Consider the following 54,486-nt stretch of genomic DNA (forward strand, 5'->3'; position numbering starts at 1 on the left):
TTGGTTTGGTTCCTTTAACAATACGAGGATCGTTATTATGCATCCCGTCTATATCTGTCCAGATCTGAACTTCTTCGGCCATAATTGCCGCGCCCAATAAAGATGCGGTATAATCACTACCACCACGGCGCAGGTTATCAACTTCACCAAAACTGTTGCGACAGATGTAACCTTGTGTAATGAAGAGTTTATTGTCTTTATGTTGTTCCAGCAACGGCATTAAGTGCTTTGTGGTAAATGGAATGTCAGGTTCATTATCCTCATCCGTTTTCATAAAATCCAAAGCAGGCAATAGTACAGATGGTACGCCAATGGATTTTAAATAAATATGGTATAAAGTGGTTGATAAAAGCTCCCCTTGTGCCAATACCACTTTCTCTTCAATCGATGTGAAAATATCATTGGCTAAACCTGCCAAAAAGTTGAAGTGATAATCGATTACTTCATTGCCCTGTTCCTGAAATTCGGCAGCAGGCAATAATTCAATCACAAACGTCTTATATTTTTGATACAGGTTTTCTACGGCTTCGCTTCCCTTCTTCTTATCGCCAGCTAAAAAATGAGTTGCAATTTCTACTAAACTATTTGTAGTTCCAGACACGGCTGATAAAACTACAATCTGCTCTTCATTTGGATTAATGATATCCAACAATTTCGTCATGCGCTCAGGACTACCTACAGAAGTACCCCCAAATTTTAATATTTTCATTTACTTGCTAATGGTTTTAAAAGGTAACGAAACGTTCAGTTTTTTTATCCCAGGGCTCGGTTTAAAAGTTTATGATGATTTCGTTTATTTATAAACTGTTTCTAATCCATGATTATGCGAGGAGAACCTTACTGATTTTGCAACGATTATTAAAAAAGTTAAAATCGCCTCACATTAATAATGGATTTTCTTTATTATTGTATCGGGGCGTGAAATTAAACAAAAGCAGCTTAAAAGCAACACCCTCAACAAAATAAAATTTGGATGAATTGAAATAAATATCTTCAAACCAAACCTCATCCATTAAAATTTGTTCATCACGAGATATTAAACTAAAAAAAACAGCTCAATGCAGGCAATTGACCAATCAACGCAAGCCACCATTAATAAATGGTTAAATGGAAATTATGATGAAGATACCAAGGCTGAAATCCAGTCCCTTGTAGATAAAAATGCAACAACCGAACTAACTGATGCATTTTACAGAAGTTTGGAGTTCGGAACTGGCGGTTTACGTGGTATTATGGGTGCAGGTTCTAACCGTATAAACAAATACACCATAGGAACGGCTACACAGGGATTAGCCAACTACCTAAACAATAAATATCCTAACGAACAGATCAAAGTGGCGATTGCGCACGATAGTCGCAATAATTCAGATTACTTTGCAAAAATCACTGCCGATGTGTTCTCGGCCAATGGCATATACGTATATTTCTTCTCTGGATTAAGACCAACGCCAGAGCTTTCTTTTGCTGTACGTCATTTTGGTTGCAAAAGTGGTGTAATGTTAACGGCATCGCATAACCCTAAAGAGTATAATGGTTACAAAGCTTACGGTGCTGATGGAGGTCAGTTTACTTCTCCCGATGATAAATTGGTGATTGATGAAGTAAATAAAATTAAAAGCATAGATGAAGTAAAATTTGATCGCGTTGATGCAAACATTCAATTGATTGGTGAGGAGGTTGATCAGTTATATCTGGATGGCATTACAGCACTATCGATTTCCCCTGATGCGATTAAAAGACAGCAGGATTTAAAAATTGTATACTCTCCTATCCATGGAACTGGAATTACATTGGTTCCTAAAGCTTTAGCGCAGTTTGGCTTTACGAACGTAACCATTGTTGAAGAGCAAAGTACGCCTGATGGTAATTTTCCAACTGTGGTGTATCCTAACCCGGAAGAAAAAGATGCATTGACTTTAGCGATGAACAAAGCTAAAGAAATAGATGCTGATTTAGTTCTGGCAACCGATCCTGATGCTGACCGCGTGGGTATTGCCGTTAAAAACAATAATGGCGAATGGGTATTGCTTAACGGTAACCAAACAGGCAGTTTGTTGATTAATTACTTATTATCTGCCTGGCAAAATAGCGGTAAATTGGATGGCAATCAGTTTATTGTAAAAACCATTGTAACCTCTAACCTGATCGAAGAAATTGCCAAAAAGAAAAATGTAACCTACTATAATACGTTAACCGGATTTAAATATATCGGACAGTTAATGACCGAACTTGAAGGCAAAAAGTATTTTATCGGTGGTGGTGAAGAAAGCTATGGCTACCTGATTGGTGATTTGGTACGCGATAAAGATGCTGTGGTTTCTGCCGCTTTCATTTCTGAAATGACGGCGTATTATAAAGATAAAGGTGCTAGTTTATACAATGCCCTGTTGGATATGTATGTAGAGTATGGTCTTTATAAAGAAGACCTGGTTTCGCTAACCAAAAAAGGTAAATCCGGTGCTGAAGAAATCAAAGCCATGATGGTTAAATTTAGAGAAAATCCGCCTGCAACTTTGGGTGGTTCTAAAGTATCGGTATTAAAAGATTATGAATTAGGACAGGAAACAGATTTATCAACGGGAAAGATAACCAAACTGGATTATCCTACCTCTGATGTTTTACAGTTTATTACCGAAGATGGCAGTATTGTTTCAGCCCGCCCGAGTGGTACAGAGCCTAAAATCAAATTCTATTGCAGTGTAAATGCACCTTTAGCCGATAGAAAAGATTTTGATTCGGTTAATGCAAAGCTTGAAGAGAAGATCAAAACGGTTATGGCCGATTTACAGGCATAATTTTAATACTTAATTATAGTTCTAGTTGTCACATCGAGCTTGCCGAAACGCCTTTTAAACATCCACAAGAGGTTCTTCGGCAATCAACCATTGACAGAATCTACTACTACTGGTCTTAGCGTCTCGCTAAGACCTTTTAATTGCTATATAGCGGCGGATTAGTGCGGAGGATTTCGATCAATGCCATTTTACTTTATGTTTCCAATAGTGAGTGTTATAATTGTTATACTCTTCTATATCGGGACTTGGTGATGTAAATTTATTTGTCAGAAGTCAGGAGACCTGGTCAGCAGGTATAAAGCCGACAATTTTGAACGCCGGACTTCTGAGGTTTTAGGTAATGAATAAGGCAAGAGTTCAAGAACTATTGCTGAAAGATATGATGCATATGTTCTGACCGCTCAAACTTCCTACTTTCGGACATCTGACCCAGACTTTTCCAAACATTAAAGATCTAAATAAATACCTTGTATATTTGCATCTTTAAAATAAGATCATGAATAAAATCACAATTTATTTAGCTACGTCCCTGCTAGCTGTTTCTATATTTTCGGCTTGTAAACAAGAAAGAAAGCTTCCATTTTATGGAGAACGCCATGCAGAAACCGTTAAAGATGCTGCAGGTGTAGAGAAAATTGACACCGTTTATCAAACCATTCCTGCCTGGTCTTTCCTGAACCAGGATAGTGTGATCACCACAAATAAAGCTACTGATGGAAAGGTTTATGTCGCCGATTTCTTTTTTACTTCCTGCACCACCATCTGCCCTACCATGCACCGCAATTTAATGACGGTTTACAATGATTTTAAAGCCAATCCAGACGTAATGTTTGTATCACACACGATTGATTTTAAATATGATAAGCCTCATGTTCTTAAAAAATATGCTCAGAAGCTAGGTGTTGATGGTCCTAAATGGTTATTTCTTTACGGAACAAAAGATAGCGTATATACCTTGGCCGAAAAGAACTACTTAGTTGCTGTTGGCGAAGACAATACGGCTAAAGATGGTTATATCCACCAGGGTTATCTGGTTTTGATTGATAAAGACAGACGGATCCGCGGCGCTTATGATGGTGCTAAAGCAGACCAGGTAGCGCAATTGAAAAAAGATATTCCGGTTTTACTGGCAGAGTATAAAAAGTAATCATCAGTCTTCATCTCTATCCGTTAGGGATGAAGATTTTACAATAAACATCCATGCGTAAGTACATTATCAATGCACTCTTTTTTATCTCACTGGTTGGCATTATCGTTTCCTGCCAGAATCAGGAAACCATTGACCTACAGAACTACATGTCGAATGGAAAAGATATCTATAAAACTAAATGTCAGAACTGCCATGGTGAAAATGGTGAGGGTTTGGGTCAGCTCGCTCCCCCGTTAACTGATTCTGTGTTTTTAAAGGCAAATAAATCCCGTTTAGCGTGTTTCATTAAAAATGGAGTAAATGAATCATTAGTTGTTAACGGGAAAGAATACATGGAAAAAATGCCTGCTTTTCCGGAACTGGCTGATATTGATGTGGCGCAGGTAATGGTTTACATTACCAATTCATTTGGCAATAAGCAGGGATTTGTGCCTTACTCGCAGGTTTCAACAGATTTGGAGAATTGCAAGTAAATATTATTACGTATATTTAAAGTGACAACGATAACTCTTCAAGTTCCAGATAGCTTAGGTAGGCATGAGCATGATACGGTACATTTTATCGCAGCAAAGCTGTATGAATCTGGAAAATTATCATTGGGTCAAGCTGCTGCTATGGCTGACTTATCTGTACGTATCTTTTCTGAATTACTTTCAGATTATGATGTTCGTTAATCAATTATTCTGTTTCAGAAATGTTAAAAGATGCAGGAAAAATAAGAAATCGTAATCGCTGATACAACCTGTTTCATTTTATTGGAAAATATCGGAGAGCTTAATCTTTTAAAATCTCTTAGTCACCACAACTATAATCGCAAAGGAATTTGGTTCCCCTTTGCCTGATTGGATTGAAATCAGCACACCAAAAAACATTTCATTTCAAAATTCCCTGGATCTCGAGGCTGGTGAAGCAAGTGCTATTGCATTAGCAACAGAATCAGAAAGTTCTCATCTCATTTTAGATGATAATAAGGTGAGAAAAACAGCCGAACGGTTACAGCTTCTTTACACGGGTACATTAGGCATAATTTTAAAGGCAAAAAATGTTGGTTTGATTACTTCAGTTAAACCTGTCTTTCAAAAAATACAACGGACAAATTTTAGATTTTCTCAAAAGGTGCTAAATGAAATATATGCATTCGCTAATGAATAGTATTATGACTATTGTAATAAAAAACCCATCTTTGCGCAAAATGCAGGTTGTTCTATCGCTGTTCCGAATAAAATCGGAAGAGAGGAAAGTCCGGGCAACGCAGGGCATCCCGCTTTCTAACGGAAAGGGGTTCAGGAATGAAAACCTGGACCACGGATTAGTGCAACAGAAAATATACCGTCCCGGTTTTACATCGGGATAAGGGTGAAAACGTGCGGTAAGAGCGCACGAGCATTGCAGGCGACTGCAGTGGTTTGTAAACCCCGGGAGTTGAAAGACCAAATAGGCTAACATCCTGACTTACCGTCGGGATAAAGGGCTGCCCGTCCGATGTTAGTGGGTAGGTCGTTAGAGATAAACGGCAACGTTTATAGTAGATAAATGATAGAAATCCTGAGCGATCAGGAGACAGAACCCGGCTTATAGACCTGCATTTTTTTTACTCACTTAATAAAATGCGCTTGGCTTCGCCAAGTTTAGCATCTTCCGCCTCACCTAATACAGGAAATTTCAAATCGAGGCTTTTTAATTTGTCTTCAATAATTTCGCTTATTGCCAGCCTGGCGAACCATTTTTTATCAGCAGGAATAATGTGCCAGGGCGATTCCGGTGTGCTGGTTTCGTTAATTGCACGTTCGTAGGCATTCATATATTGATCCCATAATGCCCTTTCTTCAATGTCTCCTGAAGAAAATTTCCAGTTTTTGGTGGGGTCATCAATACGTTCTAAAAAGCGTTTTTTTTGCTCATCCCGGCTTACATTTAAAAAAAACTTTAAAACAACTGTTCCATTGGCGGATAAATGTTCTTCGAAATTTTTAATGCTCTTATAACGCTGTTGCCAGAAATTTTTGCTGATCTTTTTAACATCACTAAGGCCTGGTATATTTTCGTTTAAAATATATTCGGGATGCACCTTGCAAACCAATACATTTTCATAGTGGGAACGGTTATGGATCCCGATTCGTCCACGTTCAGGCAGCGCCTTATAATGTCGCCACAAAAAATCGTGCTCATATTCTTTTTGCGTAGGCGTTTTAAAGCTATAAACCTGACATCCCTGTGGGTTTAGCCCGCTCATTACATGCTCAATAGCGCTATCTTTACCGGCAGCATCCATAGCCTGGAAAATAATCAGTACCGCATGTTTCGCGGAGGCATACAATTTTTCCTGTAAATGACTCAGCGATATTTTCGAGTTTACCAGGGCATCTTTCGCTTTTTCTTTGTTATAACCGCCTGTAAAATCAGTTTTATGGTTTTTTAAGGAAAATTTCTTATCTCCCTGTACAATTAAGCCTTTAAATTCGTTTTTCATCATTATATTATTTCCAGGTAAACCGATGCGTCGATAATTTAAATATAGAACTAAAAAATAAGTAAATTAAATCCGTTAATTTGCATACAGAGTTTTTTATATTTAACGCCACAGCTTTTACCTTAAGATTATCTTATCCAATATGTTTAAAGAGATAAAAAACAAGTACTTACGTTATTTTGCCATAGTTTTATTTTTTATAATAATTTTCTTTTCCGCTCTGCAATTAAACTTTTTATGGTTGTTTGGCTATTCACCAAGTGTTCGGGATATTAAAGCACCTACGCTACGTGTGGGTTCTGAACTTTACACTGCAGACGGCAAACTAATTGGAAGATACTTTAAAGAGAACAGAACGCCTGTAAATTACAATGATATTGCACCGAGTGTAATACATGCGCTGGTTGCTACTGAAGATGTACGTTTTTATAAACATTGGGGAATTGATGTGCAGGCCGTGGGGCGGGCAGTTGCTGGCTTAGGGAAAGATGGTGGTGCCAGTACCATTACCCAGCAATTGGCCAAAAACCTCTACCGTACGCGTTACAATAAATCGCAGGGATTATTGATTAAGATACCTTTGGTGAGAACTTTGATTGTAAAGTTAAAGGAATGGATGACGGCGGTAAAATTAGAAGCCAACTATTCTAAAAACGATATCATTACCATGTATCTGAATACCGTTTCTTTCGGTAACAATGCTTACGGCATAAAAACGGCCAGTAGGATTTACTTTGATAAAGAAACCAAAGACCTGGCCACTACAGATGCAGCGATGCTTGTAGGGATGTTAAAAGGAACTACCTTATATAATCCAACCAAAAATCCTGAAAAAGCTTTGGAAAGAAGAAATGTAGTGTTGGCACAAATGAACAAGTACAACTACCTAAGCAAAGATAGTTTGACCCAATTATCAAAGGAGCCTGTTAAATTAAAGGAAGGTAAAATGCAGGATGGCAGCGACGGCGATTCTTATCTGAGGGCAGCTGTGGCAAAATATTTAGAGAAATGGTGTACTGATAATGGTTACGACCTGTATGAGGATGGACTAAAAATTTACACCACTATCGATTCAAAACTGCAGAAATATGCTGAAGAAGCTGTTGCCGATCAGATGAGAATTTTGCAGCGCAGGTTTTACAGCGTTTGGGGCAATGAAGATCCATGGTACGATTCGGAAAAACACAAAGTTGATTATCCGGATAGAGCGATGAAAAACCTGCCGATTTATGCACTTTTGCAAAAAAAGTTCCCCAACCATCCGGATTCTGTTACTGCCTATTTCAATAAAAAGAAAAGGATGCAGGTTTTTACCTATAAAGGCGATCGTGATACTTTGTTCTCCACTCTGGATTCGATCCGTTATTACGGAAAAATCATGAATACCGGAATGATGACCATGGAGCCCGCAAGTGGAAAAATTAAAGTTTGGGTTGGCGGCATCGATCACAAATTCTTCAAATATGATCACGTTAATCAGGCTAAACGCCAGGCAGGTTCTACCTTTAAGCCATTTGCTTATTTAACAGCTTTAGAACAAGGGATGAGTCCTTGCGATAAATTTACCGATAAACCGGTTAAAATTGCTTATCAGGACAAAGGTGAAACCAAATATTGGGAACCGAAAAATGCCGATTATAGTGTTTCTTACCGTGAAATGAGTTTGCGCTGGGCAATGGCTAAATCGGTAAATACCATTACTGCACAGGTAACCGAAAAGGTGGGTTGGGATAATGTAGTTAAGTATGCACACGAATGCGGGATTGACAGCCATTTGGAGTCTGTACCTTCCGTAAGTTTAGGTTCGAATGATGTTACCGTTTACGAAATGGTAAAGGCTTATGCTACCTTTATGAATAAGGGGATTAAAACAGATCCCATTTTAGTGGAAAAAATTACCGATCAGGATAATAACCTGATTGACGAGTTTAAGCCTAAAACAAAAAGGGTTCTGTCAGAAGAAATCGCCTGGTTAATGACCTATATGTTCCGTGGTGGTATGGAAGAACCTGAAGGTACCTCACAGGCATTGTGGGAATGGCCAGACTTGTTCAGAAAAAATAATCAGATTGGCGGTAAAACAGGTACCTCATCCGATTATGTAGATGCTTGGTACATGGGCTTAACCAAAGATCTGGTAACCGGGGTTTGGGTGGGTTGCGACGAAAGAACCGCACACTTCAAAAATGGTGAACAGGGAGAAGGATCAAGAACGGCACTACCTATTTTTGCAAAGTTTATGGAAAAGGTATACCTCGACCCAAATTCAGGTTATACTTATGGCCCTTTTCCAAAAGCTACCGTTGATATTACCCGTACTTACAATTGTCCTAGTCCGAGAGTTGTTAGGGATACTACATCAACTGATAGTGTAGCTGTTGATTCTACTGATTTTACCGTCCCTACCGAATTGCCGGTTACTACTGAGCCTGTAAACAATGAACCTGAAGTTAAAAAAGAAGAAAAGAAGACAGATCCTGTTCAAAATCCCGTTACTCCTACCGTTCCACTTACCAGAAAAGAAGAACGTGAACTGAGAAGAAAACAACGTCAGGAAGAGAAGGAGAAAAAGAAAAACGAAGAAACTAATCAGCAATAGTTTGTTGGACAGAAATAACAAAAATAGTTTACCATACGTGTAAAATAGCGAGTATAATTTTAAAAAAGTGTTAAATTTTTAATACTCTTTTAAACAATTGCTACTTTTATTTCCAGAACTTTTTACCATTTCATTTTCATAATTTTTTGAACAGACATCACTAAAACCACATATATGAAAATAGGCTCTACTTTATTTAGGCGATATTCTCCTTTGTTGCTCCTGCTTATTCTTTCTTTTTCAGGTAAGGCCCAATACTTTGGACAAAATAAGGTTAGATATAAAAAACTCGACTTCAAAGTTTTACAAACGCCTCATTTTGAGATCTATTATTATATCAAGAACGATAAACTTTTAAAACGTTTTTCGCAGGAAGCCGAAACCTGGTACAAAATGCACCAGGAAGTTTTTAGAGATACTTTTTTAAAGAAAAATCCTATCATTCTATATAACAACCATCCCGATTTCCAGCAAACAACGGTACTTAACGGAGAAATTGGAATCGGTACCGGTGGGGTTACCGAGGCGTTAAAAAACCGTGTAATTATGCCTGTTATGGAGTTGAATAGCCAAACCAGACACGTTTTAGGCCATGAGCTGGTTCATGCTTTTCAATACCATTTGCTGTTAGAGAAAGATTCGATCAGTTTAGAAAACGTCGGACAAACGCCACTATGGATGGTTGAAGGGATGGCTGAGTATTTATCCATCGGAAAAAAAGATGCATTTACTTCCATGTGGATGCGCGATGCCATGTTGAACCGTGATATACCTTCGTTAAAAGATTTAACCAATTCCAATAAATATTTTCCTTACCGTTATGGTCAGGCATTTTGGACTTACATCGGTTCCCAATATGGCGATACCACCATTGTTCCGCTATTCAAGAATACGGCAAAATATGGTTATGAAAATGCCATAAGGTATACCTTCGGGTATGATGATAAAACATTATCGGGTTTATGGAAAAATTCCATTGATGCACATTATAAGCCGATGTTGAAAGCAGATAGTTCGCAGATTAAAATTACCGGTACAAAAATTATCGACAATAAAAATGCCGGCAATATGAACGTCGCCCCTGCCCTAAGTCCGGATGGAAAATATTTGGCATTTATGTCTGAGAAAGATCTTTTTGGTATAGATTTATTTCTCGCCGATGCCAAAACCGGTAAGATTATCAGAAAACTCAGCAGCCAGATCTCCAATGGGCATATTGATGATTTCAATTTTATAGAATCGGCTGGCGCATGGTCGCCGGATAGCAAACAATTTGCTTTTAGCATCTTCAGTCATGGTAAAAACCAGATGATGATTATCGATGTTTCAAACGGATCTACCATATCTCAAACGGCCATGGGGCAGGTACAACAGTTTGGTAATTTAACCTGGTCACCAAATGGAAAAGATATTGCTTTTTCAGGTATGGTTGAAGGGCAAAGTGATATCTTTTCTTATAATCTGGATACCAAAGCAGTAACTCAGATTACCAATGACGTTTATTCTGATTATGCCCCAAATTACTCGCCTGACGGTAAGAAACTGGTGTTTTCGTCTGATAGAGCAGCCATTCAGGCCAATACAATTAATGCCGTGCTGCCTATAAACCTTGCTGTTTATGATATTGCTACTAAAACAGTAAGTAATTTAGATGTTTTCCCTGGAGCTAACAACCTGAATGCCCAGTTCTCATCAAATAGCCAAAATATCTATTTTTTATCAAATAGAGATGGGTTTAGGAATTTGTATAAATACAACTTTGCTGATCATTCGGTTGATCAGTTAACCGATTATTTTACTGGAATTAGCGGGATTACCGAATTTTCTCCTGCCATTTCGGTGTCGGCAACCGATGATATTGTTTATAGTTATTATCGCTACCAGCGTTATACCCTTTATAATGCTAAATTAAGCAGCTTTACAGCGAAAAGAATTGGTAATCACGAAGAAAATTTTGATGCTGCCATTCTTCCTCCAATGGAAAACATTGGCGTAAATATCATCAATTCTAATTTAAATAATTTCGACCGTTTCGAAAAAATAGTTGCCGATTCCATGAAAACGGTACCTTATAAACCAAAATTCAGGTTAGATTATTTAGCAAATAGCGGTGTAGGTGTTTCAACCAGTCGTTTTGGAACCGGCGTTGCTGGCGGAATTGTAGGCATGTTCAGCGATATTCTGGGTACCAATCAAATTATTGCCAATATTTCTGTAAATGGTGAAATTTACGATGCTGGTGGATTAGTTGGTTACATTAATCAGAAAAGCAGGATAAACTGGGGGGCAGCCGTTTCGCATATCCCTTACGTATCTGGTTTTAGGTCTTATGGCTATCAAAACATACCCACAGGAGATAATACTACCATTAATGCACTGGCAGACCGGACAGATATTATCAGGACCTTTGAAGATCAGTTTCAGGTTTTTGGGGCTTATCCATTTAGTAAAATACATCGTTTTGAGTTAGGCGGTTCATTTTCGCATTATGGCTATAGGATTGATCGATATAGCAATTACTATAACGCTGACGGTTACTACATTGGTTCAGATCGGAGCCGGATTTCTAACGATGTAGCTTCTAATGATTATGGAATTCCATTTAATTCTTTTACACTGTATCAATTAAATGCCGGATTTGTAGGTGATAATTCAATATTCGGTCTTACCGGTCCGCTTGATGGTTTCAGGTACCGGGTAAGCGGCGAAAAATATTTAGGCACTTACAACTTCGCCGGTGTAACAGCAGATCTCCGTAAATATTGGAGGGCTAAGCCGGTAACATTTGCGGTAAGAAGTTATAATACCTTAAGAATTGGTAAAGATGCAGACAGGCTTTACCCAATGTATGTTGGTTATCCCTATCTGATCAGGGGGTATGAATCAAACTCCATTTACAAAAGCACTTCTGCACAGTCTTCAGAATCTTTTGATATTAACCAGCTAACAGGAAGTAAAATAGCTGTTTTTAATTTCGAAGTACGACTGCCATTTACAGGGCCTAAAAAATTAACAGCTATACCTTCTAAGTTTTTATTCTCAGATTTGAATTTATTTTTTGATGCAGGACTGGCCTGGACGAATGATACCCAGGTAAAATTTAAAGGTGAACCAACTTATACAACTCAACCTGTTTTAGACGCAAATAAAAAACCGGTTGTTGACGAAAAGGGAAAGCCGGTTACCTATCAGGCTACAACAGAGCGTGTGCCGGCAATGAGTGTCGGTATTTCTTTAAGGGTTAATGTTTTTGGCTATTTTGTACTCGAACCTTATTACGCGATCCCTTTTCAAAGAAAAGATGTTAAAACCGGAGTATTCGGTTTAACGTTTGCGCCAGGGTGGTAAATTGAGTTAAGGGATCGATTTAATAATCGAATCAGTTAATCATCTGTTAGCCTTTAGATTATAAATATTAATTTTAGCTTGAATGATCAGGGTGACCAATCCTGATCATTCAAGCATTTTTATATATTTATAGATCATGATTCATATTCAATCGGCAAGCGTTAAAGCTTAAACCTGGCTAAGAGAGGCTTGTAAATGAGAGTTTAACCTGGTTATTGATATTGCGGTGTAGCAGGATATTTTCGAAATCAAGACCAATGGTTAAATCAATCCAATCCGGATTACAGGATCTTACCAAACGTTCTTTTTGCATACGTGTAAAGCGGCTAATTGATTTAAAGCGTATCAAAGCCTGTGCTTCAGTTTTAAATTCCTCAAAATAGACCAAACGGGTTAATTGCTGACCGTTATCAAAAAACAAGTTTGGCATCTGTTTGTAGAAATCAAGGGTTTTGATCAAATCTGAACTCATGCCTACGTGCATACTTGTACGGTTTCTGTCGGTAACGATATAAACAAATTTTTTCATGATCTTATGTTTAAAATTTAAAACTAAACTATTTAGTATACTTTCTTGCAAATCAAAATAATATTACTAACTTTATGAGCATAAAATTACTAACTATTTTAGTAATTCCAAATTTATTTTAAAATTTATTTTTATGTCAAATATTTCAAATAATTTAAAGTACCTCAGGAAGAAAAAAGGCCTTACGCAGCAAAATTTCGCTGATATTATGGAAATCAAGAGATCGCTTATCGGGGCTTACGAGGAAGACCGGGCGGAACCTAAATATGATTTGCTAAAAAAAATAGCTGAATACTTTGATCTGACCATTGATGAATTCATTAATGAAAAAATATCTGACAGCTGGAAACCTAAGCCAAAAAGCCAGGGATCTAACCTTCGGGTGCTAAGCATTTCTGTAGATCAGAACGACCGCGAAAACATCGAATTGGTTCCGGTTAAAGCAAGTGCCGGTTATTTAAACGGGTTTTCAGATCCGCAGTACATTAGCGATTTGCCTAAATTTCAACTTCCATTGCCTGCGTTAAGACAAGGTACTTTCAGGGCTTTTGAAATCATGGGCGATAGTATGTTACCGGTACAACCGGGAAGCATCATTATCGGCGAGTACCTCGATAACTGGAATGAAGTAAAAACCGGTGAAACCTATATTGTGATCAGTAAAAATGAAGGGGTAGTATATAAAAGAGCAGGTAACCGTTTCAGGGAAAATAAGGATTTGAAACTGATATCAGATAATAAAGTATATGATCCTTACACCATTGCAGCAGATGATATTCTGGAAATATGGAAAGCCAAGGCATATATATCTACATCATTACCTGAGCCTGCCCCAGATCCAACAATGGAAACACTGACACAAATGATGGCGCAGATGCAGAAATCAATTTCTCAATTGAATAAGAATTAACATTTTTTTAACAAGTGCCAATTAAACTGTTTGTAATTTTTTATATCTATTGATTTAAAAACACATAAAAAAACATAACATGAAAAAGGCAATTTTAACAGTGGCAATTGCGGTAATGGGTTTAACCGCTACATTTGCGCAAGACACAACAAAACACGCAAGACGGGCAATGCCTAAAATGACGGCTGAACAAAGAGCAGAAAAGGTGACCTCAAGATTGGAAAAACAGCTTAACCTGACCGCTGATCAAAAAAGTAAGATTTACGCTATTGAGTTGGAAAATGCAAAGAAATTGGAAGCCTGGAGATCTGCTGATAAAGGCGATATGAAAGGCAAGATGAAAGAACGTAAAGCAGCAATGGATGAGCAAAAATCTAAAATAGATGCTATTTTAACTGCTGATCAGAAAACTAAAATGGATGCTTTCCGTGCAGAGGCGAAAGAAAGAGTTGAGAAAATGAGAAAAAGCATGGGTACAAGAGGAAAAAGAGATAAAGAACCTGTCGTTTCCAATCCTCCTGCACAAGGGTAAATAGTAAAGCAGTAATTAATTATATTTTGGAAAGCGTTTCGATTATTCGGGACGCTTTTTTTACTTTTGGGCGATGCGTAAAGTTGAACAGTTTATTAGCGGTAAGCTTCAGGAACGGAAAGATAAACTTTCGATCAGGAATTTATCGATAAACATCCCTCCTGTTGATTTTTGTTCCAACGATTATCTGGGTTTTGCCAGATCTGGTGAATTAAAGGATAGGATGAATACTACCCTCGCCTCCATGCCACATCACCTGAACGGCGCCGGTGGTTCAAGATTATTAAGCGGAAATACCAGGTTTACCGAAGAGACAGAGCAGTTCATCGCCGATTTTCACCAGGCCGAAAGCGGATTGATCTTTAATTCAGGGTATGATGCCAACGTAGGGCTGTTATCCAGCGTTCCACAACGTGGCGATACTATAATTACAGATGAACTGATTCATGCAAGTATCATCGATGGCTGTAGATTAAGCCATGCTACACGATTTAAATTTTATCATAACGATATAAACGATCTGGAAAGCAAACTGAAACTGGCAAAAGGAAACATATTCGTTGTGGTAGAAAGCGTTTATTCTATGGACGGGGATATAGCCCCGTTACCGGCCATATCAAATCTTTGTGAGCGGTATGATGCTAATCTGATTGTAGATGAAGCCCACGCCACCGGTATTTTTGGCGCAAAAGGTCAGGGATTAATCAATCACTTTAACTTAACTGAGGGCGTATTTGCGCGTATTGTAACATTCGGTAAAGCATTGGGGGTACACGGAGCGGTCGTTTTAGGAAGTAAAAACCTTCGCCACTATCTTATTAATTTTGCCAGATCATTCATTTACACTACAGCTGCACCCATTCATAATATCGTTGCGGTTAATTGCGCATATCAATATTTGTGTGAAATTGATCATCAGTTAATTCATCAAAGAATTACCGTATTCAGAAAAGCATTAAAAGAACATCATATTAAAGCACTTGATAGCGAAAGCACCATCCAGGGAGTTTTATTTTCATCAAATGAAGCAACCAAAAAAGCCGCCGCCAGCTTACAAAGCAAAGGCTTTGATGTAAGGGCAATATTGAGTCCTACAGTAGCGACAGGTAAAGAAAGGCTCCGGATCTGCCTTCATACGTATAATACCGACGAAGAAATTAAGTTACTGGTTAATCACCTCAAAGAATTAAATTAAATGAATAAATATTTTATTACCGGTATTGGGACAGGTATCGGAAAAACATTGGTTAGTGCTATTTTGACTGAAAAATTAAAAGCCGATTATTGGAAACCCATTCAGTCTGGAGACTTGGAAACCAGCGATAGCATAACAATAAATAGTTTAGTGAGTAATAGCCGTACCGTTATACATCCTGAAAGCTACAGATTAACACAGCCCCTATCACCACATTTATCAGCCAGATTAGATGGTATTGAAATAGACCTTAATCAAATTAATCTTCCTGAAACGAACAACAACTTAATTATTGAGGGTGCTGGCGGATTAATGGTACCTCTAAACGAAACGGAGCTGATTGTAGACCTGATCAAAAAACTGGAAGTAGAAGTAATATTGGTTTCACAAAATTATCTGGGCAGTATTAACCACACCTTACTATCGGTCAATTTACTCAGGCAATACGAAATTCCTGTTAAAGGAATCATTTTTAATGGTACTGAGAATGAAGAAACCGAAAGATATATCTTTCAGTATACCAAAATAAAAAAGCTAGGCTACATACCTGGCTTAGATCAGATTGATAAAGCGCATATTGCTTCAGTCGGAGAAAATATAGTGATTTAATGATCAGCATTGGTCGAGATCTGTTCGATCTCGACCAATAAACATTTAATCTGCCATTAATCAGTAATCTCAACAAGCAATTATTTTGCCTGCACTAAAATATCCGGATAATCAGAAATAATTCCGTCTACCTGTAAAGCCTTTAGTTTCTGAATATCGGACAGGGTATTTGCCGTCCATGGAATAATTTTGACACTATCTGCATGTGCCTTTTTAACCAGTTCTTCGTTTACCATTTGCCATAGCGGACTTAATATAAATGGTTTAAATCCCAGATCGGCAATATTTGCTTCATATGTTTTTTTATTGGCTACCAAAAAAGAAGTTTTTATTTTTGGGTATTTCTCATGGATAATCTGAATTGTCCTTTTATCAAAAGATTGTATTACCACGAAATCTGAAATTTTTTTCTTGATGATTACATCCATCAAAAGCTTGACAAATTTATCCGGATCAGGATTGGTTACCCCATCACCACCTTGGCTGCACTTCGTTTCGATGTTATAGAAAAACTGTTTGCGTTTGTTATGTTTAATATCGCTTTGTACGGCGTCAATCAAATCAGAAAGTAAAGGTAAATGTGTCTTTATTTTCTGCTGCTGCGGGAATTGCGCAAAATATTTAGTGCCCAGGTCAAACTGTTTAATGTCGGCATAGTCCATTCCAAAAATGCAGTATTTTCTGGCATCTGTTTCCGGAATATCTTTTCCATCAGGTGTAAGCATAAAAGCCGGGCTCAGGTAATCATCGTGTGTAACCACCACCTTACCATCTTTGGAAATATGTGTATCCATTTCCAAAGTGGTAATGCCATCAATTTTAATTGCATTTAACATCGCCTCAATGCTGTTCTCTGGCATTAAACCCCGTCCACCCCGGTGTGCTTCGGCACTGAATGCCGGAAATTTAACTTCCTGGCCTTGCGATTTTATGGCCAATGAAGCCAGAAGAATAACTACTGCTGTTTTTTTAAGGTTCATATCAAAAAAGGAATTTTAAAAGGTCTTAGTAAGTTAATTAGCTGTCGGATGGCAATATCCAACAGCACGATAATTAATTTTTAATGGTGTCAGATGTTATCATCTGACGGGATTGATTAAAAAAAGATTCTAATTTAAAGAGGACTATTTGTCGGTACCGCTTTCCGGATGGCTGGCATGACGACTAAGCATCAGCTTCGGCTTCAAATTTTTCTCCAAAACGATCCGTGGCCACTACTTTTACCTTTTTAACCGATGGGCTAAAATGGGCTAAAAACAAATGGTCTGTAGACACCGGCTCAACAAATGGTCTGGGGTTTGGCAATTTATCACCCTGGTACAATTTTACCGATAAAGGATCGAATCCATCCTGAATGGCCAGAGCGCCCATCGCCTTTCCGTCTAAGAAGTATTCTACTTTCCATTCAGGATCATAATTCCAAACATTTGCGATTAGTCTTTTTTGATTGGTAAGCGTATCTACATAGATACTCAACTGTTTTTTACGGTCTTCACCGGTTGACTTATAATACCATTTCAACACCGTTCCATCTACCTCATAAACACCATAACCACGCGGTGTCCCGTCGCCACAAATGGGACCTGTCCACCAGCCACCACATACTGTACCATGGTTATGTTCATAAATGCCGTTTTTAATTACATTTTTATTAAAGTGTGTATGGCCTGACATGATATGCACATTTTTGAAATCTTTTAAAACAGCATAAAAATCATCGTTGTTTTTTACCGAGTTATGTACAGGAATATGTAGGCAAACAATAAGAAGAGCATCTTTCGGAACAAACTGTAAATCTTTAGTCAGCCATGCTAATTGTGTTGGGGTAATGTAACCATCATAAGTCCGCTCTACACCAAGGTAGCGCACGTCATCTAAAATTACATAGTGGGCCTTTCCCCTATTAAAAGAGTAATAGGTTGGCCCGTAATGCGCCTGAAATGTACGGTCTGAAGTATCATCATCACCCATGCGGTAATCCATATCATGGTTACCCAGGCATTGAAAAAACGGAATACCAATCTGCGCAATTGCCTCATCATACGCTGGAAAAAGCGCTAAGTTGTCCCATACCAGGTCACCTACACCAATGCCATGAACAGGTGTTTTTCCCATTCCTTTTACGACCTCCCGCGTATCAGGCACCGAAGTTTCCATCATTTGTTGCACATCTTTTTTGGTTTTTACCTGTGGATCGGCCCAAATGATAAAATTGTGTTTGTTATCATTCTGTTTTAGTGGTTTGAGATCGAAGTTTAGTTTACCTGCCGTATCTGGCTTATAATAATGGCGGGCAATGCTGCTTTCGGTCTGAAATTCATAACCTGATGGTGTACTGATCCATACAAAACGGGCCAGTTCGTGAAGTTTTAGTTCGTAATTACCACTTCTGTCAGTTTGTACTACGCTATAGCCGTCAGAAATGACAACGCCGGCCACGGCTTTACCTTTACTGGTTACAGTACCGCTTACCAGACCATCAACAGCGAATAACGATGAGGGAAAGGATTTTAAGCTAACAAATAAAGTGGAGGTTAATAAAGTTGATTTTTGTATAAATGATCTTCTGTTCATGTTGACGTAAAATTGGGATTACAAGCCACAAAGAAAACGCATGGCTTTCTTTGTGGTTAGGATAGTTTATTTCAATCTGGTTGGTGGAATGGTGTCTGTGCGAATATATTCTCCGGTCACCGCATTTATAATTCTCACCAAAGATGTGCCTTCAATATCTTCGAGGGTTGATGAAGTATTAAGGTCAATATCCGATTGGCTTCTGGCTTTGACCCATTTACCCAATGATGGGTTGTAAATACCACCAAGTTTATTCCAGAAACCTTGATCGGCAGGGAGCTGATAATTGAAGCACAACGTATTTTCACCGCTTCTGTAATATGGTTGAGGGGCAAGTGTAATCGGATTGATCTTATCGTAAAAGTCGGTATTGGCAATTTTGTAGCCTGCCGAAGGCGCATTGTACAAACTGCCGCCACTACCTATAAAAATCACATCTATTGGTGCCGTATTCACGTTAACCGTTGTACCTTCAAAAATGGCAAAGCCTGAGGCATTTCCCGAGTTGGCAAATAACCCTGATGTATATAAACCAAAACCATCTCCATTACCTGCAGGTGCTTCAGCAGGAGTAGCTAAAGTATAATTTTTAGCCTTGATCCAATTGGCGGATGCAATTGATTTTGATTTTGATCCATTGATCATCTTAGAAGATCCGCCTACATAAAAGAATGTGCCCTTTGCTGCTTTACCAGAAGTTAAATCAAATTTGTAGGTTCTCGCTACTAATCCTGTCGGGTTTTTCAATGCGTCAGCACCGGTTGCCCACCCTTTTATCGGGAACACGCCTGTTGGCGATGATGCACCTGCGTTGTTTGTTACTACTACGCAGAAAGGAGTCACCGAAAAATCAATATCCCTGGTGGCCATAAATTGCATGTATTCATAATTTCCATCACCGCCCTCAGCATCAGCCATATAACCTGTTATAATAGCCGAAGCAATATCTGGTGTAGAACTCAAAGCAACCGCATCCTTGATGGTACGCATTCTATGGTGCGGTTTTAACGTTCCGTTTGCGGTAACGGTGTTAAAAATGATTCCATAATAATTTCCGTTGAAATTAAGTCCGCCCGTGTTGGCAAAAGTGGCCGTTGCCTCCGTGTGCAGGGTAAAATTATCAAAACCGTCGTTGATGGTTTTATCACCCGCATAAGTATCATTAGGGCCGGCGCCAGGCTCAAATCCAGCTTTTACAATCGCAACCAGGGTACTTTCGTAATCGTTAGGTTTGGCCAGTATAAAACTACTTCCTACCCGGTTGGGTGGAATCGGCACATTGGATGCGATTTTGGTAACCGCACTGGCCGGAACACCCGTAACCTGCAAAATTCCATCTACCCTTTTTAAGACTCCGCCTTCAACTCTTATCCCAACAGAGTCGCCCGGAACATATTTCGAGGCATCAGCACCGATGGCAACAGAGATACCTCTAATTAAGCCTAAACGTCTCCTGTCCTGTATAATAAGTAGGCCTTCAGGCAGGTTTTTACCCGAATGGTCTGATATCACTACGCCGGTTATGCTGCTCGATCCAAACATGTTCTCATTGGTAAGCGTAACATCTGATCCTTTATAAAGGTTCCTTAAATCATATAGTGGTACATAATCACCAATAACACCACCAGGATAATTTGATTTTTTACATCCAGACCATATTAAGGCCAGTGACAGAAAAGTTAAGCTATAGAATATTATCTTTTTCATTTTAATCATTTTTAATTGTGTGTTAAGGTTTTTGCCACCATACGTTGGTATTGATTGCGTCAGGTCCCTGCTCTGCTACGGCCAGTTGGTAATTTGTTGGATTTGCAGACTGTACATACACCGGATAAGTCATCCGTGCCGGCATTACCCCGCCATTTCTTAACCCTGGCCCCTTTGGCAGAACCGGATGACCGGTACGGCGGTATTCGAACCATTGCTGCATATCAACAAGAAATAGTGCAAAGTACTTCTGCAGGTGTATCTGCTCCATTTTACCTTCCGTAGATTGGGTATTGTCCCAATCGATATCCGCATCGGTAACATATTTGGTAAATGCTGCTGATGTAGTTGAAGTGGTAAATGCAGGTACCCAATAGTTAATGGCATTGGCAATGCCAGCATTATAATAATTGGCCGCTGACCCTTTGATCCAGCCTTTTACTGCAGCTTCAGCCAAAATAAACTGAAGCTCCGCATAGTTCATCAAAATGCCTGTTTTAGGCGATTGCTGTAAAGATCTTGCACCATAAGTGCTGCTGCCAAGGGCCTGATCATATGAATAAAAATAAGCCTGTTTTACCACCCCGGCACCAACGGCATAACCGCTTGGCACACCTGAATATCCTTGTGGCCCCTGCGCAATTCCTAACCGGTTTGCTCCTCCATCACCATTTGGCGAATTGGCATCAATACGCGGATCAGCCCAGTCTCTTAAGTGCTCGATAAAAAAGCTTCCAATTGCCGGAGATCTGAAATCCTGTACCCTAACCCCATTTACATAAGGATTTACATAAGGATCTGTTCCGGTTAAACCAGTCCATGGTAAAGTTGCCGATTCGCTATTGTTTGCCATGACCGGATAATCGCCAGGATTGGTATCTACAATTTCCTTGATCTTGGCAATTGCCTGTGCCGAAACTTCCGGTTTGCCCGATACCCTCAGCAATAATCTTAAATACAGTGAATTACAGAATTTCCGCCATTTGGCTATATTCCCTTTAAATACCGGATCGCTTGACGGGGTTATCGCAACGCCTGAACTTAACAAGGTATTGGCTTCCTCCAGTTTCTTAAACATATCCAGATAAATATCTTTCTGTTTATCAAACTTAGGCTCTAAAACGCCGCTGCTGCCCTCGTTGGATTGAAAATATGGGATATCGCCATAAGTGTCTGATAACATGGAGTAAACCCATGATTGGCAAACCAAAGAAATGCCCTGATATGATTTGTTTTCCATGCCGGGTTTACTTGCTAATTTGTAAATATCTTTAAAGTTGGTAAGCTGAACATACCAGGCATTCCATAAATAGTCAGAAAAGGTGCTTCTGTATTCGTACCTAAAAACGGTTCCGTCACCATCGCTGATACTGACCGTTACCTGCATCAGTTCGTTATTAAAATTACGGTTACGAACCATTCCGCTGGTTAAAGTATTCACCAGTGCCGGAGCCAATAATTTATCAGGTGTGGTGGACAGGATATTGATCGGATCGGTGTTAACTTCCTGAAAGTTTTTATCGCATGATGAAAGTGTAGTAGCCGATACCATTAAACCTGCAATAATTTTATATAGATTCTTTTTCATGTTTTAAAAGATTATATGCCAATTGATAAATTGAAACCAAAAGTTCTGGTTGATGGGAACTGACCGATCTCAAAACCGGTAACGATATCAGAACCGCTAAGCGTTCCAAATTCCGGATCAAACATAGGCCATGGCGACCATATGAAAAGATTACGGCCATAAACCCCAAAAGTTGCGGAGGAGAGACCAATCCTTTTGAGAAAACGTGGATTGAACCTATAATTTAAAGAAGCTTCCCTAAATTTAATAAAATCGGTACTGAAAGTACTACCCTCTGCGTTATCCGTACCGGCATGCGAGCGGTAATATTCATCAATATCATAAGCAACTGTCGTATTTGGCACATAAGAGCCATCTGCCAGCTGAACTACACCATTACCTATAATACCATTATATCTTCCCGGCAGTGTGCTGGTTAATTTACCCTGCTCAACCATTTTGTAGTTTAATAAAGAGTGTGCAACTGCACCTATCTGCGCATCGAACAGCACGTTTAAACTGATATTTCTATAAGCAAAAGTACTTCCGATACTGAATTTGTATTTAGGCATGGTATTGCCCAGGTAAACCACGTCATTGGTGATTTTGGCAAATCCTGTGGTAGCATCGTAAACTACATTACCCTGTGGGTCGCGCAAATATCCCCTGCCATATAAATCACCCATACTACCGCCCACCTTAGCCACAATCTGGCCACCTGCAACCGGACCGGTACGCAGGATAATCGAACTATCTGTTAAGGCTTTAATTACATTTTTGTTCGAAGCAAAAGTGGCATTCATGGTCCATTTAAAACCGCTTTTGGTAACAACAGGTGTTCCATTTAAGGCTACTTCAACACCACTATTGTTTACCTGCCCTGCATTGATCAATGCCTGGTTATAGCCTGTTGAACGGTCAATGATTCTGGTTAGAATCTGATTTTTGGTATTTCCGGCGTAAACAGCAACATCAAAACCTAACCTGCCTTTAAATAAACTTACTTCAGTGCCTACTTCATAGGTGGTAGTTTTAAGCGGTTTTAAGTTTTCGTTTGGTAAAATGGTTGGATTTACAAGCGAGCTGTCAGGATAAGTGCCATTAGACGCCAGTGAATAGGTATAGGCTGTACGATAAGGCGTGGTGCCACCGCTACCAACCTGCGAAACTGATGCCCTTAACTTAGCAAAGCTAACTGCTTTAGGCAGTTTGAAGAATTCTGAAAGCACAAAACTGGTGCTGATTGCCGGATAGAAAAACCCAACATTATCTGTCCTGGTGGCCGTAGCCAATACACTGCTCCAGTCTTTACGTCCGGTAAGCTCCACATACCAGTAGTTTTTGTAGTTGGTAGATAAAACTCCATAAAAACTATTGATCCTATATCGGCTGGTATCTGGAATAGAAATTAAAGGATAAAGGTTGTTGGTTAATTCGTAAATATCCGGTACGATCAAACCATCGGCGCGTAAATCTGATTTGTTATATTTATTTCTTAACTCACTTCCACCAAAAGAAGCATTGATACTAAAGTTTTTATTGATTTTTTTATCGTACCTCAACAAGAAATCGATGTTGGTTTCCTGCGCATTGATGTGTTGTTGCCGGGTTGAACCTTTAGGTAACCGGCTACCGGCATCGTACGGACGATCCTGCGCGCGCCTTTCGTTTGAATAATCAATACTGGACCTTAATAATAGGCTCAGTTCCTTTGTAAACTGATAGCTAGCCTGAATATTCGCCGTGATGTTATTACGTCTTGTCCTATTGATAAACTCGTTAACAACTGCATAAGGGTTCTCAGGAAATGAACTGAACGGATATTTGATGACCTTATTTTCCTGTCCGTTTGCCCAATAGTTTTTGATCCAGTCCAAACTTGCATTCGGTTGCCAGAAAATAAACCAATACATCAACGATTGATTACCATAACCTGCACCAGGTAAGTTATCGCTAAAGCGGTTGCCATAATTGATTTTTGTGGCGATTTTTAATTTAGAGGTTACATCGGTATTGGTAGATAAGGTAAGCGTGGTACGCTCTATGCCAGTGTTGGGTACAATCCACGTATTGTTCTGGTTGGTAACCGAAAAGCGGGCTGTGGTATTTTTATAGCGGCCATCTAAACTCAGGGAATTGGTTAAATTGTCGCCGGTAGTGAAGAAATCCCTGATCTGGTTTTTATAAGGTACCCAGGGTGTTCTGGTTTTACCTGCAGTTTGTGTAACCGGATCGTACTGGAAAAACATCTGGCCATCAAAACGCGGTCCATAGGCAGAGCTGGTTCCGCTTGTACTTGCACCATCGGCACTTGCACCATAAGAATAATAGGCTGCACCATCTAATCCCTGGCCATATTCATATTGCATATCAGGCCAACGGTTTACCTGCTCAAAAGACCCGTTGGAAGTGAATCTGATGTTTACTTTCTTGTGTTTTGAACTTCCTGATTTGGTGGTGATAATAATGGCACCATTGGCGCCGCGCTGGCCGTACAAGGCCGCAGCTCCTGGTCCTTTCAATACCGTTACACTTTCAATATCTTCTGGGTTGATGTCGTTAATAGAGCTTCCGTAATCAGCCGGCATATTATCACTTCCGGTTCCATACACCCCATCAGAACTGTTGGCTGTACGTCTACCGCCGGAATTGTTGATTACTACTCCATCCAGCACAATCAAGGCTTCGTTATCACCTGTCAGGTTGTTTTCGCCCCTTAAAATGATTTTGTTTGAACCCGCCGGGCCGCTGTTTGATCTGATCAGGTTTAAACCGGCAACCTTGCCCGAAAGTGCATCTGTCCAGTTGGTAGAAACGGCTTCTGTTAACTGGTTGCTATCAATTTTTGTTACTGCATAGCCTAATGCTTTCTCCTGCCTTTTTATACCTAAAGCGGTAACTACCACCTCATTTAACGAATTGTCAGCTTGTACCAATTTAAAATTAACACGTGTAGTTGTGCCAACGTTAACCTTTACGTGCTGCTTTCTGGCAACTTCATAAGAAATAAATCTTGCTTCAACAGTATAAATGCCTTCGGCTACATTCAGGTTATATTCACCGTTGTTATTGGTTTGTCCAAGGATATTCAGTTCAACAATTTTAATGGTAGCAGCCGGAATAGGTTCGTTGTTTTCATCAACAACCTTACCGCTAATTTTACCGGTGTTGGTATTTTTTGCCGTAATAATGATATTCCCTGTAGAACTGGCTTTATAGGTAAAGGGCATTCCTTTTAGCAGCAGATCAAGTATTTCAAAAAGTGATCTTGTCCCTCTGGAAACATAAATCCTTTTCTGATCGTTGAGCTGGTTATTGTTATATGCAATATGATTGCCGCTCAGCTTTTCTAAATTTTCGAAAGCTTTTTTTAGGGTGATGCCGTCTGCTTCGAATAAAAATTTCTTATCGCTTTGTGCATAGGTATTTAGAGAGAAAGAGAGCAGATTTAACATCATTATGGCCATAATTACCATAATTCTTGTGGGATACTGATGGAAAATTTTAATCCATCGGGTATTAATTTTCATATCTTTACTAAGTTTTACTTTGTCAAATGAGTATACAGTTTTCAGGGCTTGAAATGTGTCCAGCATTTCGAGCCAATTTTCGGTTTAGTAATTTTATATCATATCTATCTTTATAGTTTGCCGTTAATAAATGATTAGTTTATTTTCATAGATGGTATATTTTGAGTCGGAAAGCTTAGCAATTACATCCATAATCTGCTTAACTGAACATTTATCAAATTTTGCAGTAAGTTTTACGCCTTTTAAAGCCTCCTTTTTAATTTCGATATCAAGATCATACTCGCGGGCGATCACCTCGGCTATTTCGATCAGGGGTTTATCGTGAAAAAAGATTTTGTATTCCCTCCAGCTGTCATAATCAACCGCATTTACCTGATGTTTATTAGCCTGTCCGTTACTGCTGTTGATGCTGAGTTGTTGATTTGGTAAAAGGAACTGTACTGGGGCGGCTTTACGTTTATCCTTAAATACAACTCCCACTTTACCCGTTTGTACGGTGATGGCGATATTTCCTGAGGACGGATAGGCATTGATATTAAATGAGGTGCCCAGCACAGTGGTGCTTACTTTTCCTGTATGTACAATAAAAGGCTGCTTGCTGCGGTGCTGTACATCAAAAAAAGCTTCACCCGATAGGTAGACAATACGTTTACCGGTATTAAAATTTAAAGCATACCGGATTTTACTATCCCCGTTTAAATAGATGTTGGAACCGTCGGGCAAAGTCACCAGTCTTTTCTGTCCACGTGGATTGTAAATTTCATGGTAAGCAATGGTTGCCGTTTTTTTGGGGTGAGAACGGGTAAGATAAAGTATTGGCAATACCGTAATCACCAGAATTGCGGCAGCTATTTTAAGATAGCGGTGGTATTTAATTTTCTTGATTAGTGGTGGTTGTTCAGTATTACTTTCAATATGTTGTTGGATGGCCAACCAGCTTTTTTGCTGGTTAACAGGTTTGTTAAGCGAATGATCTGCCGCTTCAAAAGCTTTTAGGGTTTCCCTGAAAATCTGCTGGTTTTCCTGGCTACTTTCTACCCAGGTCAATAAATCAGTTAAATCTTCTGTGCCGATGGTTTTCTTGCTGTAATCTTCTATTAATCTGTAGTAACGTTCGTCCATTTAGTGATGCGGTTCTGAATGTAAGACAGATTAATGCCTGCCGATACGTAGCGAAAAAGATCAAGTTATTGTTAACAAATCGTTAAGTATAAAGGGTTGCATATCCACCCAAATCAGTTCATGAGTTGAAGGCGTATTTCATCAGGTAATATGAATGTTTTCGGTTTGGAAATGAAAGGTCAGCAATTCATAGCCCCTGTCGACCTACAATTAATGGGCACCTACACGGGTGAAATAAGCCCGATTGTCGGGAGGAGAGCTTCCGATTCCTAATTTGGACTTGTACCAAATACCGTGGCTGAAGACCCCTATGGAAAACTGAACCAGCCTTTCCAAAAACTAATGCAAATAATATTTGGATAAATGATCTTTTTAGGACGATTGCGTTCAATCCTATGCTTCTCCAGAAATAACAAAATAGAATTAAATAGCCGATCGGTCCGCAGTAAGCAATTTGAAGTTTTTCACGGCCTGGTATAGTAAGGTTTCTACTGTTCTGGTCGTTATTCCTAGTAAATCGGCAATAATGCTTTTTTCCATCATATCTATGCGGCTCATTAAAAGCACCTCCCGTTGTCGGTCGGGCAACAGTTTAATCAAATCCATAATCTCGGAGTAAGATTCCCTGCTGGTAAGCTGCTCATGCGGGTTTAGATAAGTATCTGGATAATTAAGGGTCTCTTCACGGTCGTTTATACTCAATATATGGAATTTTATACGTTGAACTTCATTAAAGGCTAAGTTTTTTGCAGCAGTAAACAGGTATTTTTTGATGGATCTGATCTGCAAATCGTGTTTTTTGTCCCAGAGTTTCATAAAAAGATCCGCAATAAGCTCTTCGGCCCTATTGTAGTCTTTAATATAGATGGAGGTAAATTTACATAAAGCAGGATAATACCTGTTAAAAAGCGCTTCAAATGCCAGGCTATCTCTATTGATCATCAGAGACATTAAATCTTCATCACTTTTGCTTAAATATACATCCTTCATCTTGCGAGCAAAAGTAGCCCGCTAACGTTACGGTAATATTAAGCAAACTTTTACTTTAGGTTACCTATGTATTAATTGTGTTGGATTGGTAGTTGAAAAAGTGTTTCTTATACAGCCTGTTCAAAGAAAAATGACGCTCCAGAATGATCAATCCTACAACAGGGAATATCATGAGTTCGATAATGTTAAAAATGTAGAAGAGATAACCAATTACCAATATTAACCTGAAGCATTCCAGATAATAAATCCATTTGCGCTGTTCCAGTAATGCCCCTAAATTAATCAGCGTAAGCAGAATAAATGTAGATATGGCTACTTTGTTTACCAAAGTTAACGAGTTATAAAACATGGTAATGCCTGTAAGCATGGCAACAATGCCAACTAACTGTATATTTAAATAGGTTTTAAACCTGGGTTTGCCCTGATGATATTTTTTTTGCTGAGCATAACGTTCCTCCAAAACAGGCCTGATATTTTGATCCATTAATGCCGGACTGCCAAAAATAGCATTCCACTTGGCTTTAAACCCGTTTGCACGTTTATAGGCCTCTCCTATTTCCAGGTAATAATGAAAATGCTGCCAAAGGAAACTATAACTTTTGATAGGATGGGTTAAGCCATATTTTGGGGCCTCTTCTTCTTTTTGGAAAGTACCAAAAAGTTTATCCCAAAAAACAAACACATCACCATAATTTTTATCCAGGTATTTCTCATCGGAAGCATGATGAACGCCATGTAAAGAAGGCGTAATCAAGATATTTTCCAGCCAGCCTAATTTACCCACTAATTGTGTGTGTGTAAAAAATGAGTAGGCCCCGTGAGCTAAAAGTATGGTAATGATCATATTCGGGTGAAAACCCAATAAGGGTAATATACACCAGAATACATTACGGAAAATGGCCTGGATGGTGGTAATCCTCGCGGCTGCCGACAAATTAAATTCTTCGCTCTGGTGATGTACAATATGTGCAGCCCATAAGAAATTAATTTCATGACCCAACCTATGGTACCAATACCAGACAAAATCGGTTGAGAGCAGCAGCAATATCCAGACATACCAATGAGTAGAAATCTCGAAAATCGCATAGTTGGTATACACCCAGTTGTAGACCTGATAAAAACTGGCCGCAATAAACAAATTCAATAACCTTTCGGCAATGCCAACACTAAAATTTGCAACCGTACTCTCATATTTGAAGATTTTAGCTTTCTTTTGGTATTTGGCGATCTTAAATTCAATAAATACAAAAATAAAAAAAGCTGGAATAGCAAAGGCAAGGTAATTTACCGTCATAGAGTTTATATCTTTTTATGTTAACGTGACAAACATAAATATATTCTATTAAATACATGGATTTTATAGTTTATTTTGTTTGTGTAAATCAATCTTCATTTAATGTTTGCCATTTTAATTTATTTGTAGAACTTCGGAATTATAAATAAAGCGGTATGGCTACAGAGAAAAAAATTGAAAACAACAATATATTATCGATAGATATTGGTGGTACGAGTATAAAAACGGTTCTTTTGGATGAAAGCGGCAATATGCTTAATGAATATGTAAAAAGTAAAACACCGCCCGAAGCTACACCAAAGGATATCGTAAAAGGAATTGTGGATCTGGTTAAGCCTTTTCCGCAAACTTATAACCGCATTTCCATTGGTTTTCCGGGCTATGTTAAAAATGGTATCGTTAAAACTGCACCGAACCTGGCGAAAAATAAATGGGAAGATGTAGATATTGCACAGCGTGTTGCTGATGTACTGGGGCATCCCGTGCGCCTGGTAAACGATGCCGATCAGCAAGGCTTAGGTGTAGTGGATGGAAAAGGTTTTGAAATTGTTTTTACTGTAGGAACAGGTTTTGGAACGGCACTATTATTTGATGGTGAACTACTGCCGCATTTGGAACTGGCGCATTTCCCGATTAACAAAGAAGAAGATTACGATGATTATATCGGGAATAAAGCTTTTGAAAAAATTGGCGCTGAGCGCTGGAATAAGCGGTTGAAAAAGATTATCGAAATTTATAAAACAGTTTTTAATTACGATACGCTCTATATTGGCGGCGGCAATTCTAAACACATCGATTTTAAATTAGAAAACAATATCAAACTTGTAACCAACAGAGACGGGATTAAAGGAGGTGCTAAACTTTGGAAACTGGCCGATAAGTACAATATTTTCACCGTCGAACCTAAAAAATAATAACCTTTTATTACAATCTTTTAACAACAATAAGTCCGATATTAATTTGTAAACCCTAATTTTGGGTATATTCTAAAACACAAAAAATGGCAAATAACGATTCTGAAAAATATAAGTTGGGAATGATCGGTTTAGGCACAATGGGCCGAAACCTATTGTTGAACATGGCTGATAAAGGCTTTTCCGTAACGGGTTATGATAAAGATAGCAAAATGATTGCTAAACTTGAAGAAGAAGGTAAAGCACATCAGTTGGAAGGCTTTAACGATATTGAAAGCTTTATCTCTAGTTTACAAACCCCGCGTACCCTGATTTTATTGGTACCTGCAGGCCCGATTGTAGATAGCGTTATTGCCGAATTAAAACCGCTTTTAAGCAAGGGAGACATCATCATCGATAGCGGAAATTCACATTTTACTGATACCAACCGCCGTGTTGATGAGTTAGAGAAAGATGGCTTACATTTCTTCGGAATGGGTATTTCTGGTGGTGAAGAAGGTGCACGTTTCGGTCCAAGTATGATGCCGGGCGGCGATAAACAAGCATACAATGTGGTTAAGGATGTTTTTGAAGCTGTAGCTGCTAAAGTAGGTACCGATCCCTGCGTTACCTACATTGGCCCGGGTGCTTCCGGCCACTTTGTGAAGATGGTACACAATGGTATCGAATATGCCATTATGGAACTTATTGCAGAAGTTTATGGTATCCTTAAAAATGGCTTAGGTTATTCAAATGAAGAAATTTATAAGGTATTCAAAAAATGGAACGAAGGCAGGTTGCAATCATTCTTATTGGAAATTACTGCTGAGATTTTCTTGTTTAAAGATACAGAGACAAAAAATGACCTGCTAGACCAGATTAAAGATGAAGCGCGTTCAAAAGGCACCGGAAAGTGGACTTCGGAAGTTTCAATGGAACTTCAGTTACCTATACCAACCATTAACGAAGCTGTTTCTAACCGCGATTTATCTAAATTTAAAGCCTTAAGGGTTTCTTTAGAAGAAGCATTTGGTAAAAATGATACCAAAATTGCGGTTACGGTTGAGGAACTCGAAGATGCATTTTACTTTTCAATGATCAGTGCTTACGCACAAGGGATGCATTTGTTGGTGCAGGCATCAAAAGAATATCAATACGATTTACAGTTGCAGGAAATTGCCAAAATCTGGCGTGGTGGCTGTATCATACGGGCTAAATTCTTGGAAGATATTTATCAGGCTTATGATAAAAACAATGCTCTGGAACATTTATTCGGTGATGCAGGTATTCAAAATATCATTAAAGATACTTTAAAGGGTACCCGTAATACAATTTGTGCTAGCATAAATGCTGGTTTAGGCATCCCTGCTTTTGCATCTACCCTAACCTACTTTGATACTATTACTACCGGAAGAATGCCTTCAAATTTAATCCAGGCACAACGAGATTTCTTTGGTGCGCATACTTTTGAGCGTATTGATAAAGATGGCGTTTTCCATGCCGATTGGAATAAATTATCTTAACCTAATAGACACACGAACAAAATATAAGATGAAAGCCAAAACCGCATTAAACCCCACCATTTTTGTAATATTTGGTGGAACAGGCGATTTAAATAAAAGAAAATTAGCACCAGCGCTATATAACCTGTTTATGGAGGGCTATATGCCTGAAAAATTTGCCATTATAGGTACCGGAAGAACAGAATTTACCGATGACAGTTATAAAACTGCATTGGAAGAAGCGGTAAATGAGTTTTCTCGTAGCGGGAAAGTTAAAAAAGACAAATGGGAAGATTTCGGAAATACGATCCATTATTGCCCTACCGATTTTGCTGAACCGAAAACTTTCGAAAATCTAAAAGCTGCCGTAGAAAAATATCAAAAAGAGTTTGGTGCTGGTACACAGGTCATTTACTATCTGGCAGTGGCGCCTAATTTCTTCCCTATTATCGCGGAGTGTTTGCAGAAATATAAATTAACGCAAGATGAAGATAATAGCCGCATCGTTATCGAAAAACCTTTTGGCCATGATTTAGAATCAGCAAAAGAGTTAAACGCATTGTTAAGCACCATTTTTACCGAAAAACAGATTTATCGTATCGATCATTATCTGGGCAAAGAAACCGTGCAAAACATGATGGCTTTCCGTTTTGCCAATGCTTTGTTCGAGCCATTATGGAACAGATCTTATATCGATCATGTCCAGATTTCAGTAACCGAACAGTTAGGTGTGGGCGATCGTGGAGGTTACTACGAAGGTTCGGGTGCTTTAAGGGACATGATCCAAAACCACTTGTTACAATTGCTCTGTTTGGTTGGAATGGAAGCGCCAATTAATTTTGATGCCGATGAAATCAGGAACCGCAAGGTAGAGGTATTAAAAGCAATGCGTCCTTTTTCTGCTGAAGATATCCGTTTTCATACGGTTCGCGGCCAGTATAGCAAAGGTTGGGTTGAAGGCAAGGAAGTTCCCGGCTACCGTCAGGAAAAAGGTGTTGATCCTCACTCTAATACCGAAACTTTTGCGGCAGTTAAATTCCATATTGATAACTGGAGATGGCAGGGTATTCCTTTCTATTTAAGAACAGGAAAACGCTTAAACCAAACTTCATCATTAATAACGATCCAGTTTAGAGATGTGCCACATCAGATTTTCTCTTCAGATGTAACGGAAAATTGGCAGCAGAACAGGTTGGTGATCAGCATCCAGCCGGAAATGAGTATCCGCATGCAGGTGCAGGCCAAAAGACCTGGATTAGACATGGTATTGAATCCTGTTGATATGGTATTTGATTATAAAGGCACTTACGAGGGCGATACACCGGAAGCTTACGAAACCTTGTTGTTGGATGCCATGATGGGCGATCAAACCCTGTTTATGCGAGGCGATCAGGTAGAGGCAGCCTGGGAACTGGTGATGCCGATTTTAAATACCTGGGAAAGCAAGAAGTCGATCAACTTCCCTAACTATCCGGCTGATAGCTGGGGACCTGAAGAAGCAGAAGCACTTATTGCAAGAGACGGTTTCCATTGGTTTAACCTGCCATTAAAGAACAAGGAATAATAAGTTAATGGCTTAAACAACTGTTGAATAGCCATAAACAAATTGTCATTCTGAGTGTGTCGAAAATTTATGATAAGGTGTTTCGACAAGCTCAACATGACATTATTTAATACATAAAAATGAATCTACTTATATACAAAACATTAGAAGAACTAAACCAGGATCTGGCAGATTATGTAATCAAAATTGCAGAAATGTCTATCGAAGAAAACGATCGTTTTAATTTCGTACTTACAGGCGGTAGTTCTCCTAAAGCGCTTTATCATCTTCTGGCTACAGAAGGACAGCATAGAATCGATTGGGAAAAAGTATATTTTTTCTTTGGCGATGAGCGCAACGTTCCGGCCAGTGATGATAACTACAATGGATTAATGGCCAAGAAAACTATTTTAGATCCGTTGGGTATTAAAGAGGATCATATTTTTTATGTAGATACTACTTTGGCACCGGAAAAAGCGGCTATTGAATATAAAAAAGCAATTGATCAGCATTTTAATGGCGAAGACATTGTTTTCGATTTAATCCTGCTAGGCATGGGCGATGACGCACATACCGCTTCGATTTTTCCGCACACTACATTGGTGAAGGATGAAGAAGTGAATGTCGCGGCTGTGTACGTGGAAAAACTAGATACTTATCGCATTAGTTTTACTGCACCATTAATTAATAAAGCAGATAATGTTGCTTTTCTGGTTTTTGGAGAGAATAAAGCCGAAGCACTTAAACATGTAATTGGTGATACAGAAAAAAATCCTGATCTGTATCCTTCTCAGCTAATCGATCCGATTGACGGTAAATTAACCTGGTTTGTAGATGTCGCTGCGACTAAATTGCTGGAAGATTAATGAAATGTGCATTCGGATGTTACCATCTGAATGTATAGCCAGGATTTTATGAGTGTCAGATGGTAACATCTGACACCACAGATAATGTGCTGTCGGATGTTACCATCCGACAGTTCTTAAAACCAGATTGGTCATGGTATCAGACCGAAACATCTGACACTTTGGTTACCTAATCCAACTTCTCTTCAATCAGCAATTTAATAATTCCATCAGCCATACCCACCTTAGGTACATAAATCTGTTTTATACCTGTCCACTTCATTAAGGTTAAATAAATCTCGCAGGCCGGGATAATCACATCTGCACGATCGGGATTTAAACCCAATACATGAATCCTTTCTTTCAGTGAATAACTGGTTAATTTATTATACATCGAATTTAGTTTCTGCAACGATAAAGGTGCATTTTCCTTTTCATCAGACATGCGGAACAATTTATTGATATTGCCACCTGTACCTATGCCTGCTAAATGTTTATAGGCTTTGGTATGCTCTTTAACCCAATCTTTCATCTCTTCCCAGGTTTCTTCCTTATCCTGGTTATCAAGCATTCTGATCGTACCGATATTAAATGATCTCGATGCCTCCGGCACACCCTTTACAAAAACAGATAACTCGGTACTACCGCCGCCAACATCAATATACAGGTAATTTTTATTTTCGTCTAATGCTTCTTCAATGTGGTTGGCGTATATGATATTGGCTTCGCGTTGTCCCTCAATAATTTCTAAAGTAATGTCTGCTTCTTTTTTAATCAGTTTAACAATATCTTCACCATTTTGGGCCTCGCGCATGGCAGAGGTTGCACAGGCCAGGTATTCAGAAACATGGTAAACATCCATCAGGTTTTTAAAAGCAATCATGGTTTTTACCAGATCGGCTGATTTTTTATCCGAAATATGTTGGTCCAGAAATGCATCATCGCCCAATCGTAGTGGCACACGTATAAGGGTATTCTTTTTATATTTATATTTCCCGTCTTGTTTGCTGATATCGGCAATGAGTAACCTCACCGCGTTGGAGCCGATATCGATAGCTGCGTATCTTAACATTATGATTGATGCTTGGTTTTTAAATAGTTATAAATATCCACCTGCGCCCTTATTTTTTTACTTAATCTGTTTTTATGATATTTATTGCTGTTAGTGGCATTTATTTGTCTTGATTTGGTATTATCTTGTAGCTGCAGATCAATGATATCTTGTATTTCCTGTTTAATATCGTGATCCAGCACCGGAAAGCCAACCTCAACACGATGTTCAAAGTTTCTGCTCATCAAATCTGCAGATGATAAATACATGTCGTTTTTGCCGTTATTTCCAAAAATATATACCCTTGCATGCTCCAAAAACTTATCGATAATACTAACCGCAGTAATATTTTCACTAAACCCCTTTACTCCCGGCACCAGGCAACAAATGCCGCGGATAATAAGCTGGATTTTAACCCCGGCATTGCTCGCATCATAAAGTTTTGATATAATGCCTTCATCGGCCAAACTGTTTACTTTTAACATAATATAAGCAAGTTTACCTTGTTTGGCATTTCTGATTTCGCGGTTGATAAAATTAACCAGTTTAGAACGGCTCTCCAATGGAGAAACAATCAAATGCTTGAAACCTTTGGTTACGGTACGCTTATTTAGCGCATCAAAAAGTTTAACCAGGTCGTTGGTGATCTCTTTCCTGGCCGTGAAAATGCTATGATCGCAGTATAACCCTGCGGTTTTTTCATTGAAATTCCCTGTTGCCAGGTTTGCATAGTATACCGCTTTATCTTTTTCTATCCGTTTAACCAGGCAGATTTTAGAATGGACCTTATAATCTGTTAAACCATAATTTACTTTAACACCTTCTTCCATTAACCGGCTTGTCCAGTAGATATTGGCCTGTTCATCAAAACGAGCTTTAAGTTCTAACAGAACAGAAACGTTTTTGCCATTTTTAGCGGCATTGATTAAGGCGTTGATTACTTTTGAGTTTTCGGCTAAACGATATAGGGTGATCTGTATCTCCGTTACTTTCGGATCAATGGCAGCTTCACGTAAGAACAAAATAATATAATCGTACGATTGATAAGGTAAATTGACCAAATAATCGCGCTGTGCAACTTTATTGAACATACTTTGCGTTCTATGCAGATCGTGAACCTTTAACGGTACATTTGGTGCATACTCCAATTCCTTTTTGCCCACATTCGGGAAAGCAATAAAGTCGCCGAATTTATGGTAGCGGTTACCCGGAATCAAACTTTCGGCTTCCAGTTTAAGCTTGTTTACCAACACGGTAAGCATATTCAGTGGCATGGCCGAATCGTAAAGCAAGCGCATAGGCTTTCCTTTTTTTCGTTTCTCTAAGCTGTTTTTTAAATCATCAATAAACTTGTCACTAATGTTTTTATCAATATCCAATTCAGCATCGCGCGTCAACTGAATGGAGTAAGCTTCCAAATTATCGTAAGTGAAAACATAAAAAATATCGTCTAAACAATATCTGATGATGTCTTCGGCAAGAATAATAAACTTTAAATCGTTTGTTTCGGGTAGTACCAAAAACCGGGGTAAATTGGGCGGAATTTCAATAAGTGCATATTTCTCTTTAACTTTTGTATCCTTTTTAGAAAGTTTGACAAAAAAGTAAAGGTACCGGTCTTTCAATTCCGGAAAAGGTTTATCCATATCCAGCATGATCGGAACCAGGTTGGATAAAATTTTATCCCTGAAATGATTTTTAACAAATTCTCCCCTGCTTACATTTAGCTGTGTGTCGTTTAAAATAAAAATCCTGTTTTGAGCAAGTTCGTTAATTAAAGTAGCCTGAAACAGCTGGTCGAATTTTCTTTCCTGTTTAACAACAATATTTTTAATCTCATTCAGAATTTTTTTCGGGTTAAATCCTAAAAGTGCTTTGGCTTTATCGTTCAGATTGGTGAGCCGGCTTATAGTGGCTACCCTAACCCGATAAAACTCTTCTAAATTGGAAGAATATATAGATAAAAATTTAATCCGTTCAATCAGCGGAACTGTTTCATCGGCTGCTTCCTGCAGTACGCGTTCATTAAAGTAAAGCCAACTGATTTCGCGGTTAAAAAATGGAATCTTCTTATTGCTCATCTAAAAAAATAAAAAATCCCTGCCAAAACAGGGATGTTCAAAACTGCAAATTATTTTGTTAAATCGATGTTAATTCATTTACATGTTAACGTTAACAAATTTATTTCTTGGTTGGTGTTTTTACATTTTTCTTTGCTTCAGAACTGCCTTTAGCAGCAGTTTTGTTCAGCGTTTCAGGTGTTTTTTCCGGTGCTTTATCTGCTGCTTTTTTGATTGTTTTAACTGTTTCATTTACGGCTGTTTTTGACTTATTCAATGGCTTTGCCAATACCTTTTCGGCCTTTTCTTCGGTCTCTATTGCGGCAACTTTAACACTTTGTACCACCGGTTTTGCTTTAGCGATAGCTTTTTTAACCACTTTTTCAGCAGATTTTTCAGATTTACTTACCGCTTTGGCAACAGGCTTTTTTACTTCTTTTGCCTTTTCTTGCGAGGCATGTAACAAACCATCAATTTTTTGACCCACATCAGACTTAACAATGGTAAATTTTTTGGTTAATTTTCTAGCCACCCGCTTACTTGCTTTACCCACCTCCGTACTGATTTCAGATACATCATGACCTAAACTTTTAATCACATCTAAAAATTGAGTAGTAATAGACTGTTCAAGCTGTTTTTTGGCTTCCTTTTTTATAATCTTTTTTTGAGACTTCGGCTTAGGGGTTTTCATATTATTTTCGTTTTTTTGTGAGAATGGATTAATTTCTATTAAATCTACTTATTTTTTTACTTTAAAGCTAAAACCATGCCTTCTTTTGATATTGTAAGTAAAGTTGATGCGCAGACATTAGACAATGCCATTAACAATGCTAAAAAAGAAATACTGAACCGATTCGACTTTAACGGTTCAAAAAGCACAATCGATCTGGATAAAAAAACAAATGTGATAACCATTGTGACTGAAGACGATATGCGTTTGAAAGCTATTGAAGGATCTATTATTTCCCGGATGATGAAGCAGAATTTGGATCCAAAAAGTTTAAACTTCGGCGATGAACACCAGGCCTCGGGTAACATGATCAGAAAAGAAATCAGCATCAAAGAGGGATTGGATAAAGAAGCGGCGAAAAAAGTGGTAGCCAAAATCAAAGCCAGCGGGTTAAAAGTTCAGCCTGCCATCATGGATGATCAGGTTCGGGTTACGGCCAAAAAAATTGATGATTTACAAGCTGTCATCAGTCTTTGTCGAAACGAAGATTTTGATCAGCCATTACAGTTTATCAATATGCGTAATTAGTTTAACTGGTTAACTGTTAAAATCGGTTAATTATAAATAATAATCTGATAATTAAATGGTTAGCCAAATTTAAACAATTAACTGATATCAATTATGGAAATCAGCGAAAACGGTTTTATATTTTCTGATCAAAAAGAACGCTTAGATCTCGAAGCTATCCACCAGTATTTAAGTGTCGAATCCTATTGGGCGAAAGGCATTCCTATAGCTACCGTAAAACGATCCATTGAAAATTCATTATGTTTTGGTATTTATAAAGATCATGTGCAGGTAGGTTTTGCCCGTTGGGTAACCGATAAAGCAACATTTGCCTGGCTTTGCGATGTTTACATAAGCGAGAATTACCGTGGGTTGGGCTTGTCAAAAAAAATGATGTCATTTATGATTTTCCATCCGGATTTGCAGGGCCTGAGGCGTTACCAATTGGCTACTTTAGACGCCCATGGCCTCTATGAACAATTTGGGTTTTCAGCTATTCAAAATCCCGAAAGGCAAATGGGTATTGTGATTCAAAATCCATATCGTTAAGGGCCAGAAGAGATATCAAAAACCTTTTTTCGGGTATCTTGTTTCTCATACATATTAAACATTGAGAAAACATGAAAAAGATATTTCTATTGTCGACAGCTTTTGCCCTGGCACTTTCTTTTGAGGCCTGCCAGACTGCAGATAAAAAATCAGCAACTACTAAAGACAGCGTTGCTGGCGACACCACTATGGTAAACGGTAATCACGTTGCCGGATCAGAAAGTACTGAATCTGGAGTGGATGAAGCAGGTGCTACTTTTTTAAGAAAAGCGGCCGTTGGCGGTATTATGGAAGTTGAAGCGGCTAAGATTGCAGCCCAGAATGCAAAAAGTGCAGAGGTGAAAGAGTTTGCGGCTAAAATGCTTGCCGACCATGAAAAAGCCAATGCGGAATTAAAAGCATTGGCTGTAAATAAAAAAGTAATTACCCCTGATGCCTTACCAGCTGATGAACAGATTCATTTAGATGGTATGAAAAAAATGACTGGTGCAGCCTTTGATAAACACTATATGGATATGATGGTTACCGATCACGAAAAAACGGTAGCATTATTCAAAAAAGGTACCGAAAACCGCGATCAAAGTATTAAAGAATGGGCTGCGAATACTTTAAAAGTAATCGAATCGCATAACGAGATGGCTCAGAAAATTGCCGCTGGCTTAAAATAGGTTATCAAGTTATCCTACATTTAACTAGTCGTCGTTTCGAACCTGGTATAACGAAGTCGGGAAATCTTTTCAGATAGATTTCTCCATTCCGTATAAAACTGGTCCGGCACGACGACTTTTTTTATTTTTAACGGCCTTAACTGTTATAAAAGCACATCAATATCAATTTAATTTAAACACAATTTCTTTCAACAAAAAATTAAAATTAACTTTCGCCGTTTAATACAAAAATATATAAATGAACAAGAGTAGAATTTTTAGAACATTGCTGGGTATTGCAATTGTAAGTGCAGTACCAACTTTGGCTCATGCGCAAAAAGCCAATTGGCAAAACCTCGACCTAAAAAGCGATAGCACATTCGGAATCAGTACGGAGAAAGCATATAAAGAACTTTTAAAGGGTAAAAAATCCGTAAAAGTTATCGTGGCTGTAAATGACGGTGGTGTAGAAGCTACACACGAAGATCTGAAACGGATTATGTGGGTAAATACCAAAGAGAAACCCGGCAATGGTAAAGATGATGATAAAAATGGCTACATCGACGATATTAATGGCTGGAATTTTATTGGAGGACCAAAGGAATCTGTAAATTTTGAAACCTTAGAGCTGACCCGTTTGGTTCGTCGGGATCAGGCACGCTTTGCCAATACTACAGATGCAAATGTAGCAGAAAAGGATAAAAAGGATTTTGAAGCGTTTAAAGCTGAAAGGGCCGAGTTGGAACAAAAACTGGCCGAAGCAAAAGAAAACTTAGCGGGTATTACAGGTTTTAAAACAGCTTTAGATGCTGTAGTACAGAAAATTGGTAAAGAAAATCCAACAGCAGAAGATTTTAAAAACTTTAAGCCATCTACGGCGATTGAAGGCCGTATCCAGGGAATATTGATCCAACAACTGGAAAAAGGCAGTTTTAAAGATTTTTACGAAGACCAGATTAAAGAAGGATTGGACTATTATACGCGCCAGGCTGAATATAACTTAAATCTTGATTATGATCCACGTTCAATAGTTGGTGATGATCCAAATAATGATAAAGAACGGTTTTATGGGAATAACGATGTTGCAGGCCCTGATGCGATGCACGGTACACACGTAGCAGGTATTATTGCAGCAGATAGAACCAACAAAATTGGAATTTTAGGTGTAGCCGATAACGTAGCTATTATGGGCGTGCGTTGTACGCCAAACGGTGATGAAAGGGATAAAGATGTAGCAAATGCAATCCGCTATGCAGTTGATAATGGCGCTAAAGTAATCAACATGAGTTTTGGTAAAGCTTATAGCTGGAATAAAGCAGTTGTTAACGAAGCAATGAAATATGCGGCATCTAAAGATGTATTGATTGTTCAGGCCGCAGGTAACGAGAACAAAAATATTGATGTTGAAAATAATTTCCCTAACCACAAGGATTTAGATGAGAAAACTATTGCATCATGGATTACCGTTGGTGCTTCAGGTCCTAAAGATGATGAGACTTTGAAAGCTAGTTTCTCTAACTATGGTAAAAACCAGGTTGATGTTTTCGCGCCAGGTGTACAGATTTATTCCACCGTACCAGGTTCTAAATACAAAAGCTTGGATGGAACCAGTATGGCCTCTCCGGTTGTGGCTGGCCTGGCTGGCTTAATCCGTTCTTATTATCCAAAATTAACGGCAGCGCAGGTAAAAGAAATTATCGTTAAATCGGTTACCAAAGTAAACCACAATGTAGAATACGCGAAAGGCGAAGGTCCTGATGCCGAAAAAGTTTCTGTTCCTTTTTCTGATCTTTGTATCAGCGGCGGAATTGTAAATGCTTACAACGCATTAAAATTAGCAGCAACTTATTCAGGTAAGTCAGTTGCTAAGTAATTTTTTCAGATTGTCATTCCGAGCGAAAGCGAAGAATCTTCAAGCTGTTTTCCTTAACAGAAAAATAAAAATGCGTCCCAATGTAAAATCTGGACGCATTTTTTGTTTCGGGTGTTTAGAGAAGTCGGGTTTCAAAAACTTCACTTCTCTCGTTTTAAGCCAATATCTTATCAGGTGTGATGGGTAATGTTCTGATCCTCTTTCCCGTAGCGTTAAAAACGGCATTGGCTACTGCAGCAGAAAAGCCGATCAAAGCAATTTCACCCATACCTTTTGCACCCATCGGGTTAATGTAAGGATCAGGCTTATTGATGAAATTAACATCGATTTCCGGTACATCAGCATTCACAGGAACGTGGTAATCAGCAAAGTTGTTATTGATGTATCTTCCATAACGGTGATCGATTATTGATTCTTCTGTTAAAGCCATTCCTATACCGCCAACTGCGCCGCCCACCATCTGGCTTCTGGCGGTTTTCGGACTCACAATGGTTCCTGAATCACCTACAGAAACAATTTTACTTATCTTTACCACTCCTGTCAGGTTATTTACTTTTACCTGTACAAAGTGAATGGAGAACGAATACATCGAGTAATTATCTCTTTCCTTACCACCCTGACTCTCTTTTGTTATTTCTATTTGCGGCAGATTATTCTTTTTCAAAACATCAACAAAATTAGATGTTGCATCCATATTTGAATTTGCTGCGAGTTCGGCAATGGTAGATTTTAAGGCTACACAAACATCATTCACTGCCGAGCCTACGGTAGATAGTGTAGCCGAACCGCCCTGACTTGGCGCTGGCGGTAAAGATGAATCGCCTAATTCGAAAGTGATTTTATCTACAGGAATACCCATCAGTTTACTGGCAATTAAAGTCATACCGGTTCCTGTACCAGGACCAATGTCACTTGTTGCACTTTGCAAAAGAAGCGATCCATCGGCTTTTAAAATGCCTTTTACGCTGGCTTTACCCCTATTGGCATTAAATACACCAACACTTACCCCGTAACCGGTTTGCCATGGCCCTTCAACTATACTGCCCGGTTTGTTTTTTCGGTTGCGCCAGCCAATCTTCTCAGCTCCCATTTTATAGGCCTCTTTAATATTCTTGCTGGAAAAAGGCTTGTTTTTTTGTTGATCGGTTTCAGGATCATTTTTAATTCTAAATTCCAATGGATCCATGTCTAGGGCATGCGCCATCTCATCAATCGCGCTTTCGAGCGCAAAAGCTCCGGTGGCTTCCCCTGGTCCCCGCATCCATATCGGCACGCCCAAATCAACCGGAACAATTACATAAGAAGTATTTACATTATCGCATTGGTACATAAACTTCGCCATGTTCACTACACCTTCGGTAAAGTTCTCATAAGCAGACGTTTCACCATACGCCCTATGCGTAATGCCCGTTAGCTTGCCATCCTTATTTGCACCCAAACCAATGGTTTGTATGGCCGCTGGCCGATTACCTACCATCGTAAACATCTGCATTCTGGTAACAACCAGTTTTACAGGTTTGCCAATGTGTTTAGAAGCCATTATTGTGGCGATCTCCAATGGCCATGTGCGTAAGGCCATCCCAAAACCACCACCCACAAACTCCGAGTTCACCTGGATATTTTCCATTGGGATTTTAAAAACATTCGCAATGGTACCCTGCGTAGCTTTTACGCCTTGTGTTTTGGCATAAACGGTAAGCTGGTTATTTGGTCTCCAATCGGCAATAATCCCATGTAATTCCATTGGGTTATGTGTCTCAATTGGAAGAAAGTACCTTTCTTCGAGCTTTACCTCTGCAGTTTTATAAGCATTTTCTTCACCACGTTTATAGTCGGCCTGCCCCTGTAGCTTTTTAGCTTTCGGATCTTTCAGCGCTTTTTCAAAATCAGTATTAAAAGTCTCTTTAGCATAGGTTGCCTTAACCAATGATGCTGCATAAGTTGCCCTTTCAAAAGTATTGGCCACCACAATAGCTATGGGCTGTCCGTTATAGAAAATCTTATCGGTATAAAAAATCTTCATCTGCGGTCCACCCTCCTGTTCGTAAGCCGCCGCCGGGGGCTTATTCAGGTGCGAAATCACCGCGACCACTCCAGGAGCTTTTTCGGCAGCCTTCGTTTCAAGTGTGGTTATTTTCCCTTTAGTAATGGTACTGGTTACCAACACACCGTAGGTTAAACCAGGTAAATCATATTCAGCAAAATATTTGGCTTTCCCGGTCACTTTCAAGAATCCGTCTACTCTGTCGTTTTCATCTTTTAGCATATTCTTTTCCATAACTAGGCTTTTGATTTTGCTAGGTTTAAGGCCTCAATAATTGTATTGGGTGCAAGTTTTAGCTTGAAGTCGTTTCCTCCAAAGCTTTTTGCATCTTTCATGGCCAGTTGCGCAGCCTGCTCAAAATTGGTTAAGCTGGCTTCTTTTCCTTTTAAGAAAATCTCAGATGCGGTTAAACGCCAGGGTTTATGTGCCACGCCGCCCATGGCCAGCCGAACATCAGTAATTTTATTATTGACGATTTCAAAAGCTGCCGCTACTGATACCAGTGCAAAAGCATAAGAAGCCCTATCCCTGACTTTTAGATAATGGTAATTTTTGGCCAGGTTGTTTGTAGGGATTTCCAAACCTATAATCATTTCATCGGCCTTTAAGTTATTGTCTAACTGTGGTGTATCTCCGGCTAAGCGATGAAAATCTTTAAATGATAGTTTGCGTTCTCCTTTTGCATTGGCCAATATCACTTCAGCGTCTAAGGCAATTAAGGCTACACACATATCGCTGGGATGAACAGCAATGCATTTTTCTGAAGTTCCGAAAATAGCATGCATGCGGTTAAAACCTTCCATTGCTCCACATCCTGTACCGGGCTGGCGTTTATTACAAGGCATTTCGATATCGTAAAAATACCCACAGCGCGTACGCTGCATCATGTTTCCGCCAACCGTAGCCACGTTTCTGAGTTGCGCTGACGCGCCGGCTTGTAAAGCCCGGGAAAGTAAAGGCAGTTTCTCTTTAATCAGGGGATGATCTGCAACTGCCGTATTCGAAGCCAAAGCACCGATATGGATTTTATTCCCGATCTGCCTGATTTGTTTCAGCGGTACGTGGTTGATATCAATAAGTTTTTCCGGTGCGGTAACACCTCTCTTCATCAGATCGATTAAATTGGTACCACCTGCCAGGAATTTGGCATTTTTATCTTTACCCAATAAAGCAATGGCTGATTTTGCTGTGGTTGTTCTGAGGTATTGAAAATTGATCATACGGTTTCACCTCCTTCTTTCACTTCAATAATTGCATCAACTATGTTTGGATAAGCACCACACCTGCAGATATTTCCGCTCATGTATTCGCTTATTTCAGCCCTTGAATTGGCATGGCCTTCACGAACACAGGCTACTGCCGACATGATCTGCCCTGGTGTACAGTAGCCGCATTGAAAACCGTCATGTTTGATAAAAGCAGCCTGCATCGGATGTAAAGTATCGCCATTTGCCAAACCTTCTATCGTGGTTATTTTCTTTCCCTCATTCATCACTGCTAAGCTGAGACAAGCGTTTACCCTTTGTCCATCTACATGAACAGTGCAGGCGCCACACTGGCCATGATCACAACCTTTTTTAGTACCCGTTAAGTGTAATTCTTCACGCAGATAATCTAAAAGGGTTACCCGGGGTTCTACCGTTGTTTGATAAGTTTTGTTATTTACGGTAAGCTTTAGGGGTATTTTCTCAAAAAGTTCGGCAAAACGTTCATCGGCATTATTTTCTGCTGCTTTAATTGCGGTACCAGGCGTTAGTGCAATGGCCGTAATTACTGAGGTCTTTTTAAGAAAATCGCGCCTGCTATCACCTTGATTTGGTTTCTGTTCAGAAGATTTCATAGTTGGATGTTTATAAATGGTTGCGTTACCAGAATCTTCATTATTATCAATTCTTCGATAAAAATTAACCGTTTTTCCGGTATTTCCATCTCTAAATTTAAAATAAAAACTAAAGCTAATTTCCTTAAAATTGATAGGTAAAAGAAAAGTTACGCCCCGAAGTTGATACCAACATACATAAAACCGACAATTTCAAGAAAAGTTCGAACTTTTGTACTACAATTATTGCCTTTCTACCGGGTTAAAAAAATGAGAATGATTTTGATTTAAGGGAAAAAAAATCAAATTCAGAATAGTCATGATCATTTTGCGTTTAACCTGAATGATGGTAACTCAGTCTAAAATCGTTTTCCTTTAAGTACCCTGATTTCTGATCCTTCTGCCAGGAAAACAGAATCTGGCTCGACATGGTTTAAGAAAGCAAAATCATTACCATAGTTTATCCCAAAATTGACGTTGATTTTATAACTTTTTATAGGATAAACTTGCCAGCGCGGATGTTCTACCCCATATTCAGAGGTTTTATTGTGGCCAATTTTAGTGTATCCCCAGTAATGTTCGGTAATAAATTCTTCTTCGCTACCCGGTGCAATTTCTTCAGCCTTAGCATTGGCAGTAATCTGAAAATTATGCCATGTTTCACTTTTCCAAAGATAATCCACCTCAAGCTGGTTTTCCTGTTCTACCCAAACATGTTTCATGGGTAAAGTTTGATATTTTTCTTTATAAATGGCATTGGCAACAAATGTGATTGCAGGCAAAGGAACAATTTCTTTAACAAAAACAACTCCTCTTTTCCATTCTTTACCATCTTTATACCGAACATAGAAGCGCAGGTTAACTTCCTCGAAATTTGTATGGAATGGAATATTAAAGCCAAGTAACTTTACATTCATAAACATGAAACCCACTAAGCTCACATAATACTTTCCATTCCAGCTATCTAATTCGGTGTGCGGAGGAAGATACTTTAAAAGAATTTGCTCATCTACCGCATATTGCGCAAGTGCTAACTTTCGCCATTCCGCAGTTAAGAAAACACCTTTTTTAGCTGTCATTATATAACAGCTTGTCTTAAACGAACTAATTTGATTAAAGTTTCTTCGAGCAAATCTAAATGAAGCATGTTGGCTCCATCTGATTTGGCATTTGCAGGATCAGGATGTGTTTCGATAAATAAGCCATCAGCACCAACGGCAATGGCTGCTTTTGCAATAGTTGAAATCAGTTCGGGTTTACCACCGGTAACTCCGCTGCTTTGATTAGGCTGTTGTAAACTATGGGTACAATCCATTACCACAGGCACACCAAAACTTTGCATTTCGGGTAAACCGCGATAATCTACAATCAGATCCTGATAACCAAAGGTATTTCCACGATCGGTTAAGATGACCTTATTGTTGCCTGCCTCTTTTACCTTTTCAACCGCAAATTTCATTGACCCAGCCGATAAAAACTGGCCTTTTTTTACATTTACCACTTTCCCCGTTTCTGCAGCAGCAACTAATAAATCGGTTTGGCGGCACAAAAAAGCCGGAATCTGCAGTACATCAACATACGCAGCAGCCATCGCGGCTTCACCACTTTCATGGATATCGGTAACGGTTGGCACACCAAATTCTCTGCCGATCCTTTCTAAAATGCGTAACGCTTTTTCATCGCCAATGCCCGTAAAAGAACTTCCTTTACTTCTATTTGCCTTGCGGTACGACCCCTTAAAAATGTATGGAATCTGCAGTTTATCGGTAACCGTAATAATCTTTTCAGCAATTCTCATGGCAATATCTTCGCCTTCAATCGCGCATGGACCCGCCATTAAAAAGAAATTCCCTGAATCTGTATTTTTTAATTTATCTAAATAGTTTAACATTGTTGAGATGTGAGATGTGGGATTTGAGACATGAGATTTGAGACTTGTGTTTCTCTCAGATCTAACGTCTCAAATCTCATATCTGATTTTTAGTTTCCTAATTCTGACATAAATTTTATCCGCATCAATTGAATTTCTTCCCGGGTGTAATCGGTTTCGCCCAGTTCATTTAGTGCTTCGTCTATAGAATCGCTTTCAGCTGCCCTGAAGTAATCAAAAACTTCATCCTGCCTATCATCGTCAATGATTTCATCAATAAAGTAGTTCAGGTTCAGTTTGGTGCCGGAGTTTACAATCGACTCTACTTCTTTCAGGATTTCTTCGTAAGTGATGCCTTTTGAATCGGCAATGTCTTCCAGGCCAATCTGTCTGTCGATATTTTGGATGATTGATACTTTCATCTGCGATTTATTGGCCTGCGTTTTAATGATCAGATCAATAGGACGTTCGATGTCGTTATCCTCCACATATTTTTTGATTAATTCAATAAAAGGTGCACCGAATTTCATTGCTTTACCCGAACCTACACCAGAAATCTGGCGAAGTTCTTCCATGGTAATTGGATAATGGGTACACATTTCTTCTAAAGACGGATCCTGGAAAACCACAAATGGTGGAACGCTTTTTTGCTTCGCAATTTTTTTACGCAGCTCTTTGAGCAACGATAAAAGATGGGTATCCAAAGCACCTGTACCTTGTTTTACATCTTCATCATCATCGTCGGTACTGTTTCCTATCGGCTCATTTAATATGAATTTGAGGCTGTAAGGATTAACGATAAAATCTTTTCCCTGTTTAGTTAATTTTAATAAACCGTAATTATCGATATCCTTAAAAAGATAATTATTTAAAACCGCCTGGCGGATAATGGATTTCCACATCAGCTCACCGTCCTCCTTGCCGATTCCAAATTCAGGAACCTTACTATGTTCATAAGCAATGGTTTGCGCTGTTTCCAGACCTAAAAAGACATTTAACAGGTGTGCATCATCGAACTTCTCACCGGATTTTTCAATAAACTTTAATAAGGTAGATAACTGGCTTTCTACTTCAAACTGTTTTTTAGGCTTTTTGCAGTTGTCGCACATGCAGTTGCAGCCGGTTTCGTTAAAGTTTTCGCCAAAATAGTGTAAGATCTGCTTACGACGGCAAACGCCGGATTCTGCATAATCAATCACTTCCTTTAATATCTGTGTACCAATCTCTCTTTCAGAAACCGGTTTATCTTTCATAAATTTTGCCAGTTTATCTACATCTTTTTGAGAGTAGAAAGCAATGCACACGCCTTCGCCACCATCACGTCCGGCTCTACCGGTTTCCTGATAATAACCTTCCATACTCTTAGGCACATCGTGGTGGATGACAAAGCGTACATCTGGTTTATCGATCCCCATACCAAAGGCAATCGTTGCAACAATTACCTCGGCATCTTCCATCAAAAATTTATCCTGTGTTTCGGCCCTGACTTTCGGATCTAAACCTGCATGATAAGGCAAGGCACTGATTCCATTCAGGTTTAAAGCTTCGGCCACTTCCTCTACCTTTTTACGGCTTAGGCAATAGATAATCCCTGATTTACCCGGATTAGACTTGATATATTTAATGATTTCTTTGGTGATATCTTTTTTAGGACGGATTTCATAAAATAAATTCGGCCGGTTAAATGAAGATTTGAATAACGTGGCTTCCGTCATGCCCAGATTCTTCATAATGTCCTGTTGTACCTTTGGCGTAGCCGTCGCAGTTAATGCAATAATCGGGATATTATTCCCCAACCCTGCAATAACCTGTTTAATCTTACGGTATTCCGGCCTGAAATCGTGCCCCCATTCAGAGATACAATGTGCCTCATCAACGGCGACAAAGGAAATTTTAATCAGGTTTAAAAATTCAATGTTATCCTGTTTTGCCAAAGACTCTGGCGCAACGTACAATAATTTAGTCTGACCGCTCAAGAGGTCAGATTTAACTTGAGTAATTTCAGATTTGTTTAAGGATGAATTAAGAAAGTGAGCAATACTGTCATTTCCACCAAAAGCCCTTAATTGGTCTACCTGGTTTTTCATTAATGCGATTAAAGGAGAAATCACAATTGCTGTACCCTCGCTCATTAAAGCGGGCAACTGATAGCAAATAGACTTCCCTCCGCCTGTGGGCATAATAACAAAAGTATTATTGCCTTCTAAAATATTGGTAATGATCGACTCCTGATCACCCTTGAAATTATCAAACCCGAAGAAATTTTGTAGGTTATCAAATAACGACTTTTTCACGTCCATTTTGTGTAATAAAATATGCGATGCTATTTTTGTATCCAAAATAACATAATTTTACAAGAATTTCAAGTATTAACAAACAATTATTTTCTCTTTGAAAAGTAAAAAATCCATAATCCAATCAGCTATAGGCACTTTAGAGCTTGAAGCAGCTGCAATATTAAATGTTGCGAAAAACATTAACGGCGATTTTGAGAAAGTCGTATCAAGCATTCTAAATAGCAAAGGACGGGTGATTGTAACGGGCATAGGTAAAAGTGCAATTATCGCGCAGAAAATAGTGGCTACTTTTAATTCAACAGGTACACCCGCTATTTTTATGCATGCTGCAGATGCGATCCATGGCGATTTGGGCATGATCCAAATGGATGATATTGTCATTTGCCTTTCCAAAAGCGGAAATACGCCTGAAATTAAAGTGCTTACTCCCTTATTGAAATCAGCTGGCAATCTACTGATTGGTATGGTTGGCGAATTAAATTCTTTTTTGGCAGAGCAGGCCGATCTGATTTTGAATACCGCTTTCGAAAAAGAGGCCTGTCCGCATAATTTGGCGCCAACAACCAGTACAACTGCGCAATTGGCATTGGGTGATGCTTTGGCCATTTGTTTGTTAGAATGTAGAGCGTTTAACGAATCTGATTTTGCAAAATATCACCCGGGTGGATCTTTAGGTAAAAAACTATATTTAAAAGCGCGTGATTTAGCCCTGTCTAACGAAAAACCAGCTATACATCCTTCTGCATCAGTTAAAGATGTGCTGATCGAAATTAGTAAAAACCGTTTGGGGGCCGTAGCTGTTGTAGATAGCGACGATAAGGTACTGGGCATTATTACCGATGGTGATGTTAGGCGGATGTTGGAAAATAATACTACTATTGCAAACTTAAAAGCAGAGGATATCATGGGCAGAACACCAAAGAGCATACAATTTGATGCTTTAGCTGTCGATGCCCTGGATATTATTAAGCAAAACAATATTACCCAGTTGTTAGTTCTGGAACAAAATACTTACTTTGGCATCATCCATTTACACGATCTTTTGAATGAAGGCATTGTGTAATTTTAAATTATAAAATGAATAAAAACTACTATGCATTAATTATGGCCGGTGGCGTTGGAAGCCGCTTTTGGCCGGTGAGCAGAACAGAATATCCAAAACAATTCATAGATTTTTTCGGTGTCGGAAAAACCCTTATTCAAAGCACTTATGAAAGATTTCTGAATATCTGTCCCCCGGAAAATATATTTATCGTTACCAACGAAATTTATACCGGTCTGATTAAAGAGCAGTTACCACTGTTAACGGATAACCAGATTTTGGCCGAGCCTTTAATGAGAAATACAGCACCTTGTATAGCTTACGGAAGTTTAAAAATCGCAGAATTAAATCCTGATGCGACCATTGTGGTTGCGCCATCAGATCATACCATCGCTAATATTGATGGCTTTGTGGCATCCATTGAGCAATCTTTAGAAGCAGCATCCAAAAATGATTGTTTAATCACGTTGGGAATTAAACCGAACCGTCCGGATACTGGTTACGGTTATATTCAGCATACTGATTATGTGCTTAATACCGATACTGACCTGCATAAGGTTAAAACCTTTACCGAAAAGCCAAATTTAGATTTGGCTAAATCATTTATACAAAGTGGTGATTTTTTATGGAATGCCGGGATTTTTATCTGGTCTGCCAGAGCGATATTAAAGGCTTTCGAGAAACATCTGCCAGATATGTATGAAATATTTAATGTTGGAAGGACTGAGTTGAATAAGGCCAGTGAAAAAGAATTTATCAATAATGCCTATTTCCAATGCACCAATATTTCAATAGATTTTGGAATTATGGAGAAGGCAGAAAACGTTTACGTACTTCCATCTGATTTCGGATGGTCTGATTTAGGTACCTGGGCGTCTATTTATGAAATGGCTGAAAAGGATTATGTGGGTAATGCCGTTATTCCTTCAGAACAGGTGCTGATGTTCGATTCATCAAATTGTATGGTAAATGTTCCAAAGGATAAATTGGTGATCTTACAAGGGCTGCATGATTATATTGTGGTTGAAAACAATAATATGCTTATGATCTGCCCTAGAGACGAAGAACAGAAGGTTAAAGAGTTTGTTGCGGAAGTTAAATCCAGATTTGGAAATAAGTTTATCTAAGGATGGATAATGTGAGATGTAAAATGGATGATGTGGCATAGTTGCATCATCCATTTTGCATATTCTATTGTAGAAAGATCCTGAAACAAGTACTATTGACAGAATTCATTAGGGCGGTCGTCATCCGATAGCTATCGGATCTCGCGTATGCGGGAATCTTAAAGCGATTGCATCCATCTCCCCTTTTCCATTAAATTGTGCTTACAGATCCTGAAACAAGTTCAGGATGACGGATCTGGTTGAATTCCATCATCCATCTTTCCTTTTCCATTAAATTTCGTTTAAAGATCCTGAAGCACGTTCAGGATGACGGATCAGGTTGAATTCCATCATCCATCTCCCCTTTTACATTAAGTTGCGTTAATAGATCCTTAAACACCTTCAGCATGGCGGATCTGGTTGAATTCCATTATCCATCTCCCCTTTTACATCTTAAATTGTTATATCCTCTGCCTAACTGCCTCGTATAAAATTACCCCGGCAGCTACCGAAACATTTAATGATTCAATTTTTCCTGCCATAGGTATTTTAGCTAAATGATCTGCTACCCTCAAAAGGTCGTTAGAAATGCCTTCATCTTCTGAACCCATTATAATTGCTGTAGGCATGGTATAATCGGGGGCGTAAATAAAATCATTGGTTTTTTCAGTACAGGCCACAATCTGCAGACCACTCTCTTGCAGAAACAAGCAGGTTTTATGCAGGTTGGCATGGCGGCAAATCGGAATGCTGAATAATGCACCTGCAGAAGTTTTAATCGCATCCGCGTTAATCTGTGCCGCATTTTTTAACGGAACAACTATGGCGTGAACACCTACACAGGCAGCCGTACGTGCTATTGCACCCATGTTGCGCACGTCAGTTACACTATCTAAAACCAGAATTAGCGGCACTTCGCCCTTTTCGAAAACAGCAGGAATAATGTCTTCAATATTTTGATAGGTAATTGGAGAAATGACAGCAATGACGCCCTGATGGTTTTTCTGCGACATGCGGTTCAGCTTTTCTACAGGAACCGAATTTAATGGTATAAGTGTATCCTTTAGAAGGGCTTTCAGCTCCAGAAAGAGTTCACCTCCCAAACCGCGTTGCTGATAAATGGTTTCAATGTCTCTTCCTGCTTTAACGGCTTCTATTACGGCCCTGATGCCGAATACAAACTCATTATTCTCTTTTGCCCTTTGCGGTCTTCTAAAATTATCCATGTTTTAAAATTGTTAGGCAAAAGTATTCAATTAAAATGTTTTGACCCTAAACAATATGTAGCTTATTAACATTTAATTGTTTAAAATTTTTAAAGCCTCATAAATGCGATAAAATTTAATTTGATTATCCCTCAATTTGTTAACAAACGGCTAGTAATTATTCAAACAACCCCATCAAAATTTGCTTACTTTTGTAGAATGAGTATCGATAACGAACAAGGCGGAAAGAGTAGCATGACTGCTAGAAAAAGCAGGTTAAGTAACACCATAAGTTCACAGGGGAAAATCCCCCCACAGGCATTAGACCTGGAAGAAGCTGTTTTAGGTGCATTGATGCTCGAAAAAGATGCACTCTCAGCGGTAATTGATGTTTTAAAGCCAGAGGTTTTTTATAATATCGCACATCAGAAAATTTTTGAAGCGATCCATATCCTTTTCCAGAAATCGAAACCGGTAGATATTTTAACGGTAACTGCCGAGCTCCGTACTTTAGGAGCCTTAGAAATGGTTGGTGGCGCTTATTACATTACTCATTTAACTAACCGTGTTGCTTCTGCAGCAAATATTGAGTTTCACGCGCGTATTATTTCTCAGAAATACATTCAGCGTGAGTTGATTAGAATTTCGACGGAAATCATTACCAATGCTTACGAAGATACCACAGATATCTTCGACTTATTGGATCAGGCTGAAAAAGGCCTTTTTGAAATCGCCCAGAATAACCTGCGTAGAGATACACAAAAAATGGACGATATCGTTAAACAATCACTGGCTACACTCGAAGAACTCCGTACCAAAACCGATGGTTTAACTGGTGTGCCAACCGGGTTTACCGGTCTGGACCGTATTACCGGAGGTTGGCAAAAGCAGGATCTGGTTATTATTGCTGCGCGTCCGGCGATGGGAAAAACCGCATTCGTATTAACCTGTGCACGTAACGCTACTGTTGATTTCCAAAGACCTTGTGTAGTATTCTCGCTGGAGATGTCTTCAGTTCAGCTGGTTAATCGTTTAATTTCAGGAGAAGCAGAAATCGAGCAGGAAAAAATCAGGAAAGGAAATTTACAGGAATGGGAATGGCAGCAGTTACACAGCAAAATTGGACGTTTAACCGAAGCGCCCCTATTAATTGATGATACACCTGCATTAAATATTTTTGAGTTTAGGGCAAAATGCCGGAGACTAAAATCACAATACGATATCCAATTGGTTATTGTCGATTACTTGCAGTTGATGCATGGTAAAGGTGAAGGAAAAGGCGGAGGTAACCGTGAGCAGGAAATCGGTAGTATTTCAAGGGCACTTAAGTCAGTTGCAAAAGAACTGGATGTTCCGGTTCTGGCATTATCGCAGTTAAGTCGTGCGGTAGAGAGTAGGCCTGGTTTACAGGGAAAACGGCCTATGCTGTCTGATTTACGTGAGTCGGGTTCTATTGAACAGGATGCGGATATGGTATTGTTCTTATACCGGCCAGAATATTATGGTATTACCGAAGATGAGCAGGGACGATCACAGGCTGGTATCGGTGAGGTAATCATTGCGAAACACCGTAATGGTGAAACCGGAATTGTACCGCTTAAATTTGTGGGTAAATTTGTTAAGTTCCAGGATCTGGAAGATGATTTCAATGCGCCGCCAAATTCATTTGCTGCCGATCCTTCCGCTGGAATGTATCCGTCTCAGGATTTTGAAAAACAAAGCAATGTGATTATCCGTCCGTCAAAAATGGACGACTACAATGACGATGATCCACCTTTTTAATCATCTTTGATCGTCATTTCGAGCGTAAGAGAAATTTTTGGTTATGATGATCCTAAAAGATCGGTATTTATAAAAAAGAAGCTGTATCATAAGTACAGTTGTCATCCTGAGGGATAATTTATGATATAAAAATCAATATGATTGACGTTTTTTCCTTCGCACAATTCTTGCCTCGGCTCACCGCCGCCGAAGGGCTCTTA

43 protein-coding genes and 1 other RNA gene (1 of these 44 cut by a window edge) are annotated in these 54,486 nt (G+C 39.0%); 23 read left to right on the forward strand and 21 right to left on the reverse strand.

Going from position 1 to position 54,486, the window contains the following annotated elements; genetic code table 11:
• Window positions 1-709, reverse strand: partial view of an aspartate kinase gene (locus tag BM107_RS00260; RefSeq protein WP_090978966.1) — the 5' portion only. 605 nt of this gene lie to the left of the window's left edge; only the first 709 of its 1,314 coding nucleotides appear in the window; the start codon lies at window positions 707-709; the stop codon falls past the left edge of the window.
• A gap of 349 nt (window positions 710-1,058) precedes the next feature.
• Here BM107_RS00260 and BM107_RS00265 point away from each other — a divergent pair, with 349 nt between their 5' ends.
• The 6 genes from BM107_RS00265 to rnpB all read left to right on the forward strand — a co-directional run bounded on the left by BM107_RS00265 (window position 1,059) and on the right by rnpB (window position 5,536).
• Window positions 1,059-2,795, forward strand: coding sequence for a phospho-sugar mutase (locus tag BM107_RS00265; RefSeq protein WP_090978969.1), 1,737 nt, complete (start codon window positions 1,059-1,061; stop codon window positions 2,793-2,795).
• Window positions 2,796-3,291: 496 nt separating this feature from the next.
• A complete protein-coding gene (locus BM107_RS00270) occupies window positions 3,292-3,942 on the forward strand; it encodes an SCO family protein (protein ID WP_090978972.1) in 651 nt (216 codons plus the stop codon).
• Window positions 3,943-3,995: 53 nt separating this feature from the next.
• Window positions 3,996-4,418, forward strand: a complete 423-nt coding sequence (locus tag BM107_RS00275; RefSeq protein WP_090978975.1) for a c-type cytochrome — start codon at window positions 3,996-3,998, stop codon at window positions 4,416-4,418.
• Window positions 4,419-4,439: 21 nt separating this feature from the next.
• The gene (locus BM107_RS00280; RefSeq protein WP_208864304.1) at window positions 4,440-4,619 is read left to right on the forward strand and encodes a UPF0175 family protein; all 180 of its coding nucleotides are present in this window, start codon (window positions 4,440-4,442) and stop codon (window positions 4,617-4,619) included.
• A 160-nt stretch (window positions 4,620-4,779) separates the two neighbouring features.
• Entirely contained in the window at window positions 4,780-5,097 is a 318-nt protein-coding gene (locus BM107_RS00285; protein ID WP_208864305.1) for a PIN domain-containing protein, read from the forward strand.
• Between the two features lie 39 nt (window positions 5,098-5,136).
• An RNA gene (rnpB, locus tag BM107_RS00290) (RNase P RNA component class A) lies at window positions 5,137-5,536 on the forward strand.
• On the opposite strand, the gene BM107_RS00295 is transcribed toward rnpB, so the two are convergent.
• Window positions 5,537-6,418, reverse strand: a complete 882-nt coding sequence (locus tag BM107_RS00295) for a polyphosphate kinase 2 family protein (RefSeq protein WP_090978978.1) — start codon at window positions 6,416-6,418, stop codon at window positions 5,537-5,539.
• Window positions 6,419-6,557: 139 nt separating this feature from the next.
• Here BM107_RS00295 and BM107_RS00300 point away from each other — a divergent pair, with 139 nt between their 5' ends.
• Complete coding sequence (locus BM107_RS00300; protein ID WP_090978982.1) at window positions 6,558-9,014, forward strand: transglycosylase domain-containing protein; 2,457 nt, start codon at window positions 6,558-6,560, stop codon at window positions 9,012-9,014.
• Window positions 9,015-9,188: 174 nt separating this feature from the next.
• Window positions 9,189-12,362, forward strand: a complete 3,174-nt coding sequence (locus BM107_RS00305; RefSeq protein WP_090978985.1) for a peptidase MA family metallohydrolase — start codon at window positions 9,189-9,191, stop codon at window positions 12,360-12,362.
• Window positions 12,363-12,540: 178 nt separating this feature from the next.
• Here the strand turns inward: BM107_RS00305 and BM107_RS00310 are convergent, their stop codons facing one another.
• Window positions 12,541-12,891: a GIY-YIG nuclease family protein gene (locus BM107_RS00310; protein WP_090978988.1), complete on the reverse strand. Its 351-nt coding sequence runs from the start codon at window positions 12,889-12,891 to the stop codon at window positions 12,541-12,543.
• Between the two features lie 133 nt (window positions 12,892-13,024).
• Here BM107_RS00310 and BM107_RS00315 point away from each other — a divergent pair, with 133 nt between their 5' ends.
• From BM107_RS00315 to bioD, 4 genes are all read left to right on the forward strand, one after another.
• Window positions 13,025-13,801: an XRE family transcriptional regulator gene (locus BM107_RS00315; protein WP_090978991.1), complete on the forward strand. Its 777-nt coding sequence runs from the start codon at window positions 13,025-13,027 to the stop codon at window positions 13,799-13,801.
• 79 nt (window positions 13,802-13,880) lie between these two features.
• Window positions 13,881-14,333 carry a hypothetical protein gene (locus BM107_RS00320; RefSeq protein WP_090978994.1) on the forward strand — a complete coding sequence of 151 codons (453 nt, stop codon included), beginning with the start codon at window positions 13,881-13,883 and terminating at the stop codon, window positions 14,331-14,333.
• A gap of 73 nt (window positions 14,334-14,406) precedes the next feature.
• Window positions 14,407-15,528: an aminotransferase class I/II-fold pyridoxal phosphate-dependent enzyme gene (locus BM107_RS00325; protein WP_090978997.1), complete on the forward strand. Its 1,122-nt coding sequence runs from the start codon at window positions 14,407-14,409 to the stop codon at window positions 15,526-15,528.
• Entirely contained in the window at window positions 15,529-16,137 is a 609-nt protein-coding gene (gene bioD / locus BM107_RS00330; RefSeq protein WP_090979001.1) for a dethiobiotin synthase, read from the forward strand.
• 80 nt (window positions 16,138-16,217) lie between these two features.
• On the opposite strand, the gene BM107_RS00335 is transcribed toward bioD, so the two are convergent.
• The 8 genes from BM107_RS00335 to BM107_RS00370 form a co-directional block, all read right to left on the reverse strand.
• Window positions 16,218-17,117, reverse strand: a complete 900-nt coding sequence (locus BM107_RS00335; RefSeq protein WP_090979004.1) for a glycerophosphodiester phosphodiesterase family protein — start codon at window positions 17,115-17,117, stop codon at window positions 16,218-16,220.
• A 184-nt stretch (window positions 17,118-17,301) separates the two neighbouring features.
• Entirely contained in the window at window positions 17,302-18,711 is a 1,410-nt protein-coding gene (locus BM107_RS00340) for a calcineurin-like phosphoesterase C-terminal domain-containing protein (RefSeq protein WP_090979007.1), read from the reverse strand.
• A gap of 66 nt (window positions 18,712-18,777) precedes the next feature.
• The gene (locus BM107_RS00345) at window positions 18,778-20,418 is read right to left on the reverse strand and encodes a DUF5689 domain-containing protein (RefSeq protein WP_090979939.1); all 1,641 of its coding nucleotides are present in this window, start codon (window positions 20,416-20,418) and stop codon (window positions 18,778-18,780) included.
• A gap of 22 nt (window positions 20,419-20,440) precedes the next feature.
• Entirely contained in the window at window positions 20,441-22,006 is a 1,566-nt protein-coding gene (locus tag BM107_RS00350) for a SusD/RagB family nutrient-binding outer membrane lipoprotein (protein ID WP_090979010.1), read from the reverse strand.
• 11 nt (window positions 22,007-22,017) lie between these two features.
• Window positions 22,018-25,515 (reverse strand): SusC/RagA family TonB-linked outer membrane protein, encoded by a 3,498-nt coding sequence (locus BM107_RS00355; RefSeq protein WP_244278680.1) that lies wholly within the window; start codon window positions 25,513-25,515, stop codon window positions 22,018-22,020.
• A gap of 123 nt (window positions 25,516-25,638) precedes the next feature.
• Window positions 25,639-26,637 (reverse strand): FecR family protein, encoded by a 999-nt coding sequence (locus tag BM107_RS00360; RefSeq protein ID WP_090979013.1) that lies wholly within the window; start codon window positions 26,635-26,637, stop codon window positions 25,639-25,641.
• Between the two features lie 423 nt (window positions 26,638-27,060).
• Window positions 27,061-27,627 carry an RNA polymerase sigma factor gene (locus BM107_RS00365; protein WP_090979016.1) on the reverse strand — a complete coding sequence of 189 codons (567 nt, stop codon included), beginning with the start codon at window positions 27,625-27,627 and terminating at the stop codon, window positions 27,061-27,063.
• Between the two features lie 64 nt (window positions 27,628-27,691).
• Window positions 27,692-28,921: a sterol desaturase family protein gene (locus tag BM107_RS00370; RefSeq protein ID WP_090979019.1), complete on the reverse strand. Its 1,230-nt coding sequence runs from the start codon at window positions 28,919-28,921 to the stop codon at window positions 27,692-27,694.
• A gap of 155 nt (window positions 28,922-29,076) precedes the next feature.
• Here BM107_RS00370 and BM107_RS00375 point away from each other — a divergent pair, with 155 nt between their 5' ends.
• From BM107_RS00375 to pgl, 4 genes are all read left to right on the forward strand, one after another.
• Entirely contained in the window at window positions 29,077-29,835 is a 759-nt protein-coding gene (locus BM107_RS00375; protein ID WP_090979022.1) for an ROK family protein, read from the forward strand.
• Between the two features lie 86 nt (window positions 29,836-29,921).
• A complete protein-coding gene (gndA, locus tag BM107_RS00380; RefSeq protein WP_090979026.1) occupies window positions 29,922-31,337 on the forward strand; it encodes an NADP-dependent phosphogluconate dehydrogenase in 1,416 nt (471 codons plus the stop codon).
• A gap of 28 nt (window positions 31,338-31,365) precedes the next feature.
• On the forward strand, window positions 31,366-32,880 hold the full coding sequence (gene zwf, locus BM107_RS00385) for a glucose-6-phosphate dehydrogenase (protein ID WP_090979943.1): 1,515 nt from the start codon (window positions 31,366-31,368) through the stop codon (window positions 32,878-32,880).
• 119 nt (window positions 32,881-32,999) lie between these two features.
• Complete coding sequence (pgl, locus tag BM107_RS00390) at window positions 33,000-33,725, forward strand: 6-phosphogluconolactonase (RefSeq protein ID WP_090979030.1); 726 nt, start codon at window positions 33,000-33,002, stop codon at window positions 33,723-33,725.
• A gap of 169 nt (window positions 33,726-33,894) precedes the next feature.
• On the opposite strand, the gene BM107_RS00395 is transcribed toward pgl, so the two are convergent.
• The 3 genes from BM107_RS00395 to BM107_RS00405 all read right to left on the reverse strand — a co-directional run bounded on the left by BM107_RS00395 (window position 33,895) and on the right by BM107_RS00405 (window position 37,506).
• On the reverse strand, window positions 33,895-34,776 hold the full coding sequence (locus BM107_RS00395; protein ID WP_090979033.1) for a Ppx/GppA phosphatase family protein: 882 nt from the start codon (window positions 34,774-34,776) through the stop codon (window positions 33,895-33,897).
• A complete protein-coding gene (gene ppk1 / locus BM107_RS00400; protein WP_090979036.1) occupies window positions 34,776-36,836 on the reverse strand; it encodes a polyphosphate kinase 1 in 2,061 nt (686 codons plus the stop codon). The genes BM107_RS00395 and ppk1 overlap by 1 nt, the downstream gene beginning before the upstream one ends.
• A gap of 100 nt (window positions 36,837-36,936) precedes the next feature.
• The gene (locus BM107_RS00405) at window positions 36,937-37,506 is read right to left on the reverse strand and encodes a hypothetical protein (RefSeq protein ID WP_090979040.1); all 570 of its coding nucleotides are present in this window, start codon (window positions 37,504-37,506) and stop codon (window positions 36,937-36,939) included.
• A gap of 75 nt (window positions 37,507-37,581) precedes the next feature.
• Here BM107_RS00405 and BM107_RS00410 point away from each other — a divergent pair, with 75 nt between their 5' ends.
• The 4 genes from BM107_RS00410 (at window position 37,582) to BM107_RS00425 (ending at window position 41,121) form a co-directional block, all read left to right on the forward strand.
• Complete coding sequence (locus BM107_RS00410) at window positions 37,582-38,073, forward strand: YajQ family cyclic di-GMP-binding protein (protein ID WP_090979043.1); 492 nt, start codon at window positions 37,582-37,584, stop codon at window positions 38,071-38,073.
• A gap of 93 nt (window positions 38,074-38,166) precedes the next feature.
• Window positions 38,167-38,601 carry a GNAT family N-acetyltransferase gene (locus tag BM107_RS00415; RefSeq protein ID WP_090979046.1) on the forward strand — a complete coding sequence of 145 codons (435 nt, stop codon included), beginning with the start codon at window positions 38,167-38,169 and terminating at the stop codon, window positions 38,599-38,601.
• A 71-nt stretch (window positions 38,602-38,672) separates the two neighbouring features.
• A complete protein-coding gene (locus BM107_RS00420; protein ID WP_090979050.1) occupies window positions 38,673-39,269 on the forward strand; it encodes a DUF4142 domain-containing protein in 597 nt (198 codons plus the stop codon).
• 238 nt (window positions 39,270-39,507) lie between these two features.
• Window positions 39,508-41,121, forward strand: a complete 1,614-nt coding sequence (locus BM107_RS00425) for a S8 family peptidase (protein ID WP_090979055.1) — start codon at window positions 39,508-39,510, stop codon at window positions 41,119-41,121.
• Between the two features lie 154 nt (window positions 41,122-41,275).
• Here the strand turns inward: BM107_RS00425 and BM107_RS00430 are convergent, their stop codons facing one another.
• The 6 genes from BM107_RS00430 to recQ form a co-directional block, all read right to left on the reverse strand.
• Window positions 41,276-43,399 (reverse strand): xanthine dehydrogenase family protein molybdopterin-binding subunit, encoded by a 2,124-nt coding sequence (locus BM107_RS00430; protein ID WP_090979058.1) that lies wholly within the window; start codon window positions 43,397-43,399, stop codon window positions 41,276-41,278.
• 2 nt (window positions 43,400-43,401) lie between these two features.
• On the reverse strand, window positions 43,402-44,385 hold the full coding sequence (locus BM107_RS00435) for an FAD binding domain-containing protein (protein WP_090979061.1): 984 nt from the start codon (window positions 44,383-44,385) through the stop codon (window positions 43,402-43,404).
• On the reverse strand, window positions 44,382-45,005 hold the full coding sequence (locus tag BM107_RS00440; RefSeq protein WP_090979064.1) for a (2Fe-2S)-binding protein: 624 nt from the start codon (window positions 45,003-45,005) through the stop codon (window positions 44,382-44,384). Before BM107_RS00440 ends, BM107_RS00435 begins: the two co-directional genes overlap by 4 nt.
• 338 nt (window positions 45,006-45,343) lie before the next feature.
• Complete coding sequence (locus BM107_RS00445) at window positions 45,344-46,063, reverse strand: YqjF family protein (protein ID WP_090979067.1); 720 nt, start codon at window positions 46,061-46,063, stop codon at window positions 45,344-45,346.
• Window positions 46,063-46,875 (reverse strand): 3-deoxy-8-phosphooctulonate synthase, encoded by an 813-nt coding sequence (gene kdsA / locus BM107_RS00450; protein WP_090979070.1) that lies wholly within the window; start codon window positions 46,873-46,875, stop codon window positions 46,063-46,065. The genes BM107_RS00445 and kdsA overlap by 1 nt, the downstream gene beginning before the upstream one ends.
• Window positions 46,876-46,964: 89 nt before the next feature.
• Window positions 46,965-49,154 (reverse strand): DNA helicase RecQ, encoded by a 2,190-nt coding sequence (gene recQ / locus BM107_RS00455; protein ID WP_090979074.1) that lies wholly within the window; start codon window positions 49,152-49,154, stop codon window positions 46,965-46,967.
• A 91-nt stretch (window positions 49,155-49,245) separates the two neighbouring features.
• On the opposite strand from recQ, the gene BM107_RS00460 reads away from it, so the two are divergent.
• Together BM107_RS00460 and BM107_RS00465 are read left to right on the forward strand one after the other, a co-directional pair.
• The gene (locus BM107_RS00460) at window positions 49,246-50,214 is read left to right on the forward strand and encodes a KpsF/GutQ family sugar-phosphate isomerase (RefSeq protein ID WP_090979077.1); all 969 of its coding nucleotides are present in this window, start codon (window positions 49,246-49,248) and stop codon (window positions 50,212-50,214) included.
• A gap of 14 nt (window positions 50,215-50,228) precedes the next feature.
• Window positions 50,229-51,320 (forward strand): mannose-1-phosphate guanylyltransferase, encoded by a 1,092-nt coding sequence (locus tag BM107_RS00465; RefSeq protein ID WP_090979080.1) that lies wholly within the window; start codon window positions 50,229-50,231, stop codon window positions 51,318-51,320.
• 440 nt (window positions 51,321-51,760) lie between these two features.
• On the opposite strand, the gene rlmB is transcribed toward BM107_RS00465, so the two are convergent.
• On the reverse strand, window positions 51,761-52,525 hold the full coding sequence (gene rlmB, locus BM107_RS00470) for a 23S rRNA (guanosine(2251)-2'-O)-methyltransferase RlmB (protein ID WP_090979083.1): 765 nt from the start codon (window positions 52,523-52,525) through the stop codon (window positions 51,761-51,763).
• A gap of 198 nt (window positions 52,526-52,723) precedes the next feature.
• Between rlmB and dnaB the strand changes: the two genes are divergently transcribed.
• The gene (gene dnaB, locus BM107_RS00475) at window positions 52,724-54,286 is read left to right on the forward strand and encodes a replicative DNA helicase (protein ID WP_090979087.1); all 1,563 of its coding nucleotides are present in this window, start codon (window positions 52,724-52,726) and stop codon (window positions 54,284-54,286) included.
• Window positions 54,287-54,486 lie beyond the last annotated feature (200 nt).

The sequence above is a fragment of the Pedobacter suwonensis genome, assembly GCF_900111825.1.
In the GTDB taxonomy this organism is placed as follows: domain Bacteria; phylum Bacteroidota; class Bacteroidia; order Sphingobacteriales; family Sphingobacteriaceae; genus Pedobacter; species Pedobacter suwonensis.

Bases quoted from the DNA above. Each gene is read 5' to 3' on its own strand.
- BM107_RS00265 (WP_090978969.1), top strand. From the start codon at position 1,059: ATGCAGGCAATTGACCAATCAACGCAAGCCACCATTAATAAATGGTTA.
- BM107_RS00270 (WP_090978972.1), top strand. From the start codon at position 3,292: ATGAATAAAATCACAATTTATTTAGCTACGTCCCTGCTAGCTGTTTCT.
- BM107_RS00275 (WP_090978975.1), top strand. From the start codon at position 3,996: ATGCGTAAGTACATTATCAATGCACTCTTTTTTATCTCACTGGTTGGC.
- BM107_RS00295 (WP_090978978.1), bottom strand. From the start codon at position 6,418: ATGATGAAAAACGAATTTAAAGGCTTAATTGTACAGGGAGATAAGAAA.
- BM107_RS00300 (WP_090978982.1), top strand. From the start codon at position 6,558: ATGTTTAAAGAGATAAAAAACAAGTACTTACGTTATTTTGCCATAGTT.
- BM107_RS00305 (WP_090978985.1), top strand. From the start codon at position 9,189: ATGAAAATAGGCTCTACTTTATTTAGGCGATATTCTCCTTTGTTGCTC.
- BM107_RS00310 (WP_090978988.1), bottom strand. From the start codon at position 12,891: ATGAAAAAATTTGTTTATATCGTTACCGACAGAAACCGTACAAGTATG.
- BM107_RS00315 (WP_090978991.1), top strand. From the start codon at position 13,025: ATGTCAAATATTTCAAATAATTTAAAGTACCTCAGGAAGAAAAAAGGC.
- BM107_RS00320 (WP_090978994.1), top strand. From the start codon at position 13,881: ATGAAAAAGGCAATTTTAACAGTGGCAATTGCGGTAATGGGTTTAACC.
- BM107_RS00325 (WP_090978997.1), top strand. From the start codon at position 14,407: ATGCGTAAAGTTGAACAGTTTATTAGCGGTAAGCTTCAGGAACGGAAA.
- bioD (WP_090979001.1), top strand. From the start codon at position 15,529: ATGAATAAATATTTTATTACCGGTATTGGGACAGGTATCGGAAAAACA.
- BM107_RS00335 (WP_090979004.1), bottom strand. From the start codon at position 17,117: ATGAACCTTAAAAAAACAGCAGTAGTTATTCTTCTGGCTTCATTGGCC.
- BM107_RS00340 (WP_090979007.1), bottom strand. From the start codon at position 18,711: ATGAACAGAAGATCATTTATACAAAAATCAACTTTATTAACCTCCACT.
- BM107_RS00345 (WP_090979939.1), bottom strand. From the start codon at position 20,418: ATGAAAAAGATAATATTCTATAGCTTAACTTTTCTGTCACTGGCCTTA.
- BM107_RS00350 (WP_090979010.1), bottom strand. From the start codon at position 22,006: ATGAAAAAGAATCTATATAAAATTATTGCAGGTTTAATGGTATCGGCT.
- BM107_RS00355 (WP_244278680.1), bottom strand. From the start codon at position 25,515: ATGAAAATTAATACCCGATGGATTAAAATTTTCCATCAGTATCCCACA.
- BM107_RS00360 (WP_090979013.1), bottom strand. From the start codon at position 26,637: ATGGACGAACGTTACTACAGATTAATAGAAGATTACAGCAAGAAAACC.
- BM107_RS00365 (WP_090979016.1), bottom strand. From the start codon at position 27,627: ATGAAGGATGTATATTTAAGCAAAAGTGATGAAGATTTAATGTCTCTG.
- BM107_RS00370 (WP_090979019.1), bottom strand. From the start codon at position 28,921: ATGACGGTAAATTACCTTGCCTTTGCTATTCCAGCTTTTTTTATTTTT.
- BM107_RS00375 (WP_090979022.1), top strand. From the start codon at position 29,077: ATGGCTACAGAGAAAAAAATTGAAAACAACAATATATTATCGATAGAT.
- gndA (WP_090979026.1), top strand. From the start codon at position 29,922: ATGGCAAATAACGATTCTGAAAAATATAAGTTGGGAATGATCGGTTTA.
- zwf (WP_090979943.1), top strand. From the start codon at position 31,366: ATGAAAGCCAAAACCGCATTAAACCCCACCATTTTTGTAATATTTGGT.
- pgl (WP_090979030.1), top strand. From the start codon at position 33,000: ATGAATCTACTTATATACAAAACATTAGAAGAACTAAACCAGGATCTG.
- BM107_RS00395 (WP_090979033.1), bottom strand. From the start codon at position 34,776: ATGTTAAGATACGCAGCTATCGATATCGGCTCCAACGCGGTGAGGTTA.
- ppk1 (WP_090979036.1), bottom strand. From the start codon at position 36,836: ATGAGCAATAAGAAGATTCCATTTTTTAACCGCGAAATCAGTTGGCTT.
- BM107_RS00405 (WP_090979040.1), bottom strand. From the start codon at position 37,506: ATGAAAACCCCTAAGCCGAAGTCTCAAAAAAAGATTATAAAAAAGGAA.
- BM107_RS00410 (WP_090979043.1), top strand. From the start codon at position 37,582: ATGCCTTCTTTTGATATTGTAAGTAAAGTTGATGCGCAGACATTAGAC.
- BM107_RS00415 (WP_090979046.1), top strand. From the start codon at position 38,167: ATGGAAATCAGCGAAAACGGTTTTATATTTTCTGATCAAAAAGAACGC.
- BM107_RS00420 (WP_090979050.1), top strand. From the start codon at position 38,673: ATGAAAAAGATATTTCTATTGTCGACAGCTTTTGCCCTGGCACTTTCT.
- BM107_RS00425 (WP_090979055.1), top strand. From the start codon at position 39,508: ATGAACAAGAGTAGAATTTTTAGAACATTGCTGGGTATTGCAATTGTA.
- BM107_RS00430 (WP_090979058.1), bottom strand. From the start codon at position 43,399: ATGGAAAAGAATATGCTAAAAGATGAAAACGACAGAGTAGACGGATTC.
- BM107_RS00435 (WP_090979061.1), bottom strand. From the start codon at position 44,385: ATGATCAATTTTCAATACCTCAGAACAACCACAGCAAAATCAGCCATT.
- BM107_RS00440 (WP_090979064.1), bottom strand. From the start codon at position 45,005: ATGAAATCTTCTGAACAGAAACCAAATCAAGGTGATAGCAGGCGCGAT.
- BM107_RS00445 (WP_090979067.1), bottom strand. From the start codon at position 46,063: ATGACAGCTAAAAAAGGTGTTTTCTTAACTGCGGAATGGCGAAAGTTA.
- kdsA (WP_090979070.1), bottom strand. From the start codon at position 46,875: ATGTTAAACTATTTAGATAAATTAAAAAATACAGATTCAGGGAATTTC.
- recQ (WP_090979074.1), bottom strand. From the start codon at position 49,154: ATGGACGTGAAAAAGTCGTTATTTGATAACCTACAAAATTTCTTCGGG.
- BM107_RS00465 (WP_090979080.1), top strand. From the start codon at position 50,229: ATGAATAAAAACTACTATGCATTAATTATGGCCGGTGGCGTTGGAAGC.
- rlmB (WP_090979083.1), bottom strand. From the start codon at position 52,525: ATGGATAATTTTAGAAGACCGCAAAGGGCAAAAGAGAATAATGAGTTT.
- dnaB (WP_090979087.1), top strand. From the start codon at position 52,724: ATGAGTATCGATAACGAACAAGGCGGAAAGAGTAGCATGACTGCTAGA.